General features: G+C 61.1%; 49 protein-coding genes, 2 tRNA genes and 1 other RNA gene (1 of these 52 running past the window's edge). 29 read left to right on the top strand and 23 right to left on the bottom strand.

Annotated features, from left to right (window positions below; translation table 11 throughout):
- On the top strand, window positions 1-196 hold the 3' portion of the coding sequence (locus APH36_RS09815; protein ID WP_060498463.1) for an EcoRII N-terminal effector-binding domain-containing protein. The gene continues 245 nt to the left of window position 1, outside the view; the window shows 196 of its 441 coding nt (coding positions 246-441); its start codon lies beyond the left edge, outside the window; its stop codon occupies window positions 194-196.
- Window positions 197-221: 25 nt separating this feature from the next.
- On the opposite strand, the gene APH36_RS09810 is transcribed toward APH36_RS09815, so the two are convergent.
- From APH36_RS09810 to APH36_RS09765, 10 genes are all read right to left on the bottom strand, one after another.
- Window positions 222-515 (bottom strand): hypothetical protein, encoded by a 294-nt coding sequence (locus APH36_RS09810; RefSeq protein ID WP_060498462.1) that lies wholly within the window; start codon window positions 513-515, stop codon window positions 222-224.
- Window positions 512-1,492, bottom strand: coding sequence for an integrase domain-containing protein (locus tag APH36_RS09805; RefSeq protein WP_060498461.1), 981 nt, complete (start codon window positions 1,490-1,492; stop codon window positions 512-514). Before APH36_RS09805 ends, APH36_RS09810 begins: the two co-directional genes overlap by 4 nt.
- Entirely contained in the window at window positions 1,470-1,829 is a 360-nt protein-coding gene (locus APH36_RS09800; protein ID WP_060498460.1) for a hypothetical protein, read from the bottom strand. The genes APH36_RS09805 and APH36_RS09800 overlap by 23 nt, the downstream gene beginning before the upstream one ends.
- A complete protein-coding gene (locus APH36_RS09795; RefSeq protein WP_060498459.1) occupies window positions 1,813-3,210 on the bottom strand; it encodes a YfjI family protein in 1,398 nt (465 codons plus the stop codon). The genes APH36_RS09800 and APH36_RS09795 overlap by 17 nt, the downstream gene beginning before the upstream one ends.
- A gap of 966 nt (window positions 3,211-4,176) precedes the next feature.
- Complete coding sequence (locus APH36_RS09790; RefSeq protein ID WP_054573639.1) at window positions 4,177-5,433, bottom strand: integrase domain-containing protein; 1,257 nt, start codon at window positions 5,431-5,433, stop codon at window positions 4,177-4,179.
- A gap of 187 nt (window positions 5,434-5,620) precedes the next feature.
- Window positions 5,621-6,019: a transfer-messenger RNA gene (gene ssrA / locus APH36_RS09785) on the bottom strand.
- 99 nt (window positions 6,020-6,118) lie between these two features.
- Window positions 6,119-6,409 (bottom strand): hypothetical protein, encoded by a 291-nt coding sequence (locus APH36_RS09780; RefSeq protein WP_060498458.1) that lies wholly within the window; start codon window positions 6,407-6,409, stop codon window positions 6,119-6,121.
- Window positions 6,410-6,570: 161 nt separating this feature from the next.
- Window positions 6,571-9,381 (bottom strand): FAD-binding and (Fe-S)-binding domain-containing protein, encoded by a 2,811-nt coding sequence (locus tag APH36_RS09775; RefSeq protein WP_060498457.1) that lies wholly within the window; start codon window positions 9,379-9,381, stop codon window positions 6,571-6,573.
- 75 nt (window positions 9,382-9,456) lie between these two features.
- Window positions 9,457-10,602: an FMN-dependent L-lactate dehydrogenase LldD gene (gene lldD, locus APH36_RS09770; protein WP_016712100.1), complete on the bottom strand. Its 1,146-nt coding sequence runs from the start codon at window positions 10,600-10,602 to the stop codon at window positions 9,457-9,459.
- Between the two features lie 63 nt (window positions 10,603-10,665).
- A complete protein-coding gene (locus APH36_RS09765) occupies window positions 10,666-12,336 on the bottom strand; it encodes a lactate permease LctP family transporter (protein ID WP_060498456.1) in 1,671 nt (556 codons plus the stop codon).
- Window positions 12,337-12,591: 255 nt separating this feature from the next.
- Between APH36_RS09765 and APH36_RS09760 the strand changes: the two genes are divergently transcribed.
- Entirely contained in the window at window positions 12,592-13,359 is a 768-nt protein-coding gene (locus APH36_RS09760; RefSeq protein ID WP_060498455.1) for a GntR family transcriptional regulator, read from the top strand.
- Between the two features lie 70 nt (window positions 13,360-13,429).
- Here APH36_RS09760 and smpB read toward each other — a convergent pair whose 3' ends face one another.
- Window positions 13,430-13,912, bottom strand: coding sequence for an SsrA-binding protein SmpB (gene smpB / locus APH36_RS09755; RefSeq protein ID WP_012274261.1), 483 nt, complete (start codon window positions 13,910-13,912; stop codon window positions 13,430-13,432).
- 163 nt (window positions 13,913-14,075) lie between these two features.
- On the opposite strand from smpB, the gene APH36_RS09750 reads away from it, so the two are divergent.
- Window positions 14,076-14,510: a type II toxin-antitoxin system RatA family toxin gene (locus tag APH36_RS09750; RefSeq protein ID WP_060498454.1), complete on the top strand. Its 435-nt coding sequence runs from the start codon at window positions 14,076-14,078 to the stop codon at window positions 14,508-14,510.
- Between the two features lie 62 nt (window positions 14,511-14,572).
- On the opposite strand, the gene APH36_RS09745 is transcribed toward APH36_RS09750, so the two are convergent.
- Window positions 14,573-15,109 carry an outer membrane protein assembly factor BamE gene (locus APH36_RS09745; protein WP_060498453.1) on the bottom strand — a complete coding sequence of 179 codons (537 nt, stop codon included), beginning with the start codon at window positions 15,107-15,109 and terminating at the stop codon, window positions 14,573-14,575.
- 97 nt (window positions 15,110-15,206) lie between these two features.
- Here APH36_RS09745 and fur point away from each other — a divergent pair, with 97 nt between their 5' ends.
- A complete protein-coding gene (fur, locus tag APH36_RS09740; protein ID WP_012274258.1) occupies window positions 15,207-15,611 on the top strand; it encodes a ferric iron uptake transcriptional regulator in 405 nt (134 codons plus the stop codon).
- Between the two features lie 77 nt (window positions 15,612-15,688).
- Here fur and recN read toward each other — a convergent pair whose 3' ends face one another.
- Window positions 15,689-17,362 (bottom strand): DNA repair protein RecN, encoded by a 1,674-nt coding sequence (gene recN / locus APH36_RS09735; protein WP_060498452.1) that lies wholly within the window; start codon window positions 17,360-17,362, stop codon window positions 15,689-15,691.
- Between the two features lie 193 nt (window positions 17,363-17,555).
- Here recN and grpE point away from each other — a divergent pair, with 193 nt between their 5' ends.
- From grpE to APH36_RS09695, 8 genes are all read left to right on the top strand, one after another.
- Window positions 17,556-18,113 carry a nucleotide exchange factor GrpE gene (gene grpE, locus APH36_RS09730; protein ID WP_060498451.1) on the top strand — a complete coding sequence of 186 codons (558 nt, stop codon included), beginning with the start codon at window positions 17,556-17,558 and terminating at the stop codon, window positions 18,111-18,113.
- A 101-nt stretch (window positions 18,114-18,214) separates the two neighbouring features.
- A complete protein-coding gene (gene dnaK / locus APH36_RS09725; protein ID WP_060498450.1) occupies window positions 18,215-20,140 on the top strand; it encodes a molecular chaperone DnaK in 1,926 nt (641 codons plus the stop codon).
- 194 nt (window positions 20,141-20,334) lie between these two features.
- Window positions 20,335-21,459, top strand: coding sequence for a molecular chaperone DnaJ (gene dnaJ, locus APH36_RS09720; protein WP_012274254.1), 1,125 nt, complete (start codon window positions 20,335-20,337; stop codon window positions 21,457-21,459).
- 13 nt (window positions 21,460-21,472) lie between these two features.
- A complete protein-coding gene (gene dapB, locus APH36_RS09715) occupies window positions 21,473-22,276 on the top strand; it encodes a 4-hydroxy-tetrahydrodipicolinate reductase (RefSeq protein ID WP_016712092.1) in 804 nt (267 codons plus the stop codon).
- Between the two features lie 327 nt (window positions 22,277-22,603).
- Window positions 22,604-23,740, top strand: coding sequence for a glutamine-hydrolyzing carbamoyl-phosphate synthase small subunit (carA, locus tag APH36_RS09710; protein WP_003249935.1), 1,137 nt, complete (start codon window positions 22,604-22,606; stop codon window positions 23,738-23,740).
- Window positions 23,741-23,845: 105 nt separating this feature from the next.
- Window positions 23,846-27,067 carry a carbamoyl-phosphate synthase large subunit gene (gene carB / locus APH36_RS09705; protein WP_060498449.1) on the top strand — a complete coding sequence of 1,074 codons (3,222 nt, stop codon included), beginning with the start codon at window positions 23,846-23,848 and terminating at the stop codon, window positions 27,065-27,067.
- Window positions 27,068-27,069: 2 nt separating this feature from the next.
- A complete protein-coding gene (gene greA / locus APH36_RS09700; RefSeq protein ID WP_024717413.1) occupies window positions 27,070-27,546 on the top strand; it encodes a transcription elongation factor GreA in 477 nt (158 codons plus the stop codon).
- On the top strand, window positions 27,524-27,973 hold the full coding sequence (locus APH36_RS09695) for a hypothetical protein (RefSeq protein ID WP_012053750.1): 450 nt from the start codon (window positions 27,524-27,526) through the stop codon (window positions 27,971-27,973). The genes greA and APH36_RS09695 overlap by 23 nt, the downstream gene beginning before the upstream one ends.
- Window positions 27,974-27,985: 12 nt before the next feature.
- Here the strand turns inward: APH36_RS09695 and yhbY are convergent, their stop codons facing one another.
- Complete coding sequence (gene yhbY / locus APH36_RS09690; RefSeq protein WP_003249945.1) at window positions 27,986-28,294, bottom strand: ribosome assembly RNA-binding protein YhbY; 309 nt, start codon at window positions 28,292-28,294, stop codon at window positions 27,986-27,988.
- Window positions 28,295-28,396: 102 nt separating this feature from the next.
- On the opposite strand from yhbY, the gene rlmE reads away from it, so the two are divergent.
- From rlmE to APH36_RS09610, 16 genes are all read left to right on the top strand, one after another.
- The gene (gene rlmE / locus APH36_RS09685; RefSeq protein ID WP_060498448.1) at window positions 28,397-29,023 is read left to right on the top strand and encodes a 23S rRNA (uridine(2552)-2'-O)-methyltransferase RlmE; all 627 of its coding nucleotides are present in this window, start codon (window positions 28,397-28,399) and stop codon (window positions 29,021-29,023) included.
- Window positions 29,024-29,226: 203 nt separating this feature from the next.
- Window positions 29,227-31,131, top strand: coding sequence for an ATP-dependent zinc metalloprotease FtsH (gene ftsH, locus APH36_RS09680; protein WP_060498447.1), 1,905 nt, complete (start codon window positions 29,227-29,229; stop codon window positions 31,129-31,131).
- An 8-nt stretch (window positions 31,132-31,139) separates the two neighbouring features.
- Window positions 31,140-31,991 (top strand): dihydropteroate synthase, encoded by an 852-nt coding sequence (gene folP, locus APH36_RS09675; protein ID WP_060498446.1) that lies wholly within the window; start codon window positions 31,140-31,142, stop codon window positions 31,989-31,991.
- 16 nt (window positions 31,992-32,007) lie between these two features.
- Window positions 32,008-33,348, top strand: coding sequence for a phosphoglucosamine mutase (gene glmM / locus APH36_RS09670; protein WP_060498445.1), 1,341 nt, complete (start codon window positions 32,008-32,010; stop codon window positions 33,346-33,348).
- Between the two features lie 65 nt (window positions 33,349-33,413).
- Window positions 33,414-34,169, top strand: coding sequence for a triose-phosphate isomerase (tpiA, locus tag APH36_RS09665; protein WP_060498444.1), 756 nt, complete (start codon window positions 33,414-33,416; stop codon window positions 34,167-34,169).
- 4 nt (window positions 34,170-34,173) lie between these two features.
- Window positions 34,174-34,572 carry a preprotein translocase subunit SecG gene (gene secG / locus APH36_RS09660; RefSeq protein ID WP_060498443.1) on the top strand — a complete coding sequence of 133 codons (399 nt, stop codon included), beginning with the start codon at window positions 34,174-34,176 and terminating at the stop codon, window positions 34,570-34,572.
- A gap of 21 nt (window positions 34,573-34,593) precedes the next feature.
- Window positions 34,594-34,679 (top strand) — tRNA-Leu (locus APH36_RS09655).
- A gap of 100 nt (window positions 34,680-34,779) precedes the next feature.
- Window positions 34,780-34,856, top strand: a tRNA-Met gene (locus APH36_RS09650).
- Between the two features lie 130 nt (window positions 34,857-34,986).
- Window positions 34,987-35,445 carry a ribosome maturation factor RimP gene (rimP, locus tag APH36_RS09645; RefSeq protein WP_009685348.1) on the top strand — a complete coding sequence of 153 codons (459 nt, stop codon included), beginning with the start codon at window positions 34,987-34,989 and terminating at the stop codon, window positions 35,443-35,445.
- 59 nt (window positions 35,446-35,504) lie between these two features.
- Window positions 35,505-36,986, top strand: coding sequence for a transcription termination factor NusA (nusA, locus tag APH36_RS09640; protein ID WP_009685349.1), 1,482 nt, complete (start codon window positions 35,505-35,507; stop codon window positions 36,984-36,986).
- A gap of 27 nt (window positions 36,987-37,013) precedes the next feature.
- Entirely contained in the window at window positions 37,014-39,554 is a 2,541-nt protein-coding gene (infB, locus tag APH36_RS09635) for a translation initiation factor IF-2 (RefSeq protein WP_060498442.1), read from the top strand.
- 118 nt (window positions 39,555-39,672) lie between these two features.
- Window positions 39,673-40,071 carry a 30S ribosome-binding factor RbfA gene (rbfA, locus tag APH36_RS09630; protein WP_028632620.1) on the top strand — a complete coding sequence of 133 codons (399 nt, stop codon included), beginning with the start codon at window positions 39,673-39,675 and terminating at the stop codon, window positions 40,069-40,071.
- Between the two features lie 3 nt (window positions 40,072-40,074).
- Entirely contained in the window at window positions 40,075-40,992 is a 918-nt protein-coding gene (gene truB / locus APH36_RS09625; protein ID WP_060498441.1) for a tRNA pseudouridine(55) synthase TruB, read from the top strand.
- A gap of 147 nt (window positions 40,993-41,139) precedes the next feature.
- The gene (gene rpsO / locus APH36_RS09620; protein ID WP_003249971.1) at window positions 41,140-41,409 is read left to right on the top strand and encodes a 30S ribosomal protein S15; all 270 of its coding nucleotides are present in this window, start codon (window positions 41,140-41,142) and stop codon (window positions 41,407-41,409) included.
- Window positions 41,410-41,659: 250 nt separating this feature from the next.
- A complete protein-coding gene (pnp, locus tag APH36_RS09615) occupies window positions 41,660-43,765 on the top strand; it encodes a polyribonucleotide nucleotidyltransferase (RefSeq protein ID WP_014859357.1) in 2,106 nt (701 codons plus the stop codon).
- A 262-nt stretch (window positions 43,766-44,027) separates the two neighbouring features.
- Window positions 44,028-44,378 carry a BON domain-containing protein gene (locus APH36_RS09610; protein WP_016712080.1) on the top strand — a complete coding sequence of 117 codons (351 nt, stop codon included), beginning with the start codon at window positions 44,028-44,030 and terminating at the stop codon, window positions 44,376-44,378.
- 76 nt (window positions 44,379-44,454) lie between these two features.
- On the opposite strand, the gene APH36_RS09605 is transcribed toward APH36_RS09610, so the two are convergent.
- Complete coding sequence (locus tag APH36_RS09605; RefSeq protein ID WP_060498440.1) at window positions 44,455-44,757, bottom strand: putative quinol monooxygenase; 303 nt, start codon at window positions 44,755-44,757, stop codon at window positions 44,455-44,457.
- Between the two features lie 60 nt (window positions 44,758-44,817).
- On the opposite strand from APH36_RS09605, the gene APH36_RS09600 reads away from it, so the two are divergent.
- Window positions 44,818-45,231, top strand: coding sequence for a VOC family protein (locus APH36_RS09600; RefSeq protein WP_016391800.1), 414 nt, complete (start codon window positions 44,818-44,820; stop codon window positions 45,229-45,231).
- A 121-nt stretch (window positions 45,232-45,352) separates the two neighbouring features.
- Here APH36_RS09600 and APH36_RS09595 read toward each other — a convergent pair whose 3' ends face one another.
- The 8 genes from APH36_RS09595 to APH36_RS09560 form a co-directional block, all read right to left on the bottom strand.
- Complete coding sequence (locus tag APH36_RS09595; protein ID WP_060498439.1) at window positions 45,353-48,289, bottom strand: DUF748 domain-containing protein; 2,937 nt, start codon at window positions 48,287-48,289, stop codon at window positions 45,353-45,355.
- A 78-nt stretch (window positions 48,290-48,367) separates the two neighbouring features.
- Window positions 48,368-49,237 carry an oxygenase MpaB family protein gene (locus APH36_RS09590; protein WP_060498438.1) on the bottom strand — a complete coding sequence of 290 codons (870 nt, stop codon included), beginning with the start codon at window positions 49,235-49,237 and terminating at the stop codon, window positions 48,368-48,370.
- Window positions 49,238-49,279: 42 nt separating this feature from the next.
- A complete protein-coding gene (acs, locus tag APH36_RS09585; protein ID WP_060498437.1) occupies window positions 49,280-51,214 on the bottom strand; it encodes an acetate--CoA ligase in 1,935 nt (644 codons plus the stop codon).
- 136 nt (window positions 51,215-51,350) lie between these two features.
- On the bottom strand, window positions 51,351-53,015 hold the full coding sequence (gene pgi / locus APH36_RS09580; RefSeq protein WP_060498436.1) for a glucose-6-phosphate isomerase: 1,665 nt from the start codon (window positions 53,013-53,015) through the stop codon (window positions 51,351-51,353).
- A 144-nt stretch (window positions 53,016-53,159) separates the two neighbouring features.
- Window positions 53,160-54,023: a pantoate--beta-alanine ligase gene (gene panC, locus APH36_RS09575; protein WP_060498435.1), complete on the bottom strand. Its 864-nt coding sequence runs from the start codon at window positions 54,021-54,023 to the stop codon at window positions 53,160-53,162.
- Complete coding sequence (panB, locus tag APH36_RS09570; protein ID WP_060498434.1) at window positions 54,020-54,820, bottom strand: 3-methyl-2-oxobutanoate hydroxymethyltransferase; 801 nt, start codon at window positions 54,818-54,820, stop codon at window positions 54,020-54,022. Before panB ends, panC begins: the two co-directional genes overlap by 4 nt.
- A gap of 262 nt (window positions 54,821-55,082) precedes the next feature.
- Window positions 55,083-55,562, bottom strand: coding sequence for a 2-amino-4-hydroxy-6-hydroxymethyldihydropteridine diphosphokinase (gene folK / locus APH36_RS09565; RefSeq protein ID WP_060498433.1), 480 nt, complete (start codon window positions 55,560-55,562; stop codon window positions 55,083-55,085).
- Complete coding sequence (locus APH36_RS09560; RefSeq protein ID WP_060498432.1) at window positions 55,559-56,947, bottom strand: polynucleotide adenylyltransferase PcnB; 1,389 nt, start codon at window positions 56,945-56,947, stop codon at window positions 55,559-55,561. The genes folK and APH36_RS09560 overlap by 4 nt, the downstream gene beginning before the upstream one ends.
- Between the last annotated feature and the right edge of the window lie 724 nt (window positions 56,948-57,671).

Below are 57,671 nucleotides of genomic sequence, written 5' to 3'. Positions count from 1 at the left end.
GTATCGCATTACCTACATGACGAAATACTTTCGCGAAGTAGGAGCTAGAGAAGGCGAGGAGCTGGAGATATCGAAGAGTGGGACTTCGAGCATCTACAAGATCCGCGTAGTGCGTACTATAGCCCCCGTAGACAATCAGGAGGAGAGTGACGGCGTTAGGATAAAGATCAAGTCAGCCTGGAGGCGGGTCCACTGATTTAAGTGGCCGTTGACTTTAAACGCTACGATTGAATGTTTGGGCGAGTCAGCAATTCTCGAGCGTTTCCTAATCGCTTCCAGATTAGTAGGGCCGTGCGCCGGTAGTAGTACCTCGTATCATCGGAATGCCCCTTCAGGTGGTCGTTCAGGAACCAGCGCACATGCTTGAGCTGCCAGGTCCATGGATTGCCTCGCTGCCATCGTTGTTGAATGGCCGCTTGCATGATTCGGGCTTGCCGTATGTGGCGTTGCTGCGTGACTTTCGAGCCGGTCAGTACGCCGCTCAGGAACAGCGTCATATTGAACGGCTTGCTCACGCACGGCCCCCAATGTAGGCCGACACCACATCGATCCGTTTATGCCCGAGCTCCATGCCGATTTGTTTGCGCGCCTGTTGATCAAGATCACGGTCAATACGATAACAATGACCGCCATTGACCGGCGTGGCGTGGCCAGTGAGTTGCTCATAACGCTCGCAGGCGTAGGCCGCTCGCAGTTCATGAAAGCCCTTCAGCCCTTGTTGATGCAGCGTTTCGCGGGCGGGGAGTACAGTCTGTTGCAGGAAAACGGCGTAGCTTTCGTCTCGGGCCAGCAAGTTGCGGCTGCGAGTCGGCGATGCATGACTAGCCAACTGCAGCGCTGCCTTGACATCTTCATTGGCTATAACCCATCGCGGCGCTGAAGCGCCTGAGCGGCCGCCTTTGGTACCGTCCTGAATGTTTATGCGACCTAAATGTTCGGCTTCGTTTTGCAGTCGTGGCAGGTCCGCCAGGATTGCTTCGCGTAGACGCATACCGGTAGTCCGGGCCAACATGATGATAGCAGCCACCCGTTCGTGTTGGTCTTCCACCAGCGACAGCGCCACTCGCTTTACGTCCTGATAATCTTGGCCGTCCGGCACACGGGTGCGTACGTTGGAGCGGTGTTGTCCCAGCGCCTGGCTTGGGCTGATGACTCTCACGTCCTGATCACCGCGCAGCGCGGCGAGGGTTCGGTTAACGCTGCTCAGGCGGTTTTGCGCGGTGGCGATGCACAGTTCGCCTTGCTGGATCTGCTGGCGCAGGTATGCGACGTAATCCTCCAGCGTCTGTCGATCAATCTGGCGTGCATCGTTGTAACCGGGGCCGCCCTCCGATCGGCACCAGCGCACGAAGGCTTGCCAGCGATCGCTGTGTGCTTTGACGGTGGCGAAGTGGCCGCCGGCAAACAGATCTTCCAGTGCCTGTCGACCGGCGTAGCTCAGTTGGCGACCGTAGCCAAAATTGCGACCGTCACGCCGACCGACCAGCGCCATTGTCTTCACCTTGATCGTTGGTTCGTAGGAGCAGCAGCAGGGCTTTCCAGTGGGGGCCGATGGTGTCCAACTGTCCCCAGTGTGCAGGGCGGATGAGGAGGGCATTTTCGCTGCGTTGCAGCAAAGCCCCTTCGTCTCGCAACTGCTCGATGAGCCGAACGAGCTCGATTGACTCAGATGTTGGAGTGGCGACAGCGGCGACACTGGCGACAACCCCCGCCGTACCTGGATTGGCACGTGGCGACAAAGTGGTGACGGTGGTGGCGACACGCCGTAGCTCGGTCGGGGAGTGATGTTGCGCCCGATAGCGGCGTACGGCCTCAGTGAGGCGGAACATGGCGCACCTCGAATGTCTTTCCGTCGGTGTTCAGCCACCGATGATCAATCAATATCACCAGCAACGCGGCGGTGTGTGGGGTGCTTTTACGGGCAAAGCGAGGGCCTTTGCGCGTGAGGTCACGGATGTTGAAAGGAGGCCAATTCTTCTGTACCAACCAGCGCAGCAGGCAATCTGCCTCTGCGCGAAGCTTATTCAGTGGTTCCTGTTCAGTCAGCCGCTGATTCTCGGCCAGGTAGTAATCCATCAAGGTAGAGGCGCGCTGAATGTGCACTTCTTCCAAACCAGTCGACTCCTCAACCACCGCCATCACACCGGCCATGCGTAGAACGTTCGCGGCGGCTTTGCCCGCAGCAGCTTGCACGTTGACCAGCTCACCGAATTCCCCGGACTCGCATTCAATGGTGTCGTGAATGGCAATCCAAGCCTCACGGGCGCGGGGGCTCAACTCCAGGACCGCAGGGTTGAGGCCACCATCTTTATGGCGTGACCAAGGCTTCTGCATCAGCGCGGCGATGCGCTGATGGTACAGGTGCACCTTTGGATCTCGGGTCAGGTCGATGGCTTTGTACAGGCGGTGTCCAACTAGGCGCTCGGGCCAACTGATCAGGCAGCGCCCCAGGATGCCTTGGTCCTTGATATCAGCGTCTTGAAGCAAGCGGTCGGCCAGGCGGGGTTGCAGCATCAAGTGCATGCTAAGGCGGCGGTCATAGGCACGCAGACTTTCCCCAGCCATCGCGCGCGCGCGATCAATCGGGCTACCGTCCCACAGCGTCGACAAATGAGTGATCGCCTTGATCATGTTGTCCTTGCTCATGGTGCTGCCGCCCAAAAACTGCCCGCCTTCATCGCTGAACAGCCCCATGCTCGGCAAACCATGGCAGAGGCTTTTGACCAGGCCTTCAATGGTCGGCTCAGCACTGAGCAGTCTCGGTTGGACGGGGTCAGTTTGGGCGTCCAGCGCTAGCTGTGCTGACTTTTTCGAGGTTGGCGATTTCGCGGTGAGGCTCATCGCAGCTCGGTGCGCCTTGATTTGTTCGCCGTAGGCGATCCACTGCTGTCTCTCCCAGTCGCGTACGGCCTGCAGCGCAACATGGTCCACCGCGCTTTTGCGATCACCCGAGCAAGCCACCGTCAGCAAGTACAGCGACAACGGATAGATTCGGCCGTCGAGGTGAACATTGGCGTGCGCCTGGCTGGCCAGAGCTGCTGTGGCCAGAATGGATTGCGCGGCCATGGCGCAGGGCACGCCGATCACATCTGCCATGCGTTCCACGGCAGGCCCCAATAGATCGCCCAGCGCCGCGACCGGGTAGGGTAGGGGCGGAATCTGCTGTTCCAACAAGGGGCGTGGTGGCCCTTGTACTTCGCGCAGTTGCATAGCCGTCCTCCATAAATTACCGATCTCTCCCTCACGTCATCCCGCCAAGAATGCTGAGTGTTATCAGGGATCAAGGCCCCTGCGACCTGTGAGGGTGTCCACTGACGCGGGACTGGCGGCTCCTTACGACCAGGAGCAAGGGCATCTCATGATCTGGCCTCCTGAGCACCGTTACCGGTGGGCGGGTGGAGGCTGCATTGGCTGACGAGACCAGTGCCGCGAGATCCTGAGCCATGTGCAAGCAGCACTGCGATGACCGGGGCATGCCTGACTGTCAGTCAGGTGCAGTCCATTCCCTGGTCTGCGGCACCATCATCTACAGCGCTGTTGCTGGTGACATCGGCGTTTGTCACGCCGATTGTCACGAGGGGAATTGCCGCAAAGCCATGTGCGATGAGGGCTGCAGCAGTGGTAGGAGCGCCCGTCTCTTTTCTGGAAAAAGAGACGGGCGAACGGTTGGCGCAAAACGTCGGCCGAGTAGGTTCGTTGCTGCAGGGCTAAAGGGTTAGCGGGCAGCCGCACTAGGCGGATTGTTTAGAGGGCGTCCATCATTCTGGCGAATGACCGTGCGAGCCTCCGGGCGCGAATCGCACTTTGGGATGAACCACCGGGTTAGCGGCATGACCTTGAAGGCTCTGGTCATCTGGGGTGCTGCCTAAGGCAGCGCTTTGAATCTTCGTTCTATCGGTCACCGCGGCACGGGTCAATTGGTGACGGGCGCATGGAAATGCGCCAGATTCCGCCTCTGGCGTGCTTTGGAAGTCGGTGGGTGTCAGTGGCAGAGTGGCCGTTTGTCGCTTTTCTAGTGTTAGCCCGTGAGCATGGGGATGCGAAGCCTCCCCATGCTCACGGGCTTAGCCGGAGAAGCCAAAATCGAGGTGAGTTGGCGACTGTCGCCATCCGCTCAGGCGGCAAGGATGTATATGGCACGCGGTCTGTCGCCAGTGTCGCCGTTGTCGCCGTGCCCTATCGGATGGGTACTACGTTCCGATCCCTAGCCACATTCATCGCGCTGGCCGAGAGATTGCCCGTCGACGCCTTCAGAATGTACTCGCTCCACCAAGCCATCATCGGCCGCCGTCGCTCTATGTAGTCGGCTCGGTTGTAGGCACTGCGCACCTCATCCTTGTCGACGTGCGCCAGCGCCACTTCGATGAGCTCCGGGTCCCACCCATGTTCATTCAATATGGTGCTGGCCATCGAGCGCATGCCGTGGCTGACCAAGCGGTCCTGGAAGCCCATGCGTTTCAACGCCATGTTAGCGGTCTGGCTATTGGCATGAGTACGAGGATTTCGGTCTGCCGGGAAGACGTATTCTCGATGACCACTGTGGGACTTCAGTATCTCCAGCAATGACATGGCTTGATCGCTCAACGGGATGCTGTGCGGTCGGCGCTTCTTCATCCGCTCCGGCGGGATGGTCCAGACACGCCTTTCAAAATCGATGTCTGCCCAACGAGTAGTCGCCGCCTCGGCTGGGCGAGTCATGGTGTGCAACTGCCATTCAATCAAGCAGCGGGTGGTGCGCTTGATGCTGGCGTTCGCAATTTCCAGCATGAGCTCAGGAAGCTCCTCGGGTGGAAGTGCCGCCATGTTTTCTTTCTTCGGTTTCTTGAACACCGCCCGAATCCCGCTGAGCGGGTTCGCGAAGATCATTCCCGAATTGACCCCGTAGGTCATGATCTCGTTGAGGCGCTGGCTAAGCCGCTTCACCGTTTCCAAGCTGCCTTTGGCTTCGATAGGGCGAAGGATCTTGATCACCATCGGTGCACTGACTTCCGAGATTGGAGTCGATTTCATGCTCGGAAAAACGTGCAGCGTGAGTGAGCGCCAGATGTCCTCAGCATAAGCCGGCGTGACCGAGTCCTTTTTCAACTCGAACCAGGCGCTAGCTACTTTCTCGAACGTATGTTCTGTCTCGGCTAGTTTGGCCTGCGCGAGATCATTGCGCTGAGCTTTGGGGTCGATCCCCTGGGCAAGTACTTCCCTAGCTTCAACCGCTTTTCGCCGAGCTTGCGCCAGAGAGACCTCGGGATAGGAGCCGAGCGCCATGTTGATTCGATTCTTGGTGACCGGATGCCTGTAGTTGAAATTCCACTGCATCGAGCGGTTGACCCGGACTCGGAGCTGGAGCCCGTCGCCATCCGTGAGGACGTAGTCCTTGTCTTTGGGCTTGACCGCCTTGAGCTGGCGGTCTGAGAGTCGAGCTGTTTGAGCGCACATGGGAGAGCTCCATGACACCTTTTGGTATTCCCAAGATTAGCCCCAGGTAGGCTGGAATACCACCGGGAATACCGGGGTGGCTGGAACTCAAAAAACCGTTGTGGCCCTCAAAAGAGCAGTAAACCCTTGATTTCACTGACTTCCAGGCACAAAAAAAGACGTCCGTGGACGTCTTTGTTTGATCATTTGGTGGAGCCGGGGGGATTTGAACCCCCGTCCGCCAGTACTCCGCTGTCGGTACTACATGCTTAGCCGTGTCTACTGATTTAATCCGCAGCCGCCCGACGGGCAGGGTGCTTTGGATGAGTTGTGTAAGTTTTAGTCACTTCGCCCACAACGTGCTACGCGACGATCCTGTTCTGTATGACAATCAGTTCGGGTTTACAGGCATCCCCTAGTGATTGCTGGAGCCGAAGCTACCAGAAGCAACGGGTCAAGAGGGCCGCTTACGCAGCCAGCTTGTACTCCGCGCCGTAGTCTTTGTCATTGGCAACTATAAAAGTTGCAACAGTGGATTTACGAGTTCTGTTACCAACTCGGCATGCACCTAGAGTTTCGCTACCGGCGTCGAATCCTAATCGGCCCCACACTAGCGCTTGGCTAACGCACCTTACGGCACGTGAGGCGGAGTATACGCCATTACGCGGGCGACGTCGACAGCCGGTCTGGTCGCCCGCTTTCAGGGTTACGCACCACCGCTGCCGGTGCCGCCGCCTTTCTCGGTTTTCTCCAGGCGCTCCAGCACTTTGCTGGTGATGGCGATGCATTCCTTGGTGTCGCCAGAGGCCTGGGCGGCCTTGGCTTTGTCGACGTGCTCGGTGATGGCCTTGTCCAGGCCTTCGGAGGTGGCGCCGGCGGTGGCCATGCTGTCGTCGATCTTTTGCAGGTTGGCGGTGCAGAGGTCATCGGCGGCAAACACTGGCGAAGCCAGCAGGGTGGCGGCCGCGAACAGGGCCGAAAGCGCGGTACCTTTCATGGGTGTCTCCTCTGGGGCCTCTGGAAGGTGGGCCTGTAAGGTGGACTGTGGGGGATTGGCGAGGGTTCAATCGGGATGGTGGTGGGCTTTGGGTGTTTGTCTTTGGTTTTTTAGCGCCTGGTCGATCGAGCGCCGCCAACCTAACGGCGAACCCCTCCTGCCTAAATGCTGCGCGGCCGGGTGACGCGGTCTACCAGGTAGACAAGGCCGTGGTAGTCGATGCCGCTGTGGCTCGACAGGCCGATCTCGCAAGTGCGGCTGGTGGAGATGCCTTCGCTGCAATACTGCACCGCATCCTTCAGGCTGCGCAGGGAGTGGGCATTGAGTTCGGGGGTGGTGAAGCCTTTGTCGCCGGCAAAGCCGCAGCAGTGAATGCCTTCCGGGATCACCACCTGTTTGCTGCAGCGCCGCGCCAGGTCGATCAAAGCCTGGCTTTCGCCCAGGTGCTGCGTGCTGCACGTCACGTGTACAGCCACTGGCTCGTCCTGGGGGGTGAACTCCAGGCGGTCGAGCAGGTGGGTGCGGATGAAGCGCACGGGGTCGTACAGGTCCAGCCGTGTTTCGCCCAGGTCTTGCACCAGGCGCAGGGTGCAGGGGCTGGTGTCGCAGTAGATCGGATCAAGGCCGCCGCGGCTGGCGTGCAGCAGGGCGTTGATCAGTTCCTGGCGCTTGTGCTCAGCCTGTTCGGGGTAGCCCTTTGAGGCGAACGGCTGGCCGCAGCACAGGCTGTCGGCGTTGTCGGGGAACACCACCTGGTAGCCGGCCTTTTCCAGCAGGGCGCGGGTTTTGTCCAGCAGTGAACTTTGCTCGCGGTCGGCATAGGCCGGGCCCATCACCCGTGAAACACAGGCGGCCAGGTACACCACGCGGGGACGGGCGTCGTTGCTGGCCGGGCCGAAGTCCAGCGGGCGCAGCGGCTGTGGCATCGCGGGCGTCCACTGGGGCAGGCGGCCTTTGCTGGCTTTACTTAGCGAGGCGGTCAGGCGGCCCAGGCGGGGGGCGCCGAGTAGCTTGCGTGCGGTGTTGGCGGCGGTCAGGGTCAGGCGGGCGCCGCCCAGTGCGGTGTGGAAGTGCTCGGCCAGCCAGTCGGCGGTCGTGCCGTGGTCGGCAGCTTGGCTGCGCAGTTTTTTCACCAGTTCGCCGGTGTTGATGCCCACCGGGCAGCGCTGGGCGCACAGGCCGGTGGCGGCGCAGGTGTCGATGCCTTGGTACTGGTAGGTTTGCATCAGTTCGCGGGTGTCGATGCCGGCGCGCTGCTTGGCCTTGATGTCACGCCACATGACGATGCGCTGGCGCGGGCTGAGGGTCAGTCCCTTGGACGGGCACACCGGTTCGCAGAAGCCGCACTCGATGCACTTGTCGACGATTTCGTCGGCGGCAGGCAGCGGTTTGAGGTTCTTCAGGTGGATATCGGGGTCTTCGCTCAGCACCACGTCGGGGTTGAGGATGCCGTTGGGGTCGAGCAGGCGCTTGAGCGTCCACATCAGCTGGTAGGCGTCATGGCCCCACTCCAGCTCCACGAACGGCGCCATGTTGCGCCCTGTGCCGTGTTCGGCCTTCAGCGAGCCGCCGAACTCCACGGCCACCAGTTGCGCCACGTCGTCCATGAACGCCTGGTAACGGGCGATTTCTTCGGCACTGTTGAAGCCCTGGGTAAAGACGAAGTGCAGGTTGCCTTCCAGCGCGTGGCCGAAAATGATCGCCTCGTCATAGCGGTGCTTGTCGAACAGCTGGATCAGGCGGTTGACGCCTTCGGCCAGCTGCTCGATGGGGAAGGTCACGTCTTCGATGATGACCGTGGTGCCGGTCTGGCGCACGGCGCCGACAGCGGGGAAGGTGTCCTTGCGGATTTTCCACAGCTGGTTGTACACGGCCGGGTCTTCGCTGAAGTCCACCTGTTGTTCCAGCGGGAAATCGGCGATGGAGGCCATCACCTGTTGCAGTTGCTCGTGCAGCAGGCTCTGGCTGGCGGCGCGGGACTCGATCAGCAGGGCGCAGGCGTTGTCCGACAGGCCTTTTACCCACAGTGGCATGCCGGGCATGTTCTGCACCGAGCGCAGGCTGCGGCGGTCGAGCAGCTCCACGGCCGAAACCGGCTGGCGCTTGAGCACGGTGACCGCGCGGCAGCAGCTTTCGACACTGGGGAACACCAGCAGGGCACTGGCCTTGTGCGGGTGGTCGGGCACGGTGTCGTAGGTGACGGCGCTGATAAAGCCCAGCGTGCCTTCGGAACCCACCAACAGATGTTGCAGGATGTCCAGCGGCTGGTCGAAGTCCACCAGTGCGTTCAGCGACAGGCCGGTGGTGTTCTTCAGCCGGTATTTGTGCCGAATGCGGTCAGCCAGTGCCGTGTTGGCGCGGGTTTCGCGGCCCAGGCGGGCCAGCGCCTCCAGCAGGTCGGCATGGCTGCGTTCAAAGGCGGCTACGCTGGCCGGGTCTTCGCTGTCCAGGCGGGTGCCGTCGGCCAGCACCAGGCGCAGGCCGGCCAGGGTGTGGTAGGTGTTTTGCGCGGTGCCGCAGCACATGCCGCTGGCGTTGTTGGCGACGATGCCGCCGATCTTGCAGGCGTTGATCGAGGCAGGGTCCGGGCCGATCTTGCGCCCGAAGGGGGCCAGCCAGGCGTTGGCCTGGGCGCCGATGACGCCGGGTTGCAGGCGGATCTGCTCGCCCTGGCCGCGAATTTCTTTACCCCCCCAGCTATCGCCAAGCACGATCAGCACCGAGTCGGTGATGGCCTGGCCAGACAGGCTGGTGCCGGCGGCGCGGAAGGTGACCGGCACCCGCTCGCGCTGGGCCAGTTTGATCAGGCCGACCACTTCGTCTTCGGACTCGACACGCACCACCAGCTTGGGGATCAGCCGGTAGAAGCTGGCGTCGGTGCCAAAGGCCAGGGTGGAAGTGGGGTCGTCGAAGCGGCGTTCGGCGGGTATCAGGCGCTCGGCATCACGCAGGAACGCGGCGGGCAGGCTCATGCAATCTCCTCGCGGGGCCGTGGCGTCTGTGCGCCACATGCCCCGGGTCAATCAGGCGGTCGTTCTTGCAGGCGGTCAGGCGCCCAGTTCGCGTACCAGCGAGTCGCGGGTGATCTCGCTGATCGACTTGGCGCCGGTCAGCACCATGGCCACGCGCATTTCTTTCTCGAACAGCTCCAGCAGGTTTTTCACGCCGGCCTGGCCATGCACGGCCAAGGCGTAGAGGAAGGCGCGGCCGATCAGCACGGTGTCGGCGCCCAGGGCGATCATGCGCACCACGTCGAGGCCGCTGCGGATGCCGGAGTCAGCGAGAATCTTCAGGTCGCCTTTGACCGCGTCGGCAATCGCCGGCAGGGCGCGGGCACTGGACAGCACGCCATCGAGCTGGCGGCCGCCGTGGTTGGACACCACGATACCGTCGGCGCCGAACTTGACCGCATCGCGGGCGTCATCGGCGTCGAGGATGCCTTTGATGATCATCGGGCCGTCCCAGTACTCGCGGATCCACTCCAGGTCTTTCCAGGAGATGGACGGGTCGAAGTTGTTGCCCAGCCAGCCGATGTAGTCGGCAAGGCCGGTGGGGTTGCCACGGTACTTGGAGATGTTGCCCAGGTCATGCGGGCGGCCCATCACGCCCACGTCCCACGCCCACTCAGGGTGGGTCATGGCCTGCAGCACGCGGCGCAGCGGGCCGTTCTTGCCGCTCATGCCGGAATGGGCGTCGCGGTAGCGGGCGCCGGGTACGGGCATGTCGACGGTGAACACCAAGGTCTTGACCCCGGCGGCCTTGGCTCGCTCCAGCGCGTTGCGCATGAAGCCGCGGTCTTTCAGCACGTACAGCTGGAACCACATCGGCCGGTCGATGGCCGGGGCCACTTCTTCGATCGGGCACACCGACACCGTAGACATGGTAAACGGGATGCCGTGGGCCGCAGCCGCACGGGCTGCCTGCACCTCGCCACGGCGGGCGTACATGCCAGTGAGGCCGACCGGGGCCAGGGCCACGGGCATGCTCAGCGTTTCGTCGAACAGCTTGGTCTCAAGGCTGAGCTCGGACATGTTATTCAGCACGCGCTGGCGCAGGGCAATGCTGGCCAGGTCCGACACGTTGTGGCGCAGGGTGTGCTCGGCGTAGGCGCCGCCGTCGGCATAGTGGAACAGGAAAGGAGGCAGCTTGCGTTGGGCCGCGGCGCGATAGTCGGTAGAGGCAGAAATGATCATGGATTCTCGCAGCGTTGCTTGTGGGGAGTGCCGGGCGCGCGATGGCGCCCGGCCCCTTTCACTTTAGTGATGAACCAGCATGCCGGTCAGCCAGTAAGCCTGGATCAGGGTGATCAGGCCGACGATGGTGGCGAAGAACAGGCTGTGCTTGACGGTGAAGCGGAACAGGTCGGACTCCTTGCCCACCAGGCCGGTGGCGGCGCAGGCCACGGCGATCGATTGGGGCGAGATCATCTTGCCGGTCACGCCGCCGCTGGTGTTGGCGGCTACCAGCAGGGTGTCGTTGACCCCGATCTGGTGCGCGGTGGTGGCCTGCAGCGAGCTGAACAGGGCGTTGGACGACGTGTCGGAACCGGTCAGGAACACGCCCAGCCAGCCGAGGAACGGCGAGAAGAACGGGAACGCGGCGCCGGTGCCGGCCAGTACCAAGGCCATGGTCGAAGACATGCCCGAGTAGTTGGTGACGAAGGCGAAGGCCAGCACCATGCCGATCGACAGGATAGGCCAGCGCAGCTCCCAGAAGGTCTCTTTGAAAGTGGTCAGACCAGTTTTGAAGTTGATCTTCAGCACCGCCATGGAAATCAGCGCCGAGAGGAAGATCGCGGTGCCGGTGGCGGAGATCGGGTCGAGCTTGAATACCGCTGGCATGGCGGTTGGCGCGGCAACGATCGGTGCGGTCTTGATCACCAGCTGGTCGAGGTGCGGGATGGCGAAGTTGAACACGAAGTTGTACATCGCGCCGCCCGGGGCGAACGCTGCCTTGAACGGCTTCAGGGTCCAGAGGGTGACCAGCACGGTGAGGATCAGGAATGGCGACCAGGCCTTGAAGATCTCGCCAAAGCTGTACGGGCTAGGCTGGCTGCCGCTTGGCTCCACAACCGCTGCGCCGACGCTGCCCTTGGCTTCGCTGAACGAACGCTTGGGCTGCCAGACTTTCAGGAACAGAGTCAGGGCGATCAGGCTGGCCAGGGCCGAGGTGATGTCGGGCAGTTCCGGGCCGATGAAGTTCGATGTGAAGTACTGGGTGACGGCGAAGCTCAGGCCGGCGACCAGGGCGGCAGGCCAGGTTTCTTTCACGCCACGCAGGCCGTCCATCATGAACACCAGCCAGAACGGCACGAACAGCGACAGCAGCGGCAGCTGGCGGCCGGTCATGGCGCCGATGTGGAAGGCGTCGATGCCGGTGACCTGGCCGGCCACGATGATCGGGATACCCAAGGCACCAAAGGCTACCGGTGCGGTGTTGGCGATCAGACACAGGCCGGCGGCGTACAGCGGATTGAAGCCCAGGCCCACCAGCAGCGCGGCAGTGATTGCCACCGGTGCGCCAAAGCCCGCCGCACCTTCCAGGAAGGCGCCGAAGCAGAAGCCGATCAGCAGCACTTGCAGGCGCTGGTCGTCGGTAATCGACAGCACCGAGCTGCGGATCACTTCGAACTGGCCGCTCTTGACCGTGAGTTTGTACAGGAACACCGCGGCAACGATGATCCAGGCAATTGGCCAGAGGCCATAGAGGAAACCATAACCCGCGGCGGCGAAAGCCATGTCGACAGGCATCTGGAAGGCGAAGATGGCCACCAGGATCGACAACGCGAGGGTGATGCTGCCGGCTACGTGGCCTTTAAGGCGGAACACGGCGAGGGCAAGGAAGAAGAACACGATGGGAATGACCGCCGCCAGTGCGGACAGGCCAAGACTACCAAGCGGGCTATAGAGTTGTTGCCAGGTTTGCATATGGGGTGGCCCCTAATTGTTGTTGGTCAGCACTGGCATTGGATAATTGGTAAGACCAATTTACAATGGCTGGACGCTAGGTTAAAAGCGCTGTCGTGGGTGTGTCAATTTGTCCCGTGCAAAACTTTGGTCGCGTGCCGATGAGCGGGCACCTGATGTGCTGGGAAAATCGCGGCTTGATGGGTGTTTGCGCGGACTGGATCGGCGAGAATAGGCGCCCCCTGAAATTTGCCGGGGGTTTGTGGAGAGCATGTGATGGTTTTTGATCAGGTCCGCCAACGGCGCCTGTCCGACGACATTGTCGATCGTCTGGAAGGGATGATTCTGGAAGGTACGCTGACCTCGGGGCAGCGGCTGCCGGCCGAGCGTGCCCTTGCCGAACAGTTCGGCGTGTCCCGCCCGTCACTGCGTGAGGCAATCCAGAAACTGGTGGCCAAGGGGCTGCTGGTCAGCCGTCAGGGCGGGGGCAATTTTGTTGCCGAGTCGTTGGGGTCCACCTTCAGCGACCCGTTGCTGCAGTTGCTAGAGCACAGCGCCGAGGCCCAGCGTGATTTGCTTGAGTTCCGCCACACGCTGGAGGCGTCCTGCGCCTATTACGCTGCCCAGCGTGCCACCGAGCTGGACCGGGCGCGGTTGAAGGCGGCCTTCGATGCACTGCAGGACTGCTATGCCCGGGTTGATGAAGTGACCCGTGCGGAAGAGGGCGCTGCCGATGCAAGCTTCCACCTGGCAATTGCCGAGGCCAGCCACAACGCGGTGTTGCTGCATACCATCCGAGGGCTGTTCGACCTGCTCAAGCGCAACGTGGTGACCAACATTGGTGGCATGTACCAGCAACGCACTGAGACCCGGGACATGTTGATCAGTCAGCACCGGGAGCTGTACCTGGCGATTGTCGAGGGCAGGGCGGAGGATGCTCGGGAGGTGTCCAGCCGGCACATTTTGTATGTGCAGGAGGTGCTGGAAGAGGCGCATGAGGAAGCGCAGCGCGTGGCGCGGGCGGAGCGGCGGAGCGGGCGCTGAGATTTGTCTGGGCAGTGCTGGCCTCTTCGCGGGTAAACCCGCGAAGAGGCTGGAACAGGCTAAAGACTAATTAGTCTTCTTTGCCTTTGTTCCGCACAGCCCGCTGCAGCTCGCGGTTGGAATCGCGTTCGCGCATGGTGTCGCGCTTGTCGAATTCCTTCTTGCCCTTGCCCAATGCGATTTCGCACTTGATCAGGTGCTTGCTCCAGTACAGCGCCAAAGCTACGCAGGTGTAGCCTTTTTGCGCCACGGCGGCCTCCAGGCGCTCCAGCTCACGCTTGTTCAGCAGCAGCTTGCGGGTGCGGATGGGGTCGGCGATGACGTGGGTGCTGGCGGTGGTCAGCGGGGTGATGTGGCTGCCGAACAGCCAGGCTTCACCGTCCTTGAGCAGCACGTAGCTGTCCGTCAGGTGTGCCTTGCCGGCGCGCAGGCTTTTTACTTCCCAGCCGGACAGGACCAGCCCGGCCTCGAACTTGTGTTCGATGAAGTAATCGTGTCGCGCTTTTTTATTCTGCGCGATGGTCCCGGTCGGATGTTTTTTTTGCTTAGCCATAGGGGCGGCATTATAGGCAAGTCCGCGCGTCGTCCGCTATGGGATTTCGGTGTGCTTGAGCCACTGGAATGAATACCGGACAATACAAACCCTGTCATACGCACAGAACCTGTTTTCGGCACGCTGCGAAGCGCCGCCACCCAGCCTTGGAAGTGACGCCTGGATGACTACCCATATTCAACGCTCTGCCCTGCTGCCATACCCCGCCCAGGCGCTCTACGATCTGGTCAACGATGTGGCCAGCTACCCTGAGTTTCTGCCGTGGTGCTCGGCCTCGACGGTAATGGAAGCCAGCGAGACGCATATGCGCGCCAGGCTCGAAGTGGCCAAGGGGGGCATGAGCCAGCACTTCGTCACGCGTAACGTGCTGGTACCGGGGCAGTCCATCGAGATGAACCTCGAAGAAGGGCCGTTCACCCAGCTGCATGGTGTGTGGGTGTTCAAGCCGCTCGGTGAAAAGGCCTGCAAGATCAGCCTCGACCTGTCCTTCGACTATGCTGGGCCGATTGTGCGCGCCACGTTAGGCCCGCTGTTCAACCAGGCGGCCAACACCTTGGTTGATGCTTTCTGCCAGCGGGCCAAGCAGCTGAATGCCTGATTAAGCCAGCGAAAATAAAAAGCCCGGAACACGTCCGGGCTTTTTTGTGCCTGCTGGCCCGATTAGCGGGTTTCCAGCGGTGCAGGGGTCGGGACCGGGGTGGTCTCGATGGTGTCGATTTCGCGCTGGATGGACTCTTCGGTCGAGCCAGGCTTGGCTGGTTTTTCCGCGGGCTGCGCGGCTGGCTGTTCGGCCTGGCCAGGCTCGGTGGCCGGGCTGACCGTGGTGTCGCTGCTGCCGCCGAGGATTTCCTGGTCGCGGCTGACACCTGGCATGAAGTCGCCAGACAGGCTGACCAGCTGGTCGCTTTCGTTGAAGAACACGCTCATGCGTTCTTGCTGACGTTTACCGCCACCTGGCTGCAGGCTGTACAGGTAGTCCCAACGGTTGGTGTTGAAGGTGTCCTGAATCAGCGGGTTGCCCATGATAAACCTTACTTGCCGTCGGGTCATTCCGGGGCGTAATTGGTCTATCATGTCTTGCGTTACGACATTGCCCTGCTGGATGTCGATTTTGTAAACCCCGGGAAACGAGCAACCGGCGAGTGCGAGCAGTCCCGCGAGGGCGAGGCTGTTTAGCAAGAGCTTGGTGTTTTGCATCGGTGGGCGACTTCCACTATCTTGGCTGGACAACGTAAACCCCGATCATACCCGTATTAAGAGAAGCTGCGAAGCAGCATCGGCGAGAAAGCTGACCATGGTTGAAAATAGCGAATTGCGCAAAGCCGGTCTCAAGGTGACCCTGCCTCGAGTCAAGATCCTTCAGATGCTCGACTCCACCGAGCAGCGTCACATGAGCGCCGAAGATGTCTACAAGGCGCTGATGGAGGCAGGCGAGGACGTAGGCCTGGCCACTGTCTATCGCGTACTGACCCAGTTCGAAGCGGCGGGCCTGGTGGTTCGCCACAACTTCGACGGCGGCCACGCCGTGTTCGAGTTGGCCGATGGTGGTCACCACGACCACATGGTGAACGTGGATACCAGTGAAGTCATCGAGTTCATGGACGCCGAAATCGAGAAGCGCCAGCGCGAGATCGTGGCCGAGCATGGCTACGAGCTGGTGGACCACAATCTGGTCCTGTATGTGCGTAAGAAGAAGTAACGATTTTTATCGTTATGAATGGCAAAGGCGACCCTAGGGTCGCCTTTGTGCTTTTGGAGGAGCCGAACAAGAATGGGTCAGGCTTTGCCGCTCACGACCATCTTGCGCGCATGCGCCAGGGATTCTTTGGTCAGGTCGATGCCGCCTAGCATTCGCGCCACTTCCTCGACCCGCTCACGCTTGCCCAGGCTGGCCACGGCGGTGTGTGTGGTATCGCTGTTGCGCACCTTGTGCACGAACAGGTGGTGATGCCCTTGCGCAGCCACCTGTGGCAGGTGGGTTACGGTCAATACTTGCCCGCGCTCGCCCAGGCGGCGCAGCAGTTGGCCGACAATTTCGGCGGTAGGGCCGCCGATGCCCACGTCGACTTCGTCGAACACCAGGGTAGGAATGCGTGATGTCTGCGCGGTGATCACTTGAATCGCCAGGCTGATACGCGACAGTTCGCCCCCCGAGGCTACCTTTGCCAGCCCTTTGAGCGGTTGGCCGGGGTTGGCGCTGACCAGCAGTTCGATCTGCTCCAGGCCGTGAGGCGACAGGTCTGAGCCTTCGTTGGGTGTCAGTTCGATGCAGAAGCGCCCACCAGGCATGCCCAGGCGTTGGATTTCTTGCTCCACCGCGCCTGCCAGCTGCTGCGCCGCTTGCTGGCGCAGGCCGCTGAGTTCGCGAGCCTTCTCTTTATAGTGCTGGGCGAAGGCGGCAAGCTCTTCGCCCAATCGTTCGATTGACTCGTCGCTGGCGTTCAGGCCTTCGATCTCTTCCATCAGCTGCTGCTGCAGATGAGGCAGCTCGGTGGGCTGCACGCGATGTTTGCGCGCCAGCGTATAGATGGTGTCGAGGCGTTCTTCCAAGGCTTGCAGGCGCATAGGGTCGGCGTCGAAGTTGTCGAGGAAGCGGTTGAGCTCGCCCACGGCTTCTTCTACCTGGATCTGCGCGCTGGCAATCAGGTTGGCTGCTTCACCCAGGGCTTTGGGTGAGTGGGTGGCTGCACCCAGCCGGTTGAGGCTGGAGGTGAGGGCGCTCAGCACGTTGCCCGAATCGCTTTCGCTGCACTGATCAATAACCTGGCGGCAGATGCCGAACAGCGCTTCGGCGCTGGTCAGGTTCTTGTGCTCCTGCTCCAGGTGTTCCAGTTCGTGTTCACCCAGGCCAAGGTTGTCCAGCTCTTCCAGTTGGTAGCTCAGCAACTGGTGTCGGGCGCGCTGCTCATCGCCTGAGTTGGACAGGCGTTCCAGCTCCAGGCGCGTCTGGGTCCAGCGCTTGGCCGCCAGTTGCACCTGGCGGGCCAGGTCGACGGCACCCGCGTACTCGTCGAGCAGGCGGCGGTGAGTATCGGTCTTGAGCAGCGACTGGTGTTCGTGCTGGCTGTGGATATCGATCAGCAGTTCGCCCAGCGCCTTGAGGTCGCCGAGCGGGCAGGGCGTGCCGTTGATGTAGCCGCGGCTACGGCCTTCGGCGGTGATGACCCGGCGCAGGATGCACAGGCCGTCGTTGTCCAGGTCGCGTTCGGTCAGCCAGGCATGGGCCTCGGGAATGTCCACCAGGTCGAAGGTGGCGAGGATGTCCGCCTTGTCGGTGCCGGGGCGCACCACGCCGCTGTCGGCCCGGTCGCCCAGGGCAAGGCCGAGGGCGTCGAGCATGATCGATTTGCCGGCACCGGTCTCGCCGGTGATGACGGACATGCCGCGGGCAATTTCGAGGTCGAGGTGCTCGACGATGGCGTAGTTGTGAATGGACAGGTGCACCAGCATGGGGGGCGGCTCCCGAAAGTCAGGTCTGGTTATTTATACAGTACTTTTTTCAGGCCTGCCAATGCTCCTTGGCAGATTCTGTTACTGCCCGGAAAACCACCTTGCCCCTTGAAGCTGGTTTTTCCGGCCCCATATAGCCGACATCCAAGGCGAGCCTGGCTCGCAGTCCACAAAATTGCGCAGGAGAGACCCCATGGCTGACGAACAGCTGAACGAAAAAGACCTTAACGTTGAAGAAACCGGTGCAGAAACCACTGCAGATGCCCGTGTTCTGGAACTCGAGGAGCAGCTGGCCGCCGCCAAGGATCAGTCGCTGCGTGTCGCTGCGGAAGCGCAGAACAGCATTCGTCGCGCTGAGCAGGAAGTCGACAAGGCCCGCAAGTTCGCCCTGGAGAAATTCTCCAGCGACCTGCTGCCGGTGATCGATAGCCTGGAGCTGGCCCTGGCGCACTCCAGTGCCGAGGATGAGCACGTCAAGCAGATCCGTGAAGGCGTCGAGCTGACCTTGAAGATGTTCCAGGACACCCTCAAGCGCTACAACCTCGAAGTTGTCGATCCGCACGGCCAGCCATTCAATCCTGACCACCATCAGGCCATGGCCATGCAGGAAAACGCTGAAGTAGAGCCAAACAGCGTGCTGAACGTGTTCCAGAAGGGTTACCTGTTGAACGGCCGCCTGCTGCGCCCCGCCATGGTGGTGGTCAGCAAGGCGCCGAGCGCGGCGCAACCCTCGATCAATGAAAAGGCTTGAAATCCATCGGGGCATCCCCATCTAGGTGTCAAGCCTTCAAGTATTACCGCAGTTGGCCAAAGTAGTCGCTGCTACCAAATTCAAGTTTCGGGAGAGTTAACATGGGCAAAATCATCGGTATCGACCTGGGGACCACCAACTCGTGCGTCTCCGTTCTGGAAAACGGTAACGTCAAGGTGATCGAAAACGCCGAGGGTGCGCGTACCACCCCTTCGATCGTGGCCTACGCCAACGATGGCGAAATCCTGGTTGGCCAGTCGGCCAAGCGCCAGGCCGTCACCAACCCGCACAACACCCTGTTCGCAGTGAAGCGCCTGATCGGCCGCCGCTTCGAAGAAGACGTCGTGCAGAAAGACATCAAGCTGGTGCCGTACAAGATCGTCAAGGCCAATAACGGCGACGCTTGGGTGCAGGCCAGCGGCAAGGACATGGCACCGCCGCAGATCAGCGCCGAAGTCCTGAAAAAAATGAAGAAAACCGCCGAAGACTACCTCGGCGAGCCAGTCACCGAAGCGGTCATCACCGTTCCGGCCTACTTCAACGACAGCCAGCGTCAGGCCACCAAAGACGCCGGCCGTATCGCTGGTCTGGACGTAAAACGTATCATCAACGAGCCGACCGCCGCTGCGCTGGCCTACGGCATGGACAAGGCCAAGGGCGACCACACCGTCATCGTTTATGACCTGGGTGGCGGTACCTTCGACGTGTCGGTCATCGAGATCGCCGAAGTCGACGGTGAGCACCAGTTCGAAGTACTGGCCACCAACGGTGACACCTTCCTGGGTGGTGAAGACTTCGACATGCGCCTGATCGACTACCTCGTCGACGAGTTCAAGAAAGAGTCCGGCATGGACCTGAAGAACGATCCGCTGGCTCTGCAGCGCCTGAAAGAAGCTGCTGAAAAGGCCAAGATCGAGCTGTCGTCCGCCCAGTCGACCGACGTCAACCTGCCGTACATCACTGCAGACGCCACCGGTCCGAAGCACCTGAACGTGAAGATCTCCCGCGCCAAGCTGGAGTCGCTGGTCGAAGACCTGGTCAACCGTACCATCGAGCCTTGCCGCATCGCCCTGAAAGACGCTGGCATCGATGCCAGCAAGATCGACGACGTGATCCTGGTCGGTGGCCAGACCCGTATGCCGCTGGTGCAGAAAGCCGTTGCTGACTTCTTTGGTAAAGAAGCTCGCAAGGACGTCAACCCGGACGAAGCCGTTGCCATGGGTGCTGCCATCCAGGGCGCCGTTCTGGCTGGTGACGTGAAAGACGTACTGCTGCTGGACGTCAGCCCGCTGACCCTGGGCATCGAAACCATGGGTGGCGTGATGACTTCGCTGATCGAGAAGAACACCACCATCCCGACCAAGAAGTCGCAGGTGTTCTCGACTGCCGACGACAACCAGGGCGCCGTGACCATTCACGTGCTGCAAGGTGAGCGTAAGCAGGCTGCGCAGAACAAGTCGCTGGGCAAATTCGACCTGGCCGACATTCCGCCAGCGCCGCGTGGCGTGCCGCAAATCGAAGTCACCTTCGACATCGACGCCAACGGCATCCTGCACGTTAGCGCCAAAGACAAGGCCACCGGCAAGTCGCAGTCGATCGTGATCAAGGCCAACTCCGGCCTGTCGGACGACGAAATCGAGCGCATGGTGCGTGACGCCGAGGCCAACGCCGAGGAAGACCGCAAGTTCGAAGAGCTGGCTGCTGCCCGTAATCAGGGTGATGCGCTGGTTCACTCGACCCGCAAGATGGTCGCTGATGCAGGTGACAAGGTTACCGCTGAAGAGAAAACCGCCATCGAGGCTGCCGTTGTTGCCCTGGAAGCCGCTGTCAAAGGCGACGACAAGGCCGCAATCGATGCCAAGGTTGAAGAGCTGTCCAAGGTCTCTGCCCCGGTTGCCCAGAAGATGTACGCCGAGCAGTCGGCTGAGCAGCCTCAAGGTGGCGCGCAGCAGGCCGAGCCGGAAGCCAAGCACGATGACGTGGTTGACGCCGAGTTCGAAGAAGTGAAAGACAACAACAAGCAGTAATCCCTGCATGTTGTCGGCCAGTTCACCGCCGTTTGGCGGTGAGCTGGTAGGATGTCGCCGCGCGGGGGCTTGCTCCCGCGTTGGCGTATCTGGAATTCGAGAATTTTTACAGTATCTGTCAGAGCCCCTGGAGGGGCGGCAGGTGCTGATGGCGCGGCGCAGATGCCAGACGCCCAACAAGGTGCAAATGACCTATGTCCAAGCGTGATTACTATGAGGTTCTGGGTGTCGAGCGCGGCGCCAGCGAAGCTGACCTCAAAAAGGCTTACCGCCGACTGGCGATGAAGTACCACCCGGACCGCAACCCGGGCGATAAAGAGTCGGAAGACAAGTTCAAAGAGGCCAACGAGGCCTACGAAGTGCTGTCTGATGCCAGCAAGCGTGCGGCGTTCGACCAGTACGGCCATGCCGGCGTAGACCCAAGCATGGGTGGCGGCGGTGCTGGTTTCGGCGGCGCCAACTTCTCCGACATCTTCGGCGATGTATTCAGCGACTTCTTCGGTGGTGGCCGTGGTGGTGGTCGTGGCGGTGCCCAGCGTGGCAGCGACCTGCGCTACACACTGGAGCTGAACCTGGAAGAAGCGGTGCGTGGTACCACCGTGAGCATCCGCGTACCTACCCTGGTCAACTGCCAGCCTTGCGATGGTTCCGGCGCCAAGAAGGGCTCGACTCCATCGACTTGCCCGACTTGCGGTGGCATCGGCCAGGTGCGCATGCAGCAAGGTTTCTTCTCGGTGCAACAGACCTGCCCGCGCTGCCATGGCCAGGGCAAGATCATCACCGACCCATGCACTTCATGCCACGGCGAAGGCCGGGTCGAGGAATACAAGACGCTGTCGGTCAAAGTGCCGGCGGGCGTCGATACGGGCGACCGCATCCGCCTGTCTGGCGAGGGCGAGGCGGGTACCCATGGTGGCCCGACCGGCGACCTGTATGTGGTGATCAGTGTGCGTGAGCACGAGATCTTCCAGCGTGATGGCAAGCACTTGTATTGCGAGGTGCCGATCAGCTACACCGATGCTGCCCTGGGTGGCGAGCTGGAAGTGCCGACCCTGGATGGCCGCGTGAAGCTGAAAATTCCGGAAGGTACCCAGACCGGCAAGCAGTTCCGCCTGCGTGGCAAGGGTGTGGCGCCGGTGCGTGGCGGTGGTGCGGGTGACCTGCTGTGCCGTGTGGCGGTGGAAACCCCGGTCAACCTCAGCCGTCGCCAGCGCGAGCTGCTGGAAGAACTGCGTGACTCGCTGGAAGGCGACAGCTCCCACTCGCCCAAGGCCAGTGGCTGGTTCGATGGCGTGAAGCGCTTCTTCGGCGATCTCTGACAAGGAAAAGGCTATGCGACGTATTGCAGTGATGGGCGCGGCGGGGCGGATGGGCAAGACCCTTATCGAAGCCGTGCAACAAACGCCGGGTGCTGGGTTGACGGCGGCGATCGATCGCCCTGACAGCTCGCTCGTTGGGGCCGATGCTGGAGAGCTGGCGGCGCTTGGTCGGATTGGTGTGTTGTTGTCTGACGATCTGGCCAAGGTCGCCGACGAATTCGACGTGCTGATCGACTTCACTCACCCTTCGGTGACCCTGAAAAACCTCGCATTCTGCCGCAAGCACGGCAAGGCGATGATCATCGGTACCACCGGTTTTACGGTTGAAGAAAAGCAGTTGCTGGCTGAGGCAGGTAAGGACATTCCAATTGTGTTCGCCGCCAACTTCAGCGTGGGAGTGAACCTTAGCCTCAAGCTGCTTGATCTGGCCGCTCGGGTGTTGGGCGATGATGTCGATATCGAGATCATCGAGGCGCATCACCGCCACAAAGTCGATGCCCCGTCGGGTACGGCGCTGCGCATGGGTGAAGTGGTTGCCAACGCGCTGGGCCGAGACCTGCAGGAAGTGGCCGTGTATGGCCGTGAAGGGCAGACGGGTGCACGTGATCGCAAGACGATCGGTTTCGCCACCGTGCGTGCCGGCGATGTGGTGGGTGATCACACCGTGCTGTTCGCGGCAGAAGGCGAGCGCCTTGAGATTACTCATAAAGCTTCCAGCCGCATGACCTTCGCCAAGGGGGCTGTACGTGCAGCGCTGTGGCTGGATGGGCGCGAGCCTGGGCTGTATGACATGCAGGATGTGCTTGAACTGCATTAAGCAGCTCGAGCGGTGTTGGCTTCTTCGCGGGCTTGCCCGCTCCCACAGGTATTGCACAAGCCTGAGGGTTTGTGGGGCCCCTGTGGGAGCGGGCGAGCCCGCGAAGAAGCCAGCGCCAATGTCAGCCTGTCGCAATCTTGTGTTTTAGAGACACATCCGCGGTAGACCCAAAACGCACTTTTCTGTAAGCTACAGCTTTAGTGTGTCCACTAAAAGCGCGCAGCGAATTGAATTCAGCACATGAAAGCGGGGTGACGTGTCCATACGTCACTCCGCTTTTTTGCAACCTGCGATCGCCCTTTCATGCTTGATTTACGGGAGGTCTTCTTGACAAAGCCAGCCATACTCGCCCTTGCCGACGGCAGTATTTTCCGCGGTGAAGCTATCGGTGCCGACGGTCAGACCGTTGGTGAGGTGGTATTCAACACCGCTATGACCGGCTACCAGGAAATCCTTACAGACCCTTCCTACGCGCAGCAAATCGTTACCCTGACCTACCCGCACATCGGCAACACCGGCACCACGCCGGAAGATGCCGAGTCGAACCGTGTCTGGTCCGCTGGCCTGGTCATCCGTGACCTGCCGCTGCTGGCCAGCAACTGGCGTAACACCCAGTCGCTGCCTGAGTACCTCAAGGCCAACAACGTCGTTGCCATCGCCGGCATCGACACCCGTCGCCTGACCCGAATCCTGCGTGAAAAGGGCGCTCAGAACGGTTGCATCCTCGCCGGTGACAACATCAGCGAAGAAGCCGCCATCGCCGCCGCCCGCGGCTTCCCGGGCCTGAAGGGCATGGACCTGGCCAAGGTCGTTTCCACCAAGGAACGCTACGAGTGGCGCTCCAGCGTGTGGGAGCTGAAAACCGACAGCCACCCGACCATCGACGCGGCCGACCTGCCGTACCACGTGGTTGCCTTCGACTACGGCGTCAAGCTGAACATCCTGCGCATGCTGGTGGCCCGTGGCTGCCGCGTGACTGTGGTACCAGCCCAGACCCCGGCCAGCGAAGTGCTGGCACTCAACCCGGACGGCGTGTTCCTCTCCAACGGCCCTGGTGACCCTGAGCCGTGCGACTACGCGATCCAGGCGATCAAGGAAATCCTCGAAACCGAGATCCCGGTATTCGGCATCTGCCTCGGCCACCAGTTGCTGGCCCTGGCTTCCGGCGCCAAGACCGTGAAAATGGGCCACGGTCACCACGGTGCCAACCACCCGGTCCAGGACCTGGACACCGGCGTGGTCATGATCACCAGCCAGAACCACGGCTTTGCCGTTGACGAGGCCACCCTGCCGGGCAACGTCCGCGCCATTCACAAGTCGCTGTTCGACGGCACCCTGCAGGGTATCGAGCGCACCGACAAGAGCGCGTTCAGCTTCCAGGGCCACCCTGAAGCGAGCCCAGGCCCGACCGACGTCGCGCCACTGTTCGATCGTTTCACCGATGCCATGGCCAAGCGCCGCTGAGCATCCTGCTTCAAGGCCCCGGGCCGGCTCGCGCCGCGCCCGGAAGCGCCTGACCCAGATTGTTCAAAGCGGCTTGCCGACTGACCCCGGATTTGAGTGACAACCATGCCAAAACGTACAGACATCAAAAGCATCCTGATTCTTGGCGCTGGCCCGATCGTGATCGGCCAGGCCTGCGAATTCGACTACTCCGGCGCCCAGGCTTGTAAAGCCCTGCGCGAGGAAGGTTTCCGCGTCATCCTGGTGAACTCCAACCCAGCCACCATCATGACCGACCCGGCCATGGCCGACGCTACCTACATCGAGCCGATCAAGTGGCAGTCGGTGGCCAAGATCATCGAGAAAGAGCGCCCGGACGCCGTCCTGCCGACCATGGGTGGCCAGACCGCACTGAACTGCGCCCTGGACCTGGAGCGCCACGGCGTTCTGGAGAAGTTCGGCGTAGAGATGATCGGTGCCAACGCCGACACCATCGACAAAGCCGAAGACCGTTCGCGCTTCGACAAGGCCATGAAAGACATCGGCCTGGAGTGCCCGCGCTCCGGTATCGCCCACAGCATGGAAGAGGCCAACGCGGTTCTCGAGAAGCTGGGCTTCCCATGCATCATTCGTCCATCGTTCACCATGGGCGGCACTGGCGGTGGTATCGCCTACAACCGTGAAGAGTTCGAAGAAATCTGCACCCGTGGTCTGGACTTGTCGCCGACCAAAGAGCTGCTGATCGACGAATCGCTGATCGGCTGGAAAGAGTACGAGATGGAAGTGGTCCGCGACAAAAAGGACAACTGCATCATCGTCTGCTCGATCGAGAACTTCGACCCGATGGGCGTGCACACCGGTGACTCGATCACCGTTGCTCCGGCACAGACCTTGACCGACAAGGAATACCAGATCATGCGCAACGCCTCGCTGGCGGTGCTGCGTGAAATCGGTGTTGAAACCGGCGGTTCCAACGTGCAGTTCGGTATTTGCCCGAACACCGGCCGCATGGTCGTGATCGAGATGAACCCACGCGTGTCGCGTTCCTCGGCACTGGCCTCCAAGGCTACCGGCTTCCCGATCGCCAAGATCGCTGCCAAGCTGGCCATTGGTTACACCCTCGACGAACTGCAGAACGACATCACCGGCGGCCGCACCCCGGCGTCCTTCGAGCCGTCGATCGACTACGTCGTCACCAAGCTGCCACGCTTCGCCTTCGAGAAATTCCCGAAAGCCGACGCCCGCCTGACCACCCAGATGAAATCCGTGGGTGAAGTCATGGCCATCGGCCGTACCTTCCAGGAATCCCTGCAGAAAGCCCTGCGCGGCCTTGAAGTCGGTGCCTGCGGCCTCGACCCGAAAGTCGACCTGGCCAGCCCGGAAGCTGCCAGCATCCTCAAGCGCGAGCTGACTGTGCCGGGTGCCGAGCGTATCTGGTACGTGGCTGACGCCATGCGTTCCGGCATGACCATCGAGCAAATCTTCGAACTGACCGGCATCGACCTGTGGTTCCTGGTGCAGATGGAAGACCTGATCAAGGAAGAAGAGAAGGTCAAGACCCTGGCCCTGTCGGCGATCGACAAGGACTACATGCTGCGCCTCAAGCGCAAGGGCTTCTCGGACCAGCGTCTGGCCAAGCTGCTGGGCATCACCGACAAGAACCTGCGCCGTCACCGTCACAAGCTGGAAGTGTTCCCGGTGTACAAGCGCGTCGACACCTGCGCCGCCGAGTTCGCCACCGACACCGCCTACCTGTACTCCACCTACGAGGAAGAGTGCGAGGCCAACCCGTCGACCCGCGACAAGATCATGATCCTGGGCGGTGGCCCGAACCGTATCGGTCAAGGTATCGAGTTCGACTACTGCTGCGTACACGCCGCACTGGCGCTGCGTGAAGACGGTTACGAGACCATCATGGTCAACTGCAACCCGGAAACCGTCTCCACCGACTATGACACCTCCGACCGCCTGTACTTCGAGCCGCTGACCCTGGAAGACGTGCTGGAAGTTTGCCGCGTCGAGAAGCCGAAAGGCGTGATCGTGCACTACGGCGGCCAGACTCCGCTGAAACTGGCCCGTGCCCTGGAAGAAGCCGGCGTACCGATCATCGGTACCAGCCCGGACGCCATCGACCGCGCCGAAGACCGTGAGCGTTTCCAGCAGATGGTTCAGCGCCTGAACCTGCTGCAGCCGCCAAACGCCACCGTACGCAGCGAAGAAGAAGCCATCAGCGCTGCTGGCGCCATCGGTTACCCGCTGGTGGTGCGCCCGTCGTACGTGCTGGGTGGCCGCGCCATGGAAATCGTCTACGAACTGGACGAGCTCAAGCGCTACCTGCGTGAAGCCGTACAGGTGTCCAACGACAGCCCGGTACTGCTCGACCACTTCCTCAACTGCGCCATCGAGATGGACGTGGATGCCGTGTGCGACGGTACCGATGTGGTGATCGGCGCAATCATGCAGCACATCGAGCAGGCTGGTGTTCACTCCGGTGACTCGGCGTGCTCGCTGCCACCTTACTCGCTGAGCAAGGAAGTGCAGGACGAAGTTCGCGTACAGGTCAAGAAAATGGCCCTGGAGCTGGGTGTCGTCGGCCTGATGAACGTGCAGCTGGCCCTGCAGGGCGACAAGATCTACGTGATCGAAGTCAACCCGCGCGCCTCGCGTACCGTGCCGTTCGTGTCCAAATGCATCGGCACTTCCCTGGCCATGATCGCCGCCCGCGTGATGGCTGGCAAAACCCTGAAAGAGCTGGGCTTCACCCAGGAAATCATCCCGAACTTCTACAGCGTCAAGGAAGCCGTCTTCCCGTTCGCCAAGTTCCCGGGGGTTGACCCGATCCTCGGCCCTGAGATGAAATCGACCGGTGAAGTCATGGGCGTGGGTGACAGCTTCGGTGAAGCCTTCGCCAAGGCCCAGATGGGTGCCAGCGAAGTGCTGCCGACCGGCGGTACCGCGTTCATCAGCGTGCGTGACGACGACAAGCCACAAGTGGCTGGCGTTGCCCGCGACCTGATCGCCCTGGGCTTCGAAGTGGTTGCAACTGCTGGCACCGCCAAGGTTATCGAAGCGGCTGGCCTGAAAGTGCGCCGTGTGAACAAGGTGACCGAAGGTCGCCCGCACGTGGTCGACATGATCAAGAACGACGAAGTGTCGCTGATCATCAACACCACCGAAGGCCGCCAGTCGATCGCCGATTCCTACTCGATTCGTCGCAATGCGCTGCAGCACAAGATTTACTGCACCACCACCATTGCTGCCGGTGAAGCCATCTGCGAAGCGCTGAAGTTTGGTCCGGAAAAGACCGTTCGTCGCTTGCAAGATCTGCATGCAGGACTGAAAGCATGAGCATTACCAAGTACCCGATGACCGTCCAGGGCGCTCGCGCCCTGGAAGAGGAGCACCTGTTCCTGAGCAAGACCGAGCGCCCGCGCCTGAGCCAGGCAATCGGCGAAGCGCGCGAACTGGGCGACCTCAAGGAAAACGCCGAATACCATGCAGCCCGCGAAGAGCAGGGCATGGTCGAGGCGCGTATCCGCGATATCGAAGGCCGCCTGCAGAACTCGGTGGTGATTGATGTGACCACTATCCCTCACACCGGCAAGGTGATTTTCGGTACCACCGTGGTACTGGCCAACACCGAAACCGATGAAGAGGTGACCTACCAGATCGTCGGCGAGGATGAAGCCGACGTGAAACAGGGCAAGCTCTCGAGCGGTGCGCCGATTGCCCGTGCCATCATCGGCAAGGAAGAAGGTGATACTGTCGTCGTCAAGACGCCTAGCGGCACGGTCGAGTACGAGATTGTCGAAGTCAAGCACATCTGACCGGCGCCTGCGGGCGCCATCCCTCGAGGGGATCCTCTGGCAGCTGGCCCAGGTTTTCTGGGTCGGTGGCCTGTGGGTTTTTCATGTAGGGCTGGTGCCTGCGCTCAAGGTCAGTGGCCTGGCGCCGCTGCTGGTGCAGGATATCGCCGGGCAGATCGACCGCTGGTTGATCGGTGTGGCGTTGCTTGGCTTGTTGACCCAGCTGGCAGTGCTGGCAAGGGTGGACGGCCTGGCGGCCTGGTGGAGGCAGTTCCGTGGCCAGATGCTATTGCTCGGCTTCGGCGCCTGCGTGGGGTACTACACCTTGCGCTACGGTATTTCCGTGGGCGAGCGCTGGCAGATGTTCTGCTTCCTGGTACTGGGCTTTTCCGGCATCGTGCTGGTGGCCCAGCCGGTGCCGGTCAGGGCGCGTTCGCCGCGCCACTGACCGGAGCCACCGTTACTTGTAGCGGTGGATGTTGGACAGCTGCTTGTTCGGCTGTGGATTCTTGCGGTAGATCAGGGCTTTCTTGCCAATGGTCTGCACCAGCTCGGCACGGCCAGCCTTGCACAGCTCGGCAATGGTTTCGGCGCGTTCTTCGCGGTCTTCCGAGCGAATCTCGACCTTGATCAGTTCATGGTCGACCAGCGCGCGTTCCAGTTCGGCGATGACGCCTTCATTCAAACCGTTGCCAGCAACGATCAGGACCGGCTTCAGGTCATGACCAATGGACTTGTATTGCTTCTTCTGCTCGTTATTGAGCGGCATAATCTGACCCTTTCCGTCTGATTCTGTAAAATTGACGGGCATTTTACCCGAGGGCCACCGGCTCCGCCCAGTCAATCACGACGCATATCATCGAGGTGCCCCGTGGTACAACGTTCCAAAAGCAGCGCAAACTGGCTGCGAGAGCATTTCAACGATCCTTTTGTGAAACAGGCGCAGAAGGATGGCTACCGCTCGCGTGCGAGCTACAAACTGCTTGAGATCCAGAAAAAAGACCGCCTGATCCGTCCAGGCATGAGCGTAATCGATCTCGGTGCGGCCCCGGGGGGCTGGTCGCAGGTGACCAGTCGTCTGATTGGTGGCCAGGGCCGGCTGATCGCGTCCGACATCCTGGAAATGGACTCGATCGCCGACGTGACCTTCATCCAGGGCGATTTCACCCACGACGAAGTCCTGCAGCGCATTCTCGAAGCGGTCGGTGATTCGCACGTAGACCTTGTGATTTCCGACATGGCCCCCAATATGAGTGGTACGCCTGCGGTGGACATACCGCGCGCCATGTTCCTCTGCGAGCTGGCCCTCGATCTGGCGACCCGCGTGCTCAAGCCCGGCGGCGACTTCCTGATCAAGATTTTCCAGGGCGAAGGTTTTGACGTGTACCTGAAGGACGTGCGCAGCAAGTTCGACAAGGTGCAGATGCGCAAGCCGTCGTCGTCGCGGGATCGTTCCCGTGAGCAGTACCTGTTGGGCAGGGGCTTCAAAGGGGCGTGAAAGGTGTGAAGCGGGGTGGCCGATAGTTAATTCCAATCGGCCACTGCGTCAGGATTGTCCGAACTTCGTGTAGTCTAGCTTTCACAAAGGGTTACAGACGGTGCCTGCGGCTGCGTGGGTAATGTAGTAAGTTAGGGCGATGAATATCATGCGAGGCACGGCTGCGTCGTGCGCCGGCCTCAGAGGGTAGCGAATTGAACGACATGGCAAAGAATCTGATCCTGTGGTTGATCATCGCAGCTGTCCTGGTGACAGTGATGAACAACTTCTCCAGCCCTAACGAGCCGCAGACCCTCAACTACTCCGACTTCATCCAGCAGGTCAAGGATGGCAAGGTCGAGCGTGTGACCGTCGACGGCTACATCATTACCGGCAAGCGCGCCGACGGCGACAACTTCAAGACCGTGCGCCCGGCCATTACCGACAATGGCCTGATCGGTGACCTGGTCGATAACCACGTCATCATCGAAGGCAAGCAGCCAGAGCAGCAGAGCATCTGGACGCAACTGCTGGTGGCCAGCTTCCCGATCCTGGTCATCATTGCCGTGTTCATGTTCTTCATGCGCCAGATGCAAGGCGGTGCGGGCGGCAAGGGCGGGCCGATGAGCTTTGGCAAGAGCAAGGCGCGCCTGCTATCCGAAGACCAAGTCAAGACCACGCTGGCCGATGTTGCCGGCTGCGACGAGGCCAAGGAAGAAGTTGGCGAGCTGGTCGAGTTCCTGCGTGATCCGGGCAAATTCCAGCGTCTGGGCGGCCGCATTCCGCGCGGTGTGTTGATGGTAGGTCCGCCAGGTACCGGTAAGACCCTGCTGGCTAAGGCAATTGCCGGCGAAGCGAAAGTACCGTTCTTCACCATTTCCGGTTCGGACTTCGTGGAAATGTTCGTAGGTGTCGGTGCCAGCCGTGTGCGCGACATGTTCGAGCAGGCCAAGAAGCATGCCCCGTGCATCATCTTCATCGACGAGATCGACGCTGTGGGTCGCCACCGTGGCGCCGGCATGGGCGGCGGTCACGACGAGCGTGAGCAAACCCTCAACCAGTTGCTGGTAGAGATGGACGGCTTCGAAATGAACGATGGCATCATCGTCATCGCTGCTACCAACCGACCGGACGTACTCGACCCGGCGCTGCTTCGTCCTGGTCGTTTCGATCGCCAGGTGGTAGTAGGCCTGCCAGACATCCGCGGTCGCGAACAGATCCTCAAGGTGCACATGCGCAAAGTGCCGGTCGGCGAAAACGTCAACCCGGCGGTCATTGCTCGTGGTACTCCTGGCTTCTCCGGTGCTGACCTGGCCAACCTGGTCAACGAAGCCTCGCTGTTTGCCGCACGCTCCAACAAGCGCCTGGTCGAAATGAAAGAGTTCGAGCTGGCCAAGGACAAGATCATGATGGGCGCCGAGCGCAAGACCATGGTCATGTCCGAGAAAGAAAAGCGCAACACGGCCTACCACGAGGCTGGCCACGCCATTGTTGGTCGCCTGGTGCCTGAGCACGACCCGGTCTACAAGGTTTCCATCATTCCGCGCGGTCGCGCCCTGGGTGTGACCATGTTCCTGCCGGAAGAAGACCGCTACAGCCTGTCCAAGCGTGCGCTGATCAGCCAGATCTGCTCGCTGTACGGTGGCCGTATCGCCGAAGAAATGACCCTGGGCTTCGATGGCGTCACTACCGGTGCGTCCAACGACATCATGCGTGCCAGCCAGATCGCGCGGAACATGGTTACCAAATGGGGACTGTCCGAGAAGCTCGGGCCGCTGATGTACGCTGAAGAAGACGGTGAGGTGTTCCTCGGTCGTAGCGCCGGCAGCCAGCACGCCAGTGTTTCTGGCGAGACTGCCAAGCTGATCGACTCCGAGGTGCGCAGCATCATTGATCAGTGCTACGCCACAGCCAAGCAGTTGCTGATCGACAACCGCGACAAGCTCGAAGCGATGACCGAAGCACTGATGAAGTATGAGACCATCGATTCCGATCAGATCGACGACATCATGGCTGGGCGTACGCCGCGTGAACCGCGTGACTGGGACGATGACAAGGATTCGGGCACGCCTGCCGCCCAGAATGACCGTCCGGAATCGCCAATCGGCGGCCCAGCAGCTCAACACTAAGGGCATCTATGAGCTCAGCGCAGTACCCGACCCGGTTGCCTTGCGGCAACCGGGTTCTTGATTTGTCGCGTACCCATGTCATGGGTATTCTCAATATCACCCCCGACTCCTTTTCCGATGGCGGGCGCTTCAGTCAGCGCGACGAGGCTCTGCGCCATGCCGAGGCAATGGTCGCCGCCGGCGCCACGCTGATCGACATCGGTGGCGAGTCCACACGCCCTGGTGCCCGGGCAGTATCGGTCATTGAGGAGCTGGAGCGTGTCGCGCCGATGGTCGAGGCAATCAACAGCCGCCTCGATGTGGTCATCTCGGTCGATACCTCCACGCCTGCCGTCATCCGTGAGTCGGCCCGTCTCGGTGCCGGGCTCATCAATGACGTGCGGGCACTGGAGCGCGATGGCGCTCTGGACGCTGCGGCAGATACCGGCCTGCCGGTGTGCCTCATGCACATGCGTGGTGAGCCGGGTAACATGCAGGACGACCCGCATTACGATGATGTGACCGCTGACGTTACGCGTTATCTTGAGCAGCGGATGGCCGCCTGTGCGGCGGCGGGCATCGACGCAAACAGAATCATCCTTGACCCGGGCTTTGGTTTCGCCAAGACACTGGCGCACAACCTGAGCCTGTTCAAGCACATGGAAGCGCTCTATTGCCTTGGGCGCCCACTGCTTGTGGGCGTTTCACGAAAGAGCATGATCGGCCTGACGCTGGAACGTCCGGTCGGCGAGCGGTTGTACGGCAGCCTTGCGCTGGCGGCGTTGGCCATGACCAAGGGGGCGAGCATCCTTCGTGTCCATGACGTGGCTGAAACTGTCGATGTGGTGCGCATGATTGCTGCGGTACAAAACGCCGAATAAGAACATTGGAGTCCCTATGAGCAGAAAATACTTTGGTACCGACGGCATTCGTGGCCGTGTCGGCGAATACCCGATCACGCCTGACTTCATGCTGAAGCTGGGTTGGGCGGCCGGCATGGCCTTCCGCAAGCAAGGCCATTGCCGGGTGCTGGTGGGCAAGGACACGCGTATCTCCGGCTACATGTTCGAGTCTGCACTCGAAGCCGGCCTGGCCGCGGCGGGTGCCGACGTCATGCTGCTGGGGCCAATGCCTACGCCGGCCATCGCCTATCTGACGCGCACGTTCCATGCCCAGGCTGGCATTGTCATCAGTGCCTCGCACAATCCGCATGAAGACAACGGCATCAAGTTCTTCTCGGGCCAGGGCACCAAGCTGCCGGACGAAGTCGAGCTGATGATCGAAGAGCTGCTTGACCAGCCGATGTCCGTGGTCGACTCGGGCAAGCTGGGCAAGGTTTCGCGCATCAACGACGCTGCTGGCCGTTATATCGAGTTCTGCAAGAGCAGCGTACCCACGGGTACTGGCTTTGAAGGCCTCAAGCTGGTGGTCGATTGCGCCCACGGTGCCACCTACAAGGTTGCGCCGAGCGTGTTCCGTGAATTGGGCGCCGACGTGACCGTGCTGCATGCGCAGCCGGATGGCCTGAACATCAACGAAGGGTGCGGCTCGACGCACATCGAATCGCTGCAGGCCGCCGTGCTGGTGGGGCATGCCGATCTCGGTATCGCCTTCGACGGTGACGGCGATCGCGTGTTGATGGTCGACCACACCGGCGCCATCGTCGATGGTGACGAGTTGCTGTTCATCATCGCCCGGGATCTGAACGACCGCGGCAAGCTGCAGGGCGGGGTAGTGGGTACGCTGATGAGCAACCTGGGCCTGGAGTTGGCGCTGAAGGACCTGGATATCCCGTTCGTGCGGGCCAAGGTCGGTGACCGTTACGTCATGGCCGAGCTGCTTGAGCGTGAGTGGCTGGTCGGTGGTGAAAACTCCGGTCACGTCGTGTGCTGCAACCACACCACTACCGGTGATGCGATCATCGCCGCGCTGCAGGTGCTGATGGCGCTCAAGCGCCGTGGCGAAACCCTTGCCCAGGCCCGCCAGGCACTGCGCAAGTGCCCGCAGGTGCTGATCAACGTGCGCTTCGGCGCCAGCAAGGTCGACCCGCTGGAGCACCCGGACGTCAAGGAAGCCAGTGCCAAGGTGACCGAGGCGTTGGCTGGTCGTGGCCGTGTGCTGTTGCGCAAATCCGGTACCGAGCCACTGGTTCGGGTCATGGTCGAGGGCGAGGACGAAAACCAGGTGCGTATGCACGCTGAAGCGCTGGCCAAACTGGTCAGCGAAGTTTGTGTCTGAAGGCGCTTGCCAGCGCAGATCTGGTTGGGTAAGATCTGCGCCCACTTTGACCGACGAGGTAAAGCATGCGTCGCCCTATGGTAGCTGGTAACTGGAAGATGCACGGTACCCGCGCTAGCGTCGCTGAGCTGACCGAAGGCTTGAATAATCTCGCCTTGCCGAGCGGAGTGGAAGTCGCGGTATTTCCACCGGCCTTGTTCATCAATCAAGTGATCGATGGCCTGGCAGGTAAAGAAATTACTGTTGGCGCACAGAATTCTGCTGTACAGCCCGAACAGGGTGCGCTGACCGGGGAAGTTGCTCCCGAGCAGCTGGTTGAAGCGGGTTGCAAGTTGGTGTTGATTGGTCATTCGGAGCGTCGCCAGATCATTGGTGAAACCGACGAAGTGCTCAATCGAAAGTTTGCAGCAGCGCAGGCCAAAGGTTTGAAGCCAGTGCTTTGCATCGGGGAAACCCTTGAAGAGCGCGAGGCTGGCAAGACGCTTGAAGTTGTCGGGCGTCAACTAAGCAGTATCATCGAAGCATTCGGTGTTAAGGCTTTTGCCAATGCAGTAATTGCCTATGAGCCTGTATGGGCCATCGGTACTGGCCTGACGGCCACGCCACAGCAGGCCCAGGATGTGCACGCCGCCATCCGCGGCCAGCTGGCGGCAGAAGATGCTGAAGTGGCTGCGAAGGTGCAGTTGCTCTACGGCGGCAGCGTGAAGGCGGCCAATGCGGCCGAACTGTTCGGCATGCCGGATATCGATGGGGGTCTCATTGGTGGGGCTTCCCTGAACGCAGACGAATTCGGTGCAATTTGTCGCGCCGCAGGAAACTGAACAAATGCTGGAAACAGTCATCGTTGTTTTTCATCTGTTGGCAGCGCTGTCGCTAGTAGTGCTGGTTCTGTTGCAACAGGGTAAAGGTGCTGAAGCAGGTGCATCTTTCGGCGCGGGTGCCTCAAACACCGTGTTCGGAAGCCAGGGATCTGCAACGTTCCTAAGTAAATTAACTGCTATACTCGCTGCCACTTTCTTTTTGACAGCACTTGGGTTAGGATACTTCGCGAAGCAACAAGCTCACCAGCTTAGCCAAGCAGGTCTTCCAGATCCAGCAGTGCTTGAAGTGAAAGAGCCGCAGAAACCGGCAGTTAATGATGATGTACCGGTGCTCCAGCAGCAGAAGAGCGAAAACACCAGCAACTCGGGTGATGTACCTCCTCCGGCACAAGAGCAGAAGTAACGGGTTTCAAGTAGTAGTATTGCCGAGGTGGTGGAATTGGTAGACACGCAACCTTGAGGTGGTTGTGCCCATAGGGTGTAGGGGTTCGAGTCCCCTTCTCGGTACCAATTAAAGCTTGAGAGCCCGCTTTAGCGGGCTTTCTTGCAGGTGAAGGTTCTGATTTGACCCTCAACAGGGTTCGGTCTTATACTTTTGCCCCAGCTTTGTCGCGGGGTGGAGCAGCTTGGTAGCTCGTCGGGCTCATAACCCGAAGGTCGTTGGTTCAAATCCAGCCCCCGCAACCAGCTTCAGCGGAGCCCCTTTTCAGGGGCTTTTTGCTAACCGAACAGTTTTCGGCGTCGTTGTCCAACGGCGCTTTCAGGGATGGGCGCTTCGCCCATTTTTTATTTGCACAGCATGCACGAGGGGGTTCAGGTGTCGAGCAAGCTAGAACAGTTGCAGGCCTTGTTGGCCCCGGTTGTCGAGGGTCTGGGCTATCAGTGCTGGGGGATCGAGTTCGTTTCCCAGGGTAAGCATTCGGTACTGCGCATCTACATCGACAAGGAAGGTGGCATCCTGGTGGACGACTGCGAAGCGGTCAGCCGTCAGGCCAGCGCAATCCTCGATGTGGAAGATCCAATCAGCAGTGAGTACACCCTCGAGGTGTCTTCTCCAGGCATGGATCGCCCACTGTTCACTCTGGAACAGTTTGCCTCGCATGCCGGCGAACAAGTGAAGATCAAGCTGCGCTCACCCTTCGAGGGTCGTCGTAACTTCCAGGGCCTTCTCCGCGGAGTGGAGGAGCAGGACGTGGTGGTCCAGGTGGACAACCAGGAGTTCCTGTTGCCGATCGACTCGATCGACAAGGCCAATATTATTCCCAGTTTTGACTGAGACGTGCCGGGCCCGGTGAACTGTCCGGGTCCAATGGCTTGCGCAAGGCGAGGCGTACGATGAGCAAAGAAGTACTGCTGGTTGTTGAATCGGTATCCAACGAAAAAGGTGTACCGCCCGGCGTCATTTTCGAAGCGCTGGAAGTGGCCCTGGCCACTGCAACCAAAAAACGTTTTGAAGACGAAGTCGACCTGCGTGTGGAAATCAACCGCCACACCGGTAGCTACGAGACTTTCCGTCGCTGGACCGTGGTCGACGAAGCCGATCTTGATGATCCGGCAATCGAGACCTGGCTGGACAAGATCAAGGACACCCACCCTGAAGCCAAGGTCGGTGACGTGATCGAAGAGAAGATCGAGTCTATCGAGTTCGGTCGTATCGCCGCCCAGACCGCCAAGCAGGTCATCGTGCAGAAGGTCCGTGAGGCCGAGCGTGCGCAGGTGGTCGATGCCTACCGTGAGCGCGTTGGCGAGATCATCTCCGGCACCGTCAAAAAGGTTACCCGCGACAACGTTATCGTTGACCTGGGCAACAACGCCGAGGCCCTGCTGGCCCGCGAAGACATCATTCCGCGCGAAACCTTCCGTGTTGGCGTGCGCCTGCGTGCGCTGCTCAAGGAAATTCGCACCGAAAACCGTGGCCCTCAGCTGATCCTGTCGCGCACCGCGCCGCAGATGCTGATCGAGCTTTTCCGCATTGAAGTGCCGGAAATTGCCGAGGGCCTGATCGAAGTCATGGCTGCTTCCCGTGATCCGGGTTCGCGAGCCAAGATCGCCGTCCGCTCCAAGGACAAGCGCATCGACCCGCAAGGCGCCTGTATCGGCATGCGTGGTTCGCGCGTCCAGGCCGTATCCGGGGAGCTGGGTGGTGAGCGTGTGGATATCGTCCTGTGGGACGATAACCCGGCGCAGTTCGTCATCAACGCCATGTCGCCGGCTGAAGTCGCGGCGATCATCGTTGATGAAGATGCCCATGCCATGGACATCGCCGTCGCCGAGGACAACCTGGCCCAGGCCATTGGCCGTGGCGGTCAGAACGTTCGTTTGGCCAGTCAGCTGACCGGCTGGACCCTGAACGTGATGACCGAGAAGGACATCCAGGCCAAGCAACAGGCCGAAACCGGTGACATCCTGCGCAATTTCATCGATGAGCTGGAAGTCGACGAGGAGCTGGCCCAAGTGCTGGTCGACGAAGGCTTCACCAGCCTCGAAGAAATTGCCTACGTACCGTTGGAAGAAATGCTCAACATCGATGGCTTTGACGAAGATATCGTCAATGAGCTCCGCGCTCGAGCCAAGGACCGTTTGTTGACCAAGGCCATCGCTACCGAAGAAAAACTGGCAGACGCCCACCCGGCCGAAGACCTGCTCTCCCTTGAGGGTATGGACAAGGACCTGGCGGCTGAACTGGCGGTGCGCGGCGTGGTTAACCGCGAAGACCTGGCCGAGCAGTCGATCGACGATCTGCTCGACATCGACGGCATCGACGAAGAGCGTGCCGGCAAGTTGATCATGGCCGCCCGAGCCCATTGGTTCGAGTAATTAGGCGCGGCCTGAGGAGAGAAGTGCATGACGCAAGTCACGGTGAAAGAACTGGCCCAAGAGGTCGAGGCACCGGTAGAGCGCCTGCTGCAGCAGATGCGTGAGGCAGGTCTGCCGCACACCGACGCCGGTCAGGTAGTGACCGACAATGAGAAGCAGACCCTGCTGACTCATTTGAAGAGCAGCCACAAAAGCAAGGCGGAAGAGCCGCGCAAGATTACCTTGCAGCGCAAAACCACCAGCACGCTGCGTGTCGCCGGTAGCAAGAGCATCAGCGTAGAAGTACGCAAGAAGAAAGTATTCGTGCAGCGCAGCCCGGAAGAAATCCAGGCTGAGCAGAAGCGTGAGCTGGATGAGCGCCGCGCGGCTGAAAATGCCGCTCGCGACAAGGTCGAGGCCGAAGTTCGCCAGCGCAACGAAGAGCAGGCTCGCCGTCAGGCCGCCGAAGCTGCTGCATCCGCCCCTGCGCCAGCCGCCAAGCCTGAGCCGGCGCCTGCCGCTGCTCCGGCCCCGGTAGTCGCCGACGCCCCGGCGTCCGAAGACGCCGCAGCCCGTGCTGCCGAGCGCAAGAAAGACGAAGCCCGTCGCAACGAAGGCCGTACCCGTGACGAAGACCGTCGTGGCGGCGAGCGTCGTGGCGAAGCCCCGCGCGTGTCGATCAAGGTCAAGGTCAAGGAGAAGGAAAAGGCTCCGACTCCTCGTGCCGCACCGCGCACCACCGATGAAGAAAGCGATGGCGTACGCCGTGGCCGCGGTGGCAAGAGCAAGCTGAAGAAGCGCAACCAGCACGGCTTCCAGAACCCGACTGGCCCTATCATTCGTGATGTGACCATCGGCGAGACCATCACGGTCTCTGAACTGGCCAACCAGATGTCCGTCAAGGGCGCTGAAGTCGTCAAGTTCATGTTCAAGCTGGGCACCCCGGTTACCATCAACCAGGTGCTCGACCAGGAAACCGCTCAGCTGATCGCAGAAGAGCTGGGCCACAAGGTCACCCTGGTCAGCGATACCGCACTGGAAGACTCCCTGGCCGAATCGCTCAAGTTCGAAGGCCAGACCGAGTCGCGTGCACCGGTCGTTACCGTCATGGGTCACGTTGACCACGGTAAGACCTCGCTGCTGGACTACATCCGTCGTGCCAAGGTGGCTGCTGGCGAAGCCGGTGGTATTACCCAGCACATCGGTGCGTACCACGTGGAAACCGACCGTGGCATGGTCACCTTCCTCGACACCCCTGGCCACGCCGCGTTTACCGCCATGCGTGCCCGTGGTGCCAAGGCCACCGACATCGTCATCCTGGTGGTGGCGGCGGACGACGGCGTGATGCCGCAAACCCGCGAAGCGGTTCAACATGCCAAGGCAGCTGGCGTTCCGCTGGTGGTTGCAGTGAACAAGATCGACAAGCCGGGTGCCGACCTCGATCGCATCCGCAACGAGCTGGCCGTCGAAGGCGTTACCTCCGAGGACTGGGGTGGTGACACGCCGTTCGTCAAGGTTTCGGCCAAGATGGGTACCGGTGTCGACGAGCTGCTCGAAGCCGTGCTGCTGCAGGCCGAGATTCTCGAACTGACCGCTACCCCGACCGCTCCAGGTCGTGGCGTGGTCGTTGAATCGCGCCTGGACAAGGGCCGTGGCCCGGTGGCGACCATCCTGGTTCAGGACGGTACCCTGCGTCAGGGCGACATGGTCCTGTGCGGTTCCAACTATGGCCGCGTGCGCGCCATGCTCGACGAGAACGGCAAGCCTGTGAAGGAAGCCGGCCCGTCGATCCCGGTCGAAATCCTCGGCCTGGACGGTACTCCGGAAGCCGGTGACGAGCTGTCCGTGGTTGCCGACGAGAAGAAAGCCCGCGAAGTTGCCCTGTTCCGTCAAGGCAAGTACCGCGAGGTCAAGCTGGCCCGTGCTCACGCCGGCAAGCTGGAAAACATCTTCGAGACCATGGGTCAGGAAGAGAAGAAGACCCTCAACATCGTCCTCAAGACTGACGTGCGTGGTTCCCTGGAAGCACTGCAGGGCTCGCTCGGCAGCCTGGGCAACGACGAAGTTCAGGTGCGCGTGATTGGTGGCGGCGTCGGTGGTATCACCGAAAGCGACGCCAACCTGGCGCTGGCTTCGAATGCAGTACTGTTCGGCTTCAACGTGCGTGCCGATGCCGGCGCCCGCAAGATCGTCGAGCAGGAAGGTCTGGATATGCGTTACTACAACGTGATCTACGACATCATCGAAGACGTCAAGAAGGCCCTGACCGGTATGCTGGGCAGCGATGTTCGCGAGAACATCCTGGGCGTTGCCGAAGTACGTGACGTGTTCCGTTCGCCGAAGTTCGGCGCCATCGCTGGCTGTATGGTCATCGAGGGTACCGTGTACCGCAACCGTCCGATCCGCGTACTGCGCGAAGACGTTGTGATCTTCGAAGGCGAGCTGGAATCGCTGCGTCGCTTCAAGGACGATGCCTCCGAAGTGCGTAACGGCATGGAGTGCGGTATTGGCGTCAAGAGCTACAACGACGTCAAGGTCGGCGACAAGATCGAAGTCTTCGAGAAAGTCCAGGTTGCTCGTACCCTCTAAGGGTGAGCTGGCTGCAAACCGCTTCTCTACGCGGCGGTTTTCAGCACCTCTACAGGTAGCGCCCGGTCAGGCATTGGTCTGACCGGGCGTTTGCCGCTTTAAGTTACAGGTAACAAGAATGGCCAAAGAATATAGCCGTACCCAACGTATTGGCGATCAGATGCAGCGTGAGCTGGCCGAGCTGATCCGTCGCGAAGTCAAAGATCCGCGTGTTGGCCTGGTGACCATCACCGCCGTGGACGTCAGCCGTGACCTGGGCCATGCCAAGGTGTTCATCACCGTCATGGGTGAGGAAACGCCAGATGCCGTGCAGCAGTCGCTGAAGGCGTTGAACAGCGCTGCCAGCTTCCTGCGTTTGCACCTGGGCCGCTCGATGCAGCTGCGCAGCGTGCCGCAACTGCACTTCCACTTCGATGAAAGCGTCAGTCGCGGTGTGCACCTGTCGGCGCTGATCGAACGTGCAGTGGCCGAAGACCGCCTGCACAAGGACGCCGACGAGCCGGACACCAAGGAGTAAGCGGTGGCCCAGGTCAAACGTATCCGCCGCAATGTCAGCGGCATCATCCTGCTCGACAAGCCGCTGGGTTTCACCTCTAATGCCGCCCTGCAAAAGGTGCGCTGGCTGCTCAATGCGGAAAAGGCCGGCCACACCGGTAGCCTCGACCCGTTGGCAACCGGCGTGCTGCCGCTGTGCTTCGGTGAAGCGACCAAGTTTTCGCAGTACCTGCTCGATTCCGACAAGGGCTACGAAACCGTCATGCAGATGGGGCAGACTACCAACACCGGCGATGCCGAAGGTGAGGTGCTACAGACCCGCGACGTGACCGTTGGTCGCGCCGACATCGAGGCGCTGTTGCCGCGTTTTCGTGGCCAGATCAGCCAGATACCGCCGATGTACTCGGCGCTCAAGCGTGACGGCCAGCCACTGTATAAGCTGGCTCGTGCAGGAGAGGTAGTGGAGCGCGAGGCGCGTTCTGTTACTATTAACCGCTTGGAGTTGCTCGAGTGCGAAGGCACCCGTGCACGGTTGAGCGTAGGATGCAGCAAAGGCACCTATATCCGCACCCTGGTGGAGGATATTGGCGAGGCCCTTGGCTGTGGCGCCTATGTTGCTGAGCTGCGCAGGACCCAGGCCGGGCCTTTCGCGCTGGCACAGACGGTCACCCTCGAGGCACTCGAACATGCCCACGCCGAAGGTGGCAACGAAGCGCTCGATCGCTTCCTGATGCCATCGGACAGTGGCCTGCAGGACTGGCCTTTGGTGTGCCTGTCCGAACACAGTGCGTTCTACTGGCTGCATGGGCAGGCGGTACGCGCACCGGACGCGCCACAATTTGGCATGGTCCGGGTACAGGATCACAATGCGCGCTTCATCGGTATCGGTGAAGTGAGCGAAGACGGGCGCATTGCGCCGCGTCGGCTGATTCGGTCGGAATGACCGAAACCGGGGGGCCAGGCAGTAGCCGAGCCCCACGGCATCAAGGGTGGCTGTCAGTAGGCACGGTCACACCTTTTTTATTAATACAGGGATTTGTCCCTGGCCTATTGGACCCCGCTTGCGGGATCCGTTATCAGGAGAAGCCAAATGGCCCTCAGCGTTGAAGAAAAAGCTCAGATCGTTGCCGAATACCAGCAAGCCGCCGGCGATACCGGTAGCCCGGAAGTGCAGGTTGCTCTGCTGACCGCCAACATCAACAAGCTGCAAGGCCACTTCAAGGCCAACGATAAAGACCACCACTCCCGTCGTGGTCTGATCCGTATGGTCAACCAGCGTCGTAAGCTGCTGGACTACCTGAAGGGCAAAGACACCACTCGTTACAGCGCCCTGATCGGTCGCCTGGGCCTGCGTCGCTAATAGCGGCCTGGTCAGTGGTGTGCATGGCGTGTCGCAGGCTTCGGCAGGGCTGTTTTGCAGCGCTGCCGTTGGACACACCACGCGTATCTCCGAGGTTGGCAGCCTGGCAATGCTGAGCGGTTTTTCCGCTTGGTGCCAGGCTCCCAGCCTCGTGTTGTATCTGGACGGTCAACGGGGCCGATTCCCCGTTCTGCCCAAGAATTCGCAAGAAACCAGTTCCCCCAAGAGCCACTGAAAAAGGTAGGAAACCGTGAACCCGGTAATCAAGACTTTCCAGTTCGGTCAATCGACCGTTACTCTCGAAACGGGCCGTATTGCCCGTCAGGCAACCGGCGCTGTGCTGGTTACCGTCGACAACGACGTCACCGTGCTGGTGACTGTGGTAGGCGCCAAACAGGCTGATCCAGGCAAGGGCTTCTTCCCGCTGTCGGTTCACTACCAGGAAAAGACCTACGCCGCCGGCAAGATCCCGGGTGGCTTCTTCAAGCGTGAAGGCCGTCCTTCCGAGAAAGAGACGCTGACCTCGCGCCTGATCGACCGTCCGATCCGTCCGCTGTTCCCGGAAGGCTTCATGAACGAAGTGCAGGTCGTCTGCACCGTGGTTTCCACCAGCAAGAAGACCGACCCGGACATCGCCGCGATGATCGGTACCTCGGCTGCCCTGGCCATCTCCGGCATTCCGTTCGAAGGCCCGATCGGCGCCGCTCGCGTTGCCTTCCACGAAAGCACCGGCTACCTGCTGAACCCGACTTACGAGCAACTGGCTGCTTCGAGCCTGGACATGGTCGTAGCCGGTACTTCCGACGCCGTACTGATGGTTGAATCGGAAGCTCAAGAGCTGACCGAAGACCAGATGCTGGGTGCCGTACTGTTCGCCCACGACGAATTCCAGGCCGTTATCCAGGCTGTCAAGGAACTGGCTGCCGAAGCGGGCAAGCCGACCTGGGACTGGAAACCAGCCGTTGCCAACACCGAGCTGTTCAACGCCATCCGCGCCGAGTTCGGCGAAGCGGTTTCGCAGGGCTACACCATCACCGTCAAGGCTGACCGCTACGCGCGCCTGGGCGAGCTGCGTGACCAGGCCGTTGCCAAGTTCTCGGGTGAAGAAGGCCAGCCTTCGGCCTCCGAAGTCAAAGATATCTTCGGCGAAATCGAGTACCGCACCGTTCGCGAGAACATCGTAAACGGCAAGCCACGTATCGACGGCCGCGACACCAAGACTGTTCGCCCACTGAACATCGAAGTCGGCGTGCTGCCGAAAACTCACGGTTCGGCACTGTTCACCCGTGGCGAAACCCAGGCTCTGGTCGTTGCGACCCTGGGTACTGCCCGTGACGCCCAGCTGCTGGACACCCTCGAAGGCGAGAAGAAAGACCCCTTCATGCTGCACTACAACTTCCCACCGTTCTCGGTAGGTGAGTGTGGTCGTATGGGCGGTGCTGGTCGTCGCGAAATCGGCCACGGCCGTCTGGCCCGTCGTTCGGTCCAGGCCATGCTGCCGGCCGCCGACGTGTTCCCGTACACCATCCGCGTGGTTTCGGAAATCACCGAATCCAACGGTTCCAGCTCCATGGCTTCGGTCTGCGGTGCGTCCCTGGCCCTGATGGACGCTGGTGTGCCGATGAAGGCGCCAGTTGCCGGTATCGCCATGGGCCTGGTCAAGGAAGGCGACAAGTTCGCGGTCCTAACCGACATCCTCGGTGACGAAGACCACCTGGGCGACATGGACTTCAAGGTAGCCGGTACCGCCAAAGGCGTTACTGCGCTGCAGATGGACATCAAGATCAACGGCATCACCGAAGAGATCATGGAAATCGCCCTGGGCCAGGCCCTGGAAGCGCGTCTGAACATACTCGGCCAGATGAACCAGATCATTGGTCAGTCGCGTACCGAGCTGTCGGCCAACGCCCCAACCATGATCGCGATGAAGATCGACACCGACAAGATCCGTGACGTCATCGGTAAAGGCGGCGCCACCATTCGCGCCATCTGTGAAGAGACCAAGGCTTCGATCGATATCGAAGACGATGGCTCGATCAAGATCTTCGGCGAAACCAAGGAAGCTGCAGATGCTGCCAAGCAGCGCATCCTGGGCATCACCGCCGAGGCCGAAATCGGCAAGATCTACGTCGGCAAGGTTGAGCGTATCGTCGACTTCGGCGCCTTCGTCAACATCCTGCCTGGCAAGGACGGCCTGGTGCACATCTCGATGCTGAGCGATGCTCGCGTCGAGAAAGTCACCGACATCCTGAAAGAAGGCCAGGAAGTGGAAGTACTGGTACTGGACGTGGACAACCGCGGCCGTATCAAGCTGTCGATCAAGGACGTTGCCGCGGCCAAGGCCTCGGGCGTCTAAGCGATTGCAACGCAACAGGAAAAGGGCCCTTCGGGGCCCTTTTTTCATGGGCTGCGGGAACCTTTTGCGGACTTGCATCTTGCATGCAGGTTTACCGTGCAGATTGCAAAATGCACGACACTGAAAGTGATGTATTTTTGCTAACTTATTGATTTAAAAAGATTAATTTTAGGCGATAGAGCTGGCACAGCACATGCAACTACCTTCATACCTGCCGCCAGGACATACGGCGCAGACCTTTCGACAAACAGGAGTGACCCACATGAAGAAGTTCGCCATTGCTGCCGCTACTGCTACCGCTCTGACCCTGACCATGGCTAACGCGGCATTCGCCCAACAGTCCACCCAGGCCCCCATGACGCTGGCGGCCGGTGAGGTGACCAAAGCCAAGGAAGCTACCTCTGATACCTGGATCACCACCAAGGTCAAAGCCGACCTGATGACCGAGAAAGGCGTGCCAGGCAGTGACATCAAAGTCGAGACCAATAAAGGTGTCGTGTCGCTGTCGTCCGACGTGGCCATTACCGATGCACAGAAAGAGATGGCAGTCGCCATCGCTAAGAAGATCAAAGGCGTTCAGGCCGTTTCGGCTGATGGCCTGAAGTCCGAATAAGGGATGTCCCGTCGGCCAAACGGATTTGGCCACCTCTACCGAAGCCCTGGCCTGTGCCGGGGCTTTGCTTTTGCACTCAGTAGCCCGGGTTGAGGGCGATTACATCGCTTTCGAAGCATTCCTGCTCGACGATCAGCGGCTCTACCAGTGGGCGGCTATCACGAAAGTGTGCGGTCTGGGTATGCGCTTCATACGCGGCATCATCGCGGTAGATTTCGTACAGGTAGATTACCTGCGGATCGAGTCGGTCCTGCGACACATCGAATACCAGGCAGCCTGGCTCGTTGGTGACAGAAGCTGCGGCATTGACCTTGATCGCTGTCAGGAAATCCTCGGCGCAACCGGGCTTCACACGGGTCTTGATAAACAGGCTATACACAAGTCGCTCCTTTTGTTTTAAATTCATTAGTGAATTGTATACAAAAATGGAGTCTCGCCAATGTCCGAATTGCCTGCACGCCCCGGCCGCCTGAATGGCTTGCGCCATATCGCCTTGCTGGTACCCAACCTGGAAGAGTGCGAACGCTTTTATGTCGATGTGCTGGGTATGGAGGTATTGAACCGTGCCAACGAAGACCTGGTGTACCTCACCTGTGGCAACGACAACCTTTCGCTGGGACGTGGGGCAGGGGCGTCCAATGGGTTGCAGACGCTCGATCATTACGGGTTCATTGTGGACAGCGTGGAGGAGCTGGAGGCGTGGTACCAGTACTTCAAGGCCCACGGTGTCACGCTGCTGGACCGGCCGTTCAACCACGGTGACGGAGCGCGTAGCTTCCACCTGCTGGACCCGGCGGGGAACAAGGTGCAGCCGCTGTATCACCCGGCTGTGTCTGGGCAACGGTTGGTCTGATGCCTGTTCCGGCCCATTCGCGGGCAAGCCCGCTCCCACAGGTACTGCACAGGCCTTGAACTGCGCTCGATTCCTGGGGGAGCGGGCTTGCCCGCGAAGAGGCCAGACCTGCTAAAAAAGATTATTCAGCATCCAGGTGCATCGGCGTCACCACCCGCCCATCGCTCTCAGGCTGCCCCAGGCTGGTATCGATGAAATACACCCGGTCATCTTCCAGCTTGCCCTTGTCCACCAGGTAATCCTTGATACTGCTGGCCCGCTCCTGGCCCAGCGTGCGCAGCAAGGCGGTGCTCTCGGCCCACGACTTGATCACTGCCTCGCGCAGCTTGGCGGTACGTTCGTCGCGGCCCAGTTGCTCCCATTCGGCAGGTGGCTGCTGCTTCAGGCGAGTGCGGTAAATGCCTTCGAGCATTGCCGGTTTGTCGCTGTCGTCCACCACCAGCATCGAGGCATTGGCCGGCACCTTGTCGCCCCGGCGCTGCAGGATCTTGTACCAGGTGGCCTGGTACTCACGCTCCAGGCGCTGCTGGGCGATCAGCGGGCCATCGCTGGCCTGGGCGCTGGTGCCTTCGATTTCCAGGCGCAGTTCCGGGCGTTCTTTCAGCGCGGATGCCAGCTTGTCCAGGGACGACTGGGCATCGCCACTGAGCTCGCTGGACCCAGGGGCGAACGCCACGTTGCCCAGGTCTTCCGAGCCACCGCCGGTAATCAGCCCGCCGATGAACTTGAACGGCGCCTGTGCCGCGCGCAGTACCAGGTTGCGCAGGGTTTGCCAGACGATCGGCATCACACTGAATTGCGGGTTGTTGAGGTCGCCAGACACTGGCAGCTCGATCGAAATCTTGCCCTCGGTATCTTTCAGCAGCGCTACTGCAAGGCGGATCGGCAGGTCGACTGCGTCCGGGCTGTCGACTTTTTCGCCCAGCTGCAGTTGCTCCACCACCACCTTGTTCTCGGCCTTGAGCTGGCCGTTGGTAATCAGGTAGTGCAGGTCGAGGTTGAGCCTGCCTTTGCGAATGCGAAAGCCCGCGAACTTGCCGGAGTAGGGCGTGAGGGTGGTCAGTTCGACGCGCTTGAAGCTGGTGGCGATATCCAGGCTGGCCAGCGGGTTGAACGGGTTGAGCGCGCCCTTGATGGTGACCGGTGCGTAGCGGTCGACCTTGCCCTTCACGTCGACCTTGGCCGGCACCGGCTTGCGGTTGTCGATGGTGCCGATCTGGCCATTGAGCTGCTGAATGGCCGTGGCGAAGTTGGGGGTGAGGGAGAGGTCGGCGAAGTTGGCCGAGCCGTCGTTGATGTCGATCTGGCCGATGTGGATACCCAGCGGCTTGTCGCTGCTGGTTGAGGCCGGCTTGGCTTGGCTTTTCGCCGGGGTGCCAGCCGGTTGCGGGATCAACAGGTCATTGACGTTGGTGGTGCGGTCTTCGTTGATGATGAAGCGTGCATAGGGTTGCAGCAGGGTTACCTTGTCGATCGACAACGCATCGCCGTGTACATAAGACAAGCCATCGACGTTCACCTGCTGCCATTTGACGAAGTCGCGGCTCTTGATGGTGTCGAGGGTGTGCAGCTGGTTTACCTGGGCTTTGCCCGTGATATTGAAGGCCAGCGGTGCGGTGTTCTTCAGGTCGACCTTGAGGTCGCTGGAGAGCATGCCACTGCGCAGTTCCAGCAGGATGAACGGGCTGATATAGGCCTGTGCTACGCGCAGGTCGATATCGCGGGTGCTTACGTCCAGCTTGGCCCATATCGGCGCCAGGTTGACCTGGCCGGCAGCCTGCAGCTTGCCTTGCTTGCCTACGCCCGTATCGAGCTTGAGCGTGAAGGGCGACTGGTTGAGGCTGTCGAAGCCTTGCAGGTCGGCGTTGAGCGGGCCGATGTCGAAGGCTACCGGCTCTTTCTGGCTGCGGTCTGCCAGGTGCACCAGGTAGTTGCGCAATTGCACGTCCTTGAGCAGCACTTGCCAAGGCTTGCTCGGCTCTTTGGCGGCTTGCTGCTCAGGTGTCGGCTCGGCGGCAGCCGGCTCTGCCTTTTCCTTCGGCGTGGCTTTGGCAGGCTGGCTGGCAAACAGCTTTTGCCAATCGAGCTGGCCGTCTTTTTCCAGCGCAGCCCAGGTTTCGAGTTTCTCGCTGCGGATTTTGCCTACGGTGACCTGTTGCTTGACCAGGTCAACGGAGGTTTCGCTCACCTCCAGGCTGGCCAGGCGTGCCAAGGGGCGGCCATCCGGGGCCTTGATGGCGAACGGCGCAATGCGCACGGAGGCGTTTTCCAGCAACAGCTCGGTCTGTTTGGCGAGGTTGAGCTTGTAGTGCGTGTCGAGGCTGACCACGCCGTCCTCCAGCACCAGTGGCACAGCATCACGTACGTACGGCCAGAAGGCCTTCATTTTGCCTTCCGTGATCTTCAGCGTGCCTTCAGAGGCGATCGGTGACAGGCTCAGGGTCCCGTTCCAATCAATGCGCCCGCCATTGGGGCCGTTGGCCACCAGGGTCATGTCGGCACTGTCGTCAGGCAAGGTGCTGAGGTTTTTCAGCTCCAGGTTCATGTTGTCGTAGAGGAACTCAATCGGCTCGCTGGGGCGCAAGTCCTCGAAATGCAGGTAGCCGTCGATGAGCTTGATGCTACCGATGCGCAGCGGGAACGGCTCGCTGGGTGGCTCGTCAGGTTTGGCTTCGCTGGCGGGCAGCTTGAACAGGCCGGTCAGGTTAAGGCTACCGTCCTTGGCAAACAGCACCTCGTTACGCGGTTTGTCGAGCTCTACGGCTTCCAGGTGCAGCGCTTTGGTCCACAGGCTGTCGAGCGAGAGGTTGGCGTACAGACGCTCGAACCCGACCTGTTCCTTGCCGGGCTCGCCGATCTGCAGGCCCCACAATGTCAGCTCTAGGCTGAAGGGGTTGAGTTCGACCCGTTCGAGGTGGGCCGGCACCGTCGCGTACTGGGCCAACTGCTGGTTGGCGATGCGCAGTGCCACACCGGGAAGAATGAGGAAGCCGAGCAGGCTGTAGAGGGCCACAAGGGCCAAGAGTGCGCCAGCGGCGCGAGTCAATCCTTTGTACATGTGTCGCTTCGTCTGTCTAAGCAGGAGTGCTTGGAGTATGGCACGTTAAATCAGTTCCGCAGGGGCGACCATTTGACCTTATTCGATGCCCATGCGCCGTTTGGCCCGGTGCGCCGAACCGTCTCGCATGGCCCAGCGCAATACCGGTGCGGTGCGTCGCAGGCCCAGGCGTATCATGCGCTGCTGCAAGGGCCCGTGCTGCAGACCGAGCAGGGTCTGGGCCCAATCCGGCAACAGGTCGATACCGGCGTGCAGCATCAGTTTGCCCACCGGCTGTGCCAGGCGGCTGGGGGCCGGGGCGTCGAGCAGAATCCCGACTACCTCGTGGCTGCGGCTGTCGCAGCGCAACTGCGCACGCATGCGCAGCAGGTAGTCTTCGATCTGCTGGCACGAACGTGGCACATCCCGGGCGCCAAGGCGCTCGGCAATCAGGGCAATTTCGGCGTAGTAGGCATCTTGCTCGGCGCGCGACAGCTGCGGGTTGCGGTAGCGCAAGTGGGCAGCGAGAAAGCTGCTGACTTCTGCCACATGAACCCAGGTCAGCAGGTCGGGGTCGCTGGCCGCATAAGGGCGGCCATCCGGCGCAGTGCCGGTGACCTGCAGGTGGATGGTGCGCACTTTGTCGATCAGCCATTCGGCATCGCGCGTGGAACCGAAGGTGGTACCGGAAATAAACTGACTGGTACGGCGCAAGCGGCCGATCAGGTCTTCACGGAAATTGGAGTGGTCCCACACACCGGCCAGGGCCAGCGGGTGCAGTAACTGCAGCATGAGTGCACTGATGCCGCCGACAAGCATGCTCGGGAAGTCGCCATGCACTTGCCAACTGATGCTGTGGGGGCCGAATAGGCCGGGGTCGCCCTTGGGCGATTCCAGGTCGAGCTGGCCGAGGGCCAGCCCGGTGAGGCTCATGACCTGGGTTTCGATACGGCGACGAAGGGCTTCCATGGCGACCTGCGGTGCAGGGCGGCCATGGGCAGCGGCCGCCGGTTACTGGTTGAGGCGTTTGTCGATCAGGCCTTGGACTACGCTGGGGTCGGCCAGGGTAGAGGTGTCACCCAGGTTGTCCAGCTCGTTGCAGGCGATTTTGCGCAGTATACGCCGCATGATCTTGCCTGAGCGGGTCTTGGGTAGCGCCGGGGCCCACTGGATCAGCTCGGGCTTGGCAAAACTGCCAATTTCCTTGCTGACGAGGGCCAGCAGTTCGGCCTTCAGCGTGTCGTCTGGCGTCACGCCATTCATCGGCGTGACGAAGGCGTAGACGCCTTGGCCTTTGAGGTCGTGGGGGTATCCGACCACTGCCGCTTCGGCGACGCTGTCATGCAGCACCAGTGCGCTTTCCACTTCGGCGGTGCCGATGCGGTGGCCCGAGACATTGATCACATCGTCGATGCGGCCGGTAATCCAGTAGTCGCCGTCGGCATCGCGGCGGGCACCGTCGCCAGTGAAGTAATAGCCGGGCATGGGCTTGAAGTAGGTATCCACCATGCGCGGGTGGTCGCCATACACGCTGCGAATCTGCCCTGGCCAACTGGCCTTGATCACCAGCAGGCCGGCGCCGGGGCCTTCGATCAGCTTGCCCTGTTCGTCCAGCAGTACCGGTTGCACGCCGAACATGGGCTGGGTCGCGCAGCCGGGCTTGAGTGACTGGGAGCCGGGAAGCGGGGTAAGCATGATGCCGCCGGTTTCGGTCTGCCACCAGGTGTCGACGATGGGGCAGCGCTTTTGCCCGACTTCCTCGAAATACCATTCCCAGGCTTCGGGGTTGATCGGTTCGCCGACGCTGCCCAGCAGCCGCAAGCTTTTGCGCGAAGTGCTTTGCAGTGGCGCGGAGCCCTCGCGCATCAGTGCGCGCAGGGCGGTCGGGGCGGTGTAGAAGATGTTCACCTGATGCTTGTCCACCACCTGCCAGAAGCGTGAGGTGTCCGGGTAGTTGGGCACGCCTTCGAACATCAGCGAAATCGCGCCATTGGCCAGTGGGCCGTAGACGATGTAGCTGTGGCCGGTGACCCAGCCGACGTCGGCGGTGCACCAGAACACCTCGCCGTCACGGTAGTCGAACACCACCTTGAAGGTCATCGTCGCCTGCAGTAGGTAACCGGCGGTGGTGTGCAGCACGCCCTTGGGTTTACCGGTGCTGCCAGAGGTGTAGAGGATGAACAGCGGGTCTTCGGCCTCCATCGGTTCGGGGGCGCAGTCGTTGCCGGCATTTTCTGTTGCCTCGTGGTACCAGAGGTCACGGCCTTCGACCCAGGTAACATCGCCACCGGTGCGGCGCACCACGAATACGCTGCTGACGGCAGGGCAACTGGCAAGGGCCTTGTCGACATTCTGTTTCAGCGGGATGCGTTTGCCGCCGCGCACGCCTTCATCGGCGGTGATCACGGTGCGGCAGTCGGCATCGAGAATACGGTCACGCAGGGCATCGGGGGAGAAGCCGCCGAACACCACCGAGTGGATGGCACCTATGCGGGTGCAGGCAAGCATGGCGAAGGCGGCCTCCGGGATCATCGGCATGTAGATGCATACCCGGTCGCCTTTCTTTAACCCGCGTGCCTTCAGGGCGTTGGCCAGGCGGCAGACCTGGCGGTGCAGCTCGCGGTAGGTGATGGCTTTTGAGTCGTTTGGGTCGTCACCTTCCCACAATAGGGCAGTTTGCTCGCCACGCAGGGCCAGGTGGCGATCAATGCAGTTGTAGCTGACATTGAGTTGGGCACCGTCGAACCAACGGGCCTTGCCGATTTTCAGGTCGCATTGCTGCACGCTGGACCAAGGTTTGATCCAGTCCAGGCGCTTGGCCTGTTCGGCCCAGAAGGTGTCAGGGTCGTCTACCGACTGGCGGTAGAGGCGGCGGTATTCGTCGGGGGTGAGGGCGGCAGACTGGCTGACGGCCAGGGCCTCGGGGTAATTGCGGATATCGAACATGGCGGGTGGTCCTGCTCTTGTAAGGGGCGATGGACTGCAACGGCTATTCGATAGGAGAGTGTAGCTGGGAGAGGTGTTCAACCTGTGCCGGCCTCTTCGCGGGTTTACCTGCGAAGAGGCCGGTGCAGGTATCGGATTACCCGCGGTGACGGCCGCGGAAGTAGTTGATCAGGCCTTGGGTAGAGCCATCTTCGGCGCTGTCTTCCAGGCTGCCGACCAGGCGTTGGTAAACGCCTTTGCCCAGCTCCTTGCCCAGCTCTACGCCCCACTGGTCGAACGCGTTGATACCCCAGATCACGCTTTGGACGAACACCTTGTGTTCGTACATCGCCACCAGCGCACCCAGGCGGCGAGGGCTGATGCGCTCCACGACCAAGGTGTTGCTCGGGCGGTTGCCCGGGATCACCTTGTGCGGGGCCAGTTTTTCGATGTCCGCTTCGTTCAGGCCTTTGCTGCGCAGCTCGGCTTCGGCTTCTTCACGGGTTTTGCCCAGCATCAGCGCCTGGCTCTGCGACAGGCAGTTGGCGTAAAGCCACTGGTGATGGTCGGCCACCGGGTTGAAGCTCACCACCGGCACGATGAAGTCGGCCGGAATCAGCTGGGTGCCCTGGTGCAGCAACTGGTGATAGGCGTGCTGACCGTTACAGCCAACGCCGCCCCAGATCACCGGGCCGGTATCAACCTTCACCGGGGTGCCGTCCTGCAGCACGCTCTTGCCGTTGGACTCCATGTCCAGCTGCTGCAGGTGCTTGGTGATGTTACGCAGGTAGTGATCGTACGGCAGGATCGCATGGCTGTTCGCGTCCCAGAAGTTGCCGTACCACACGCCTAGCAGGGCCAGCAGCACTGGCATGTTCTTGTCGAACGGCGCGGTCTGGAAGTGCTGGTCCATGGTGTAGGCACCCGACAGCAACTCCTTGAAGTTGGCCGTACCAATGGCCAGGGCAATCGGCAGGCCGATGGCCGACCACAGCGAGTAACGCCCGCCTACCCAGTCCCACATCGGGAAGATGTTCTCTTCGCGGATACCAAAGGCCACGGCGGCAGCCTTGTTGCTGGAAACGGCGATGAAGTGGCGGTACAGCTCGGCTTCCGAGCCGCCCTGGGCCAGGTACCAGGTGCGTGCGGCCATGGCGTTTTTCAGGGTCTCGAGGGTGTTGAACGACTTGGACGAGACAATGAACAGGGTGGTTTCGGCACGCAGGTTGGCCGACAGCTCGTGGAACTCACTGCCGTCTATGTTCGCCAGGTAGTGGCAACGCACGCCGCGTTGGGCGTACGGCAGCAGTGCTTCGGACACCAGTTCGGGGCCGAGGAACGAGCCGCCGATGCCGATGTTGACCACGTCGGTGATCGGCTTTTCGCTGTAGCCGCGCCAGAGGCCGTCGTGGATGCGACCGACCAGTTCGGTGATCTGGTTGAGCACCTTGTGCACTTCCGGCATGACGTTCACGCCGTTGACGCTGAGCTTGTCGCCCACCGGTCGGCGCAGCGCAGTGTGCAGCACGGGGCGGCCTTCGGAGGCGTTGATGATTTCGCCGCCGAACATCGATTTGATGGCGTCTTGCAGGCCCACTTCGTTGGCCAGGTTGACCAGCAGGTCGCGGCTTTGTTCGGTGATCAGGTTTTTCGAGTAGTCCAGGAACAGGCCGCAGCAGCTCAGGGAGAACTGGTCGAAGCGTTTGGCATCGGCGGCAAAGGCTTCGCGCATGCTGAAACCTTGCATGGCGTCGCGGTGTTGCTGAAGCGCCTGCCAGGCGGGCAGGGCCGTCACATCGTGGGGTGTACGGTAATACGCCATTGCGCGGGGTTCCCTTGGTGCGTGGTGATGCCTTGGACACGGCAGTCATTGCCGGGTTCAGGCTGGCATCATTATAGGCAAAGGCCACGCGCTGGGAATGGGTAGGGCAGGGTGATTTTGGGGCTGCAAAGCAGCCCCAGGCTCTTACGCGGTCTTGTCTTCGACGTGCAGGTAAAGGTTGTCGATCAACCGGGTGTTACCGAGGTAAGCCGCCGCGATCACAACCAGGTCGCGATCATCGATCATTGCCGGGCGCAGGCTCACGGCATGACGGACTTCCAGGTAGTCCGGGCGCAAACCCGCAGTGCTCAGTTGCGCCTGGCCTTCAGCGACCAGCGCGGCAAAATCCCGTTGGCCACGGCGGATGCCCGCTGCAATGTGCTGCAGTGTGCGGTACAGCGCGGGCGCTGCAATACGCTGCTCGGGCGTGAGGTAACCATTGCGCGACGACAGCGCCAGGCCATCTTCAGCACGCACGGTGGGCTCGCCGATGATCTGGACCGGCATGTTCAGGTCGCGCACCATGGCACGGATCACTGCCAGTTGCTGAAAGTCCTTTTCACCGAATACGGCAAGGTCCGGCTGGACCATGTTGAACAGCTTGTTGACCACTGTGGCCACGCCTTCGAAATGCCCAGGCCGGCTGGCGCCGCAGAGGCCTTCGGAAAGCTGCGGTACGCTGACGCGGGTTTGCACGCTCATGCCGTCGGGGTACATCTCTTGCACGGTGGGCGCGAACAGCAGGTTGCAGCCGGCTTGCAGCAGGCGTTCCTGGTCGGCGGCCAGGGTGCGCGGGTATTTGTCCAGGTCTTCGTTGGCGCCGAACTGCAGCGGGTTGACGAAGATGCTGGCCACCACAAAGTCGGCGCGTTGTGCAGCTTTGGTCACCAAGGCTACGTGGCCGCTGTGCAGGTTGCCCATGGTCGGCACGAAGCCGATGCGTTTGCCTTCACCGCGGGCGCGGGCAACGGCTGCACGCAGTTCACGGACGGTTTTGACTGTATTCATGCACTGAACCCGTGTTCGCTACCTGGGAAGCTGACTTGCTTGACGGCCTCGACATAGGCGACAAGGGCGCCTTGAATGCCTGGCTGGCCTTCCATGAAGTTCTTCACGAACTTCGGTACCCGGCCGCTCAGCGACAGGCCGAGCATGTCGTGCAGCACCAGCACCTGGCCATCGGTGGCGCTGCCAGCGCCGATGCCGATTACCGGGATGCCCACGGCATTCGTGATTTCTGCCGCCAGTTCGCTGGGTACGCATTCAAGCAGCAGCATGGCCGCACCAGCCTGCTCCAGGGCGATGGCGTCGGCACGCATCTGCCGGGCCTGGGCCTCCTGGCGGCCCTGCACCTTGTAGCCGCCCAGTACGTTGACGGTCTGCGGGGTCAGGCCCATGTGCGCGCACACCGGCACGCCACGCTCGGCCAGCAGGCGGATAGTTTCTGCCAGCCAGGCAGCGCCTTCGATCTTGATCATGTGGGCGCCGGCTTGCATCAGCGTGGCGCTGTTGGCGAAGGCCAGTTCCGGGGTGGCATGTGCCATGAACGGCAGGTCGGCAAGGATCAGGGCGCCGTCATTGCCGCGTTTGACACAGGCAGTGTGGTAGGCCATGTCTGCTGTGGTGACCGGCAAGGTGCTGTCGTGGCCCTGCAGGACCATCCCCAGCGAGTCGCCCACCAGCAACACTTCGACACCGGCCTGGCTGGCGGCCTTGGCGAAGGTCGCGTCGTAGCAGGTCAGCATGGTGATTTTTTCACCCTTGGCCTTGAGGCCATTGAGGGTGGTGAGGGTTACTTCAGGCATGTAGGAAATTCCTCGTTCAGGCGCTGTAAAAAACGACTGCATTCAACGCGTGTAGTCATCTTCCGGAGCGGCACATCATCGCGGGTGATGTTCGGGCACAGGTCCGTCCGGGCCTAAATACGGGTATGCGGCACTTTGGTGCCACACGGGACGCCTATAGTCGTGAGCGAGGTGGGGGAAGTCAATCACCCTGTTACCGCATTGTTACGATCAGGGTGTTACTGGCGTTACCGCAGTGGCGTGGCAGGCTGGAACGCCCGGTTTACAGGCGTTCCAGGCCGACGAACGGACAGTCTGCGAGTAACTGCGCGAGGGCGCGGCCATCGGCCAGGCGGAAATCGCCCGGGACCAGTTCGGCCAGCGGGTACAGCACGAAGGGGCGGGCGTGCATGTGGTAGTGCGGCACTTTCAGGCGTGGCTCGTCGAGTACCTGATCACCGAACAGCAGGATGTCCAGGTCCAGCGTGCGCGGGCCCCAGCGTTCCTTGCGCACGCGGCCCTGGTCGTTCTCGATGGCCTGCAGCGCATCGAGCAGGGCCAGGGGCGGCAGAGCAGTGTCCAGGGCAGCAACTGCGTTGGTGTAGCGCGGTTGGCCGGGCAGCAGCGAGTCGCTGGTGTACAGGGCAGAGGCCGCTACCAGGCGGGTGCTGTCCACCTGGTCAAGCGCCTGCAAGGCGCTGCGCAGCTGCTCGGCAGGTGCGTCCAGGTTGCTGCCCAGGCCGACGTAGGCGCGGGTCTTCACTCGAACGCCTCGTCGCCACTGCGTTTGCGCTTGCTGCCGCTGCGTTTGCGTTTACGCGGGCCGGCACCGGTGCCTTCGTCACGGCTGCCCAGCTCGCGGATCATCTCGCGGCGCTCGCTGTCGTTGGCATCCTGGTAGTCGGTCCACCACTGGCCGAGGTCGTCGGTTTCTTCGCCTGCGCTTTCACGCAGCAGCAGGAAGTCGTAACCGGCGCGGAAGCGGGGGTTGTCCAGCAGCATGTCGGCACGCTTGCCACTGCGACGTGGCAGGCGCTCCTGCATGTCCCAGATCTCGCGGATCGGCAGGGTGAAGCGCTTGGGGATGGCAATGCGTGCGCATTGCTCGGCGATCAAGTCGTGAGCGGCACCGTTCATGGCCGGAATCGGCGGTACACCCTGGTTCTGCAGGTGCAGCACGCGGGATGGCAAGGCTGGCCACAGCAGTGCAGCGAACAGGAACGCCGGCGTGACCGGCTTGCCTTGCTTCACGCGCAGGTCGGTGTTGTTCAGTGCCTGGCTGATCAGCGTGTGGGTGTAGGTCGGGCGCTCGTCCAGGGCGTGGGCACTGGCCGGGAACAGCGGCTCGAACAATTGCAGGTCGACCAGCATTTCGAACGCGATGGCGCCTTGGCCGGAAAGGAACAGCTTGAGGCTTTCTTCGAACAGGCGCGCTGGCGGGATCTCGCGCAGCAACGGGGCCAGTTCGCGAATCGGCTGGACCGTGTGCTTTTCGATGCCGAAGTCGAGCTTGGCGGCGAAACGCACCGCACGCAGCATGCGCACCGGGTCTTCCTGGTAGCGGTGGGTCGGGTCGCCGATCAGCCGCAACAGGCGGTTGCGCACGTCGTGCACACCGTTGGCGTAATCGAGAATGCGCTCGCTGACCGGGTCGTAGTACAAGGCGTTGATGGTGAAGTCGCGGCGTTGCGCGTCTTCTTCCAGGGTGCCGTACACGTTGTCACGCAGGATGCGGCCACTGGCATTGTGCGACGAACGGTGGCTGTCGCCCTGATCTTCTTCCGAGTGAGGAGCGCGGAAGGTGGCGACTTCGATGATCTCACGGCCGAAATGCACGTGGACCAGCTTGAAGCGGCGACCAATGATGCGCGCGTTGCGGAACTCGGCACGGACCTGTTCGGGAGTGGCACTGGTGGCGACGTCGAAGTCTTTCGGCGTGATGCCCAGCATCAGGTCGCGGACACAGCCCCCGACCAGGTAAGCCTGGTAGCCGGCGCTTTGCAGGCGTTCCACGATGTTCACCGCATGGCGGCTGAACTGGTGGCGCTGCAGCGAGTGCTGGCTCTTGTTGATCACCTCAGGCGTGGTGCGCCTGTGGTGCTGGCCCGGTACGGGCGGGCGGAACGACTGGAACAGCTTCTTCAGCATGGGATGCACTGTTTGAAGGAATGTTCGGCCAAGAATAGGAGAATGGCCGCATGATGGGCGGGGATTCTAGCATTTACTCAGGGAATGGTGTAGGCGGGTAGCAGGATGCCTGCCAGAAGGGTAGAAACGACAAGGGGAGCCTAAGCTCCCCAAGAAGTCGTTGCGTGCTCTTATTGTTTTTTTGCTGGGCTTCTTGTTTTTGTTGAGTGCCCTGTCCACAAATCTCGAAGCTTGTGGACGATCCCCAATCCAGGGGTTAAGAGCAAACGGATTGCTTTGGCCGCTGATGTCACGTTGATCTGTCGATCCAACCAGTTCAGGCGCTGCTTTTTAGTGCAGTTTTTGTTGTTCTCTGCCTGGTTGTGGGGCAAGCCCCAAACACGCATCCTCTCCAAAAGAATCAGTTAGCTGCGCCTCCGCCGTCTTGTTTTTATTGTGCGTGAGCCGTTTCGTCTTGTTCTTATTCTGAGTTGCAGTGCTTGTTATTGTTTTTGTACTAAGCATATAGCAGGTGCCGTGCCAACTTTTGCAAGTCCAGTAAAATCAAGGGGTTGAGGCGTTCTGGTGATTTTCGAGGGGCTGAAAATGTCGGGATTTCGTTACCGTACGCCTCGGGAACTGTTACGACCCAAAGGTTGGGTAACAGATTTTTGTGGGGACTGATGTGTTACCTGGGGTGTTCGTCGTGACAGGTTCAGCGCCTGTGAGATCGAGCGCCGCCCGC

The organism is Pseudomonas sp. NBRC 111133, from assembly GCF_001320605.1.
GTDB lineage: Bacteria > Pseudomonadota > Gammaproteobacteria > Pseudomonadales > Pseudomonadaceae > Aquipseudomonas > Aquipseudomonas monteilii.
The sequence above is the reverse complement of the archived record's forward strand: the minus strand, read 5'-3'. Positions and strand labels throughout refer to the sequence as shown.

Coding starts and splice junctions, on each gene's coding strand:
- smpB (WP_012274261.1), bottom strand. CDS start 13,912: ATGGCTAAGCAAAAAAAACATCCGACCGGGACCATCGCGCAGAATAAA.
- lldD (WP_016712100.1), bottom strand. CDS start 10,602: ATGATCATTTCTGCCTCTACCGACTATCGCGCCGCGGCCCAACGCAAG.
- panB (WP_060498434.1), bottom strand. CDS start 54,820: ATGCCTGAAGTAACCCTCACCACCCTCAATGGCCTCAAGGCCAAGGGT.
- APH36_RS09750 (WP_060498454.1), top strand. CDS start 14,076: ATGACTACCCATATTCAACGCTCTGCCCTGCTGCCATACCCCGCCCAG.
- tpiA (WP_060498444.1), top strand. CDS start 33,414: ATGCGTCGCCCTATGGTAGCTGGTAACTGGAAGATGCACGGTACCCGC.
- rpsO (WP_003249971.1), top strand. CDS start 41,140: ATGGCCCTCAGCGTTGAAGAAAAAGCTCAGATCGTTGCCGAATACCAG.
- APH36_RS09600 (WP_016391800.1), top strand. CDS start 44,818: ATGTCCGAATTGCCTGCACGCCCCGGCCGCCTGAATGGCTTGCGCCAT.
- acs (WP_060498437.1), bottom strand. CDS start 51,214: ATGTTCGATATCCGCAATTACCCCGAGGCCCTGGCCGTCAGCCAGTCT.
- panC (WP_060498435.1), bottom strand. CDS start 54,023: ATGAATACAGTCAAAACCGTCCGTGAACTGCGTGCAGCCGTTGCCCGC.
- recN (WP_060498452.1), bottom strand. CDS start 17,362: ATGCTGGTGCACCTGTCCATTCACAACTACGCCATCGTCGAGCACCTC.
- folP (WP_060498446.1), top strand. CDS start 31,140: ATGAGCTCAGCGCAGTACCCGACCCGGTTGCCTTGCGGCAACCGGGTT.
- APH36_RS09805 (WP_060498461.1), bottom strand. CDS start 1,492: ATGGCGCTGGTCGGTCGGCGTGACGGTCGCAATTTTGGCTACGGTCGC.
- APH36_RS09795 (WP_060498459.1), bottom strand. CDS start 3,210: ATGCAACTGCGCGAAGTACAAGGGCCACCACGCCCCTTGTTGGAACAG.
- yhbY (WP_003249945.1), bottom strand. CDS start 28,294: ATGCCGCTCAATAACGAGCAGAAGAAGCAATACAAGTCCATTGGTCAT.
- APH36_RS09760 (WP_060498455.1), top strand. CDS start 12,592: ATGGTTTTTGATCAGGTCCGCCAACGGCGCCTGTCCGACGACATTGTC.
- APH36_RS09775 (WP_060498457.1), bottom strand. CDS start 9,381: ATGAGCCTGCCCGCCGCGTTCCTGCGTGATGCCGAGCGCCTGATACCC.
- APH36_RS09610 (WP_016712080.1), top strand. CDS start 44,028: ATGAAGAAGTTCGCCATTGCTGCCGCTACTGCTACCGCTCTGACCCTG.
- nusA (WP_009685349.1), top strand. CDS start 35,505: ATGAGCAAAGAAGTACTGCTGGTTGTTGAATCGGTATCCAACGAAAAA.
- ftsH (WP_060498447.1), top strand. CDS start 29,227: ATGGCAAAGAATCTGATCCTGTGGTTGATCATCGCAGCTGTCCTGGTG.
- pgi (WP_060498436.1), bottom strand. CDS start 53,015: ATGGCGTATTACCGTACACCCCACGATGTGACGGCCCTGCCCGCCTGG.
- APH36_RS09590 (WP_060498438.1), bottom strand. CDS start 49,237: ATGGAAGCCCTTCGTCGCCGTATCGAAACCCAGGTCATGAGCCTCACC.
- glmM (WP_060498445.1), top strand. CDS start 32,008: ATGAGCAGAAAATACTTTGGTACCGACGGCATTCGTGGCCGTGTCGGC.
- APH36_RS09765 (WP_060498456.1), bottom strand. CDS start 12,336: ATGCAAACCTGGCAACAACTCTATAGCCCGCTTGGTAGTCTTGGCCTG.
- APH36_RS09560 (WP_060498432.1), bottom strand. CDS start 56,947: ATGCTGAAGAAGCTGTTCCAGTCGTTCCGCCCGCCCGTACCGGGCCAG.
- grpE (WP_060498451.1), top strand. CDS start 17,556: ATGGCTGACGAACAGCTGAACGAAAAAGACCTTAACGTTGAAGAAACC.
- APH36_RS09595 (WP_060498439.1), bottom strand. CDS start 48,289: ATGTACAAAGGATTGACTCGCGCCGCTGGCGCACTCTTGGCCCTTGTG.
- APH36_RS09800 (WP_060498460.1), bottom strand. CDS start 1,829: ATGTTCCGCCTCACTGAGGCCGTACGCCGCTATCGGGCGCAACATCAC.
- APH36_RS09745 (WP_060498453.1), bottom strand. CDS start 15,109: ATGCAAAACACCAAGCTCTTGCTAAACAGCCTCGCCCTCGCGGGACTG.
- infB (WP_060498442.1), top strand. CDS start 37,014: ATGACGCAAGTCACGGTGAAAGAACTGGCCCAAGAGGTCGAGGCACCG.
- secG (WP_060498443.1), top strand. CDS start 34,174: ATGCTGGAAACAGTCATCGTTGTTTTTCATCTGTTGGCAGCGCTGTCG.
- APH36_RS09780 (WP_060498458.1), bottom strand. CDS start 6,409: ATGAAAGGTACCGCGCTTTCGGCCCTGTTCGCGGCCGCCACCCTGCTG.
- APH36_RS09790 (WP_054573639.1), bottom strand. CDS start 5,433: ATGTGCGCTCAAACAGCTCGACTCTCAGACCGCCAGCTCAAGGCGGTC.
- dnaK (WP_060498450.1), top strand. CDS start 18,215: ATGGGCAAAATCATCGGTATCGACCTGGGGACCACCAACTCGTGCGTC.
- fur (WP_012274258.1), top strand. CDS start 15,207: ATGGTTGAAAATAGCGAATTGCGCAAAGCCGGTCTCAAGGTGACCCTG.
- carB (WP_060498449.1), top strand. CDS start 23,846: ATGCCAAAACGTACAGACATCAAAAGCATCCTGATTCTTGGCGCTGGC.
- dnaJ (WP_012274254.1), top strand. CDS start 20,335: ATGTCCAAGCGTGATTACTATGAGGTTCTGGGTGTCGAGCGCGGCGCC.
- rbfA (WP_028632620.1), top strand. CDS start 39,673: ATGGCCAAAGAATATAGCCGTACCCAACGTATTGGCGATCAGATGCAG.
- dapB (WP_016712092.1), top strand. CDS start 21,473: ATGCGACGTATTGCAGTGATGGGCGCGGCGGGGCGGATGGGCAAGACC.